This window comes from Bradyrhizobium sp. UFLA05-108 (genome assembly GCF_059803455.1).
The window spans coordinates 1-55,409 of the sequence record NZ_JBANAZ010000009.1 but is presented as its reverse complement, the minus strand read 5'-3'; the positions used below and the strand labels follow the sequence as shown (position 1 = coordinate 55,409).

General features: G+C 63.2%; 59 protein-coding genes, 1 tRNA gene and 2 pseudogenes (1 of these 62 running past the window's edge). 32 read left to right on the top strand and 30 right to left on the bottom strand.

The genetic code is table 11. The features are described 5' to 3' along the window. Nucleotides 1–468 carry the 5' portion of a class I SAM-dependent methyltransferase gene (locus SO140_RS08960; RefSeq protein ID WP_498542433.1) on the bottom strand. It extends 159 nt beyond the left edge of the window, so 468 of the gene's 627 nt are visible here — the first part of the coding sequence; it begins with the start codon at nt 466–468; its stop codon lies beyond the left edge, outside the window. Nucleotides 469–898: 430 nt separating this feature from the next. Here SO140_RS08960 and SO140_RS08955 point away from each other — a divergent pair, with 430 nt between their 5' ends. Genes SO140_RS08955 through SO140_RS08930 form a run of 6 tightly spaced genes read left to right on the top strand, consistent with a single transcriptional unit; the run spans nt 899 to nt 3,489 of the window. Then, the gene (locus tag SO140_RS08955; protein WP_498542432.1) at nt 899–1,624 is read left to right on the top strand and encodes a hypothetical protein; all 726 of its coding nucleotides are present in this window, start codon (nt 899–901) and stop codon (nt 1,622–1,624) included. Nucleotides 1,625–1,633: 9 nt separating this feature from the next. Next, nucleotides 1,634–2,050, top strand: a complete 417-nt coding sequence (locus tag SO140_RS08950; RefSeq protein WP_498542431.1) for a hypothetical protein — start codon at nt 1,634–1,636, stop codon at nt 2,048–2,050. Next, nucleotides 2,050–2,445, top strand: coding sequence for a hypothetical protein (locus SO140_RS08945; protein WP_498542430.1), 396 nt, complete (start codon nt 2,050–2,052; stop codon nt 2,443–2,445). The genes SO140_RS08950 and SO140_RS08945 overlap by 1 nt, the downstream gene beginning before the upstream one ends. Nucleotides 2,446–2,469: 24 nt before the next feature. After that, nucleotides 2,470–2,889, top strand: coding sequence for a hypothetical protein (locus SO140_RS08940; protein WP_498542429.1), 420 nt, complete (start codon nt 2,470–2,472; stop codon nt 2,887–2,889). Between the two features lie 34 nt (nt 2,890–2,923). Continuing rightward, nucleotides 2,924–3,283, top strand: coding sequence for a C40 family peptidase (locus tag SO140_RS08935; protein WP_498542428.1), 360 nt, complete (start codon nt 2,924–2,926; stop codon nt 3,281–3,283). Beyond that, nucleotides 3,280–3,489: a hypothetical protein gene (locus SO140_RS08930; RefSeq protein WP_498542427.1), complete on the top strand. Its 210-nt coding sequence runs from the start codon at nt 3,280–3,282 to the stop codon at nt 3,487–3,489. Before SO140_RS08935 ends, SO140_RS08930 begins: the two co-directional genes overlap by 4 nt. 82 nt (nt 3,490–3,571) lie before the next feature. On the opposite strand, the gene SO140_RS08925 is transcribed toward SO140_RS08930, so the two are convergent. The 3 genes from SO140_RS08925 to SO140_RS08915 all read right to left on the bottom strand — a co-directional run bounded on the left by SO140_RS08925 (nt 3,572) and on the right by SO140_RS08915 (nt 5,093). Continuing rightward, on the bottom strand, nt 3,572–3,787 hold the full coding sequence (locus SO140_RS08925) for a hypothetical protein (protein WP_498542426.1): 216 nt from the start codon (nt 3,785–3,787) through the stop codon (nt 3,572–3,574). 158 nt (nt 3,788–3,945) lie between these two features. Continuing rightward, the gene (locus SO140_RS08920) at nt 3,946–4,317 is read right to left on the bottom strand and encodes a hypothetical protein (protein WP_498542425.1); all 372 of its coding nucleotides are present in this window, start codon (nt 4,315–4,317) and stop codon (nt 3,946–3,948) included. 551 nt (nt 4,318–4,868) lie between these two features. Then, a complete protein-coding gene (locus tag SO140_RS08915) occupies nt 4,869–5,093 on the bottom strand; it encodes a hypothetical protein (protein ID WP_449380670.1) in 225 nt (74 codons plus the stop codon). 163 nt (nt 5,094–5,256) lie between these two features. Between SO140_RS08915 and SO140_RS08910 the strand changes: the two genes are divergently transcribed. After that, nucleotides 5,257–5,517 (top strand): BrnT family toxin, encoded by a 261-nt coding sequence (locus SO140_RS08910; protein ID WP_449380669.1) that lies wholly within the window; start codon nt 5,257–5,259, stop codon nt 5,515–5,517. After that, nucleotides 5,498–5,803, top strand: a complete 306-nt coding sequence (locus tag SO140_RS08905) for a BrnA antitoxin family protein (RefSeq protein ID WP_449380668.1) — start codon at nt 5,498–5,500, stop codon at nt 5,801–5,803. The genes SO140_RS08910 and SO140_RS08905 overlap by 20 nt, the downstream gene beginning before the upstream one ends. 110 nt (nt 5,804–5,913) lie before the next feature. On the opposite strand, the gene SO140_RS08900 is transcribed toward SO140_RS08905, so the two are convergent. The 3 genes from SO140_RS08900 to SO140_RS08890 all read right to left on the bottom strand — a co-directional run bounded on the left by SO140_RS08900 (nt 5,914) and on the right by SO140_RS08890 (nt 7,767). Continuing rightward, nucleotides 5,914–6,390, bottom strand: a complete 477-nt coding sequence (locus tag SO140_RS08900; protein ID WP_449380667.1) for a DUF3833 family protein — start codon at nt 6,388–6,390, stop codon at nt 5,914–5,916. Nucleotides 6,391–7,037: 647 nt separating this feature from the next. Next, nucleotides 7,038–7,277 (bottom strand): hypothetical protein, encoded by a 240-nt coding sequence (locus tag SO140_RS08895; RefSeq protein ID WP_449380665.1) that lies wholly within the window; start codon nt 7,275–7,277, stop codon nt 7,038–7,040. Between the two features lie 178 nt (nt 7,278–7,455). Continuing rightward, nucleotides 7,456–7,767, bottom strand: a complete 312-nt coding sequence (locus SO140_RS08890) for a hypothetical protein (protein WP_498542424.1) — start codon at nt 7,765–7,767, stop codon at nt 7,456–7,458. Nucleotides 7,768–7,803: 36 nt separating this feature from the next. Here SO140_RS08890 and SO140_RS08885 point away from each other — a divergent pair, with 36 nt between their 5' ends. Beyond that, a complete protein-coding gene (locus SO140_RS08885) occupies nt 7,804–8,775 on the top strand; it encodes an SDR family NAD(P)-dependent oxidoreductase (protein ID WP_449380663.1) in 972 nt (323 codons plus the stop codon). A gap of 554 nt (nt 8,776–9,329) precedes the next feature. Then, entirely contained in the window at nt 9,330–10,439 is a 1,110-nt protein-coding gene (locus tag SO140_RS08880) for an alpha/beta hydrolase family protein (protein ID WP_449380662.1), read from the top strand. A gap of 6 nt (nt 10,440–10,445) precedes the next feature. On the opposite strand, the gene SO140_RS08875 is transcribed toward SO140_RS08880, so the two are convergent. Further along, nucleotides 10,446–10,952, bottom strand: a complete 507-nt coding sequence (locus SO140_RS08875) for a MarR family winged helix-turn-helix transcriptional regulator (RefSeq protein WP_473121168.1) — start codon at nt 10,950–10,952, stop codon at nt 10,446–10,448. 408 nt (nt 10,953–11,360) lie between these two features. Here SO140_RS08875 and SO140_RS08870 point away from each other — a divergent pair, with 408 nt between their 5' ends. Continuing rightward, on the top strand, nt 11,361–12,845 hold the full coding sequence (locus SO140_RS08870) for a porin (protein ID WP_498541611.1): 1,485 nt from the start codon (nt 11,361–11,363) through the stop codon (nt 12,843–12,845). 320 nt (nt 12,846–13,165) lie between these two features. Here the strand turns inward: SO140_RS08870 and SO140_RS08865 are convergent, their stop codons facing one another. The 3 genes from SO140_RS08865 to SO140_RS08855 all read right to left on the bottom strand — a co-directional run bounded on the left by SO140_RS08865 (nt 13,166) and on the right by SO140_RS08855 (nt 15,064). Further along, a complete protein-coding gene (locus SO140_RS08865; protein ID WP_449380659.1) occupies nt 13,166–13,657 on the bottom strand; it encodes a GcrA family cell cycle regulator in 492 nt (163 codons plus the stop codon). A gap of 70 nt (nt 13,658–13,727) precedes the next feature. Beyond that, complete coding sequence (locus SO140_RS08860; RefSeq protein ID WP_007603456.1) at nt 13,728–13,925, bottom strand: hypothetical protein; 198 nt, start codon at nt 13,923–13,925, stop codon at nt 13,728–13,730. Between the two features lie 197 nt (nt 13,926–14,122). Further along, a complete protein-coding gene (locus SO140_RS08855) occupies nt 14,123–15,064 on the bottom strand; it encodes an acetamidase/formamidase family protein (protein WP_449380658.1) in 942 nt (313 codons plus the stop codon). Nucleotides 15,065–15,210: 146 nt separating this feature from the next. Between SO140_RS08855 and SO140_RS08850 the strand changes: the two genes are divergently transcribed. The 3 genes from SO140_RS08850 to SO140_RS08840 are packed head-to-tail and all read left to right on the top strand — an operon-like array spanning nt 15,211 to nt 18,029. Next, nucleotides 15,211–16,014, top strand: a complete 804-nt coding sequence (locus SO140_RS08850) for a YdcF family protein (protein ID WP_449380710.1) — start codon at nt 15,211–15,213, stop codon at nt 16,012–16,014. A 41-nt stretch (nt 16,015–16,055) separates the two neighbouring features. Next, a complete protein-coding gene (locus tag SO140_RS08845; protein WP_449380657.1) occupies nt 16,056–16,838 on the top strand; it encodes a DUF169 domain-containing protein in 783 nt (260 codons plus the stop codon). A gap of 12 nt (nt 16,839–16,850) precedes the next feature. Next, nucleotides 16,851–18,029, top strand: a complete 1,179-nt coding sequence (locus SO140_RS08840; RefSeq protein WP_498542423.1) for a saccharopine dehydrogenase family protein — start codon at nt 16,851–16,853, stop codon at nt 18,027–18,029. Between the two features lie 125 nt (nt 18,030–18,154). Here SO140_RS08840 and SO140_RS08835 read toward each other — a convergent pair whose 3' ends face one another. Further along, nucleotides 18,155–19,351: an FAD-dependent monooxygenase gene (locus tag SO140_RS08835; RefSeq protein ID WP_449380655.1), complete on the bottom strand. Its 1,197-nt coding sequence runs from the start codon at nt 19,349–19,351 to the stop codon at nt 18,155–18,157. Nucleotides 19,352–19,498: 147 nt separating this feature from the next. On the opposite strand from SO140_RS08835, the gene SO140_RS08830 reads away from it, so the two are divergent. Then, nucleotides 19,499–19,969 (top strand): MarR family winged helix-turn-helix transcriptional regulator, encoded by a 471-nt coding sequence (locus tag SO140_RS08830; RefSeq protein WP_498541613.1) that lies wholly within the window; start codon nt 19,499–19,501, stop codon nt 19,967–19,969. 63 nt (nt 19,970–20,032) lie between these two features. Here SO140_RS08830 and SO140_RS08825 read toward each other — a convergent pair whose 3' ends face one another. The 7 genes from SO140_RS08825 to SO140_RS08795 form a co-directional block, all read right to left on the bottom strand. Then, nucleotides 20,033–21,286 (bottom strand): LVIVD repeat-containing protein, encoded by a 1,254-nt coding sequence (locus SO140_RS08825; protein ID WP_449380654.1) that lies wholly within the window; start codon nt 21,284–21,286, stop codon nt 20,033–20,035. Nucleotides 21,287–21,397: 111 nt separating this feature from the next. Continuing rightward, on the bottom strand, nt 21,398–22,525 hold the full coding sequence (locus SO140_RS08820; protein ID WP_498542537.1) for a substrate-binding domain-containing protein: 1,128 nt from the start codon (nt 22,523–22,525) through the stop codon (nt 21,398–21,400). A gap of 79 nt (nt 22,526–22,604) precedes the next feature. Next, nucleotides 22,605–23,690, bottom strand: coding sequence for an ABC transporter permease (locus tag SO140_RS08815; protein ID WP_449380652.1), 1,086 nt, complete (start codon nt 23,688–23,690; stop codon nt 22,605–22,607). A 27-nt stretch (nt 23,691–23,717) separates the two neighbouring features. Further along, the gene (locus tag SO140_RS08810) at nt 23,718–25,265 is read right to left on the bottom strand and encodes a sugar ABC transporter ATP-binding protein (protein WP_498542422.1); all 1,548 of its coding nucleotides are present in this window, start codon (nt 25,263–25,265) and stop codon (nt 23,718–23,720) included. A gap of 305 nt (nt 25,266–25,570) precedes the next feature. Further along, complete coding sequence (locus SO140_RS08805) at nt 25,571–26,836, bottom strand: O-antigen ligase family protein (protein WP_449380650.1); 1,266 nt, start codon at nt 26,834–26,836, stop codon at nt 25,571–25,573. A 167-nt stretch (nt 26,837–27,003) separates the two neighbouring features. Then, nucleotides 27,004–28,548, bottom strand: coding sequence for an undecaprenyl-phosphate glucose phosphotransferase (locus SO140_RS08800; protein WP_498542421.1), 1,545 nt, complete (start codon nt 28,546–28,548; stop codon nt 27,004–27,006). 124 nt (nt 28,549–28,672) lie between these two features. Further along, the gene (locus tag SO140_RS08795) at nt 28,673–29,806 is read right to left on the bottom strand and encodes a glycosyltransferase family 4 protein (RefSeq protein ID WP_449380649.1); all 1,134 of its coding nucleotides are present in this window, start codon (nt 29,804–29,806) and stop codon (nt 28,673–28,675) included. A 199-nt stretch (nt 29,807–30,005) separates the two neighbouring features. Here SO140_RS08795 and SO140_RS08790 point away from each other — a divergent pair, with 199 nt between their 5' ends. Further along, a complete protein-coding gene (locus tag SO140_RS08790) occupies nt 30,006–32,237 on the top strand; it encodes a GumC family protein (protein ID WP_498542420.1) in 2,232 nt (743 codons plus the stop codon). 408 nt (nt 32,238–32,645) lie between these two features. Here SO140_RS08790 and SO140_RS08785 read toward each other — a convergent pair. After that, a pseudogene (locus tag SO140_RS08785) lies at nt 32,646–33,830 on the bottom strand (GNAT family N-acetyltransferase); the annotation flags it as partial. Nucleotides 33,831–33,964: 134 nt separating this feature from the next. On the opposite strand from SO140_RS08785, the gene SO140_RS08780 reads away from it, so the two are divergent. Next, a complete protein-coding gene (locus SO140_RS08780) occupies nt 33,965–35,017 on the top strand; it encodes a polysaccharide deacetylase family protein (RefSeq protein WP_449380646.1) in 1,053 nt (350 codons plus the stop codon). Nucleotides 35,018–35,091: 74 nt separating this feature from the next. Here SO140_RS08780 and SO140_RS08775 read toward each other — a convergent pair whose 3' ends face one another. Continuing rightward, nucleotides 35,092–35,301: a DUF2842 domain-containing protein gene (locus tag SO140_RS08775; RefSeq protein ID WP_283035725.1), complete on the bottom strand. Its 210-nt coding sequence runs from the start codon at nt 35,299–35,301 to the stop codon at nt 35,092–35,094. Between the two features lie 94 nt (nt 35,302–35,395). On the opposite strand from SO140_RS08775, the gene SO140_RS08770 reads away from it, so the two are divergent. Then, nucleotides 35,396–36,478, top strand: a complete 1,083-nt coding sequence (locus SO140_RS08770) for a COX15/CtaA family protein (protein WP_449380644.1) — start codon at nt 35,396–35,398, stop codon at nt 36,476–36,478. Here SO140_RS08770 and SO140_RS08765 read toward each other — a convergent pair whose 3' ends face one another. The 4 genes from SO140_RS08765 to SO140_RS08750 form a co-directional block, all read right to left on the bottom strand. Further along, nucleotides 36,479–36,874 carry a hypothetical protein gene (locus tag SO140_RS08765; protein WP_449380643.1) on the bottom strand — a complete coding sequence of 132 codons (396 nt, stop codon included), beginning with the start codon at nt 36,872–36,874 and terminating at the stop codon, nt 36,479–36,481. It abuts the gene before it with no gap. Nucleotides 36,875–37,066: 192 nt separating this feature from the next. After that, nucleotides 37,067–38,347 carry an O-acetylhomoserine aminocarboxypropyltransferase gene (locus SO140_RS08760; RefSeq protein WP_449380642.1) on the bottom strand — a complete coding sequence of 427 codons (1,281 nt, stop codon included), beginning with the start codon at nt 38,345–38,347 and terminating at the stop codon, nt 37,067–37,069. A gap of 133 nt (nt 38,348–38,480) precedes the next feature. Then, on the bottom strand, nt 38,481–39,065 hold the full coding sequence (locus SO140_RS08755) for a CoA-binding protein (protein WP_449380641.1): 585 nt from the start codon (nt 39,063–39,065) through the stop codon (nt 38,481–38,483). A gap of 130 nt (nt 39,066–39,195) precedes the next feature. Continuing rightward, nucleotides 39,196–40,020 carry an enoyl-CoA hydratase gene (locus SO140_RS08750; protein ID WP_498542419.1) on the bottom strand — a complete coding sequence of 275 codons (825 nt, stop codon included), beginning with the start codon at nt 40,018–40,020 and terminating at the stop codon, nt 39,196–39,198. Between the two features lie 84 nt (nt 40,021–40,104). On the opposite strand from SO140_RS08750, the gene SO140_RS08745 reads away from it, so the two are divergent. The 6 genes from SO140_RS08745 (at nt 40,105) to SO140_RS08720 (ending at nt 43,786) form a co-directional block, all read left to right on the top strand. Then, complete coding sequence (locus SO140_RS08745) at nt 40,105–40,533, top strand: PaaI family thioesterase (RefSeq protein WP_449384595.1); 429 nt, start codon at nt 40,105–40,107, stop codon at nt 40,531–40,533. Between the two features lie 157 nt (nt 40,534–40,690). Further along, nucleotides 40,691–41,155: a 50S ribosomal protein L13 gene (rplM, locus tag SO140_RS08740; RefSeq protein ID WP_027522853.1), complete on the top strand. Its 465-nt coding sequence runs from the start codon at nt 40,691–40,693 to the stop codon at nt 41,153–41,155. A 1-nt stretch (nt 41,156) separates the two neighbouring features. Next, a complete protein-coding gene (gene rpsI, locus SO140_RS08735; protein WP_449384596.1) occupies nt 41,157–41,633 on the top strand; it encodes a 30S ribosomal protein S9 in 477 nt (158 codons plus the stop codon). A gap of 225 nt (nt 41,634–41,858) precedes the next feature. Next, complete coding sequence (locus tag SO140_RS08730) at nt 41,859–43,073, top strand: GGDEF domain-containing protein (protein ID WP_449384597.1); 1,215 nt, start codon at nt 41,859–41,861, stop codon at nt 43,071–43,073. Between the two features lie 59 nt (nt 43,074–43,132). Continuing rightward, nucleotides 43,133–43,369: a hypothetical protein gene (locus SO140_RS08725; protein ID WP_449384598.1), complete on the top strand. Its 237-nt coding sequence runs from the start codon at nt 43,133–43,135 to the stop codon at nt 43,367–43,369. A 117-nt stretch (nt 43,370–43,486) separates the two neighbouring features. Then, nucleotides 43,487–43,786, top strand: a complete 300-nt coding sequence (locus tag SO140_RS08720; RefSeq protein ID WP_449384599.1) for an antibiotic biosynthesis monooxygenase family protein — start codon at nt 43,487–43,489, stop codon at nt 43,784–43,786. A 6-nt stretch (nt 43,787–43,792) separates the two neighbouring features. On the opposite strand, the gene SO140_RS08715 is transcribed toward SO140_RS08720, so the two are convergent. Beyond that, on the bottom strand, nt 43,793–44,929 hold the full coding sequence (locus SO140_RS08715) for an AI-2E family transporter (RefSeq protein WP_498542418.1): 1,137 nt from the start codon (nt 44,927–44,929) through the stop codon (nt 43,793–43,795). A gap of 306 nt (nt 44,930–45,235) precedes the next feature. On the opposite strand from SO140_RS08715, the gene SO140_RS08710 reads away from it, so the two are divergent. Both SO140_RS08710 and SO140_RS08705 read left to right on the top strand, forming a co-directional pair. Further along, a complete protein-coding gene (locus tag SO140_RS08710; protein ID WP_449384601.1) occupies nt 45,236–46,009 on the top strand; it encodes a gamma-glutamyl-gamma-aminobutyrate hydrolase family protein in 774 nt (257 codons plus the stop codon). A 47-nt stretch (nt 46,010–46,056) separates the two neighbouring features. Further along, the gene (locus SO140_RS08705; RefSeq protein WP_498541868.1) at nt 46,057–46,677 is read left to right on the top strand and encodes an alpha/beta hydrolase; all 621 of its coding nucleotides are present in this window, start codon (nt 46,057–46,059) and stop codon (nt 46,675–46,677) included. 99 nt (nt 46,678–46,776) lie between these two features. Here SO140_RS08705 and glnA read toward each other — a convergent pair. Both glnA and SO140_RS08695 read right to left on the bottom strand, forming a co-directional pair. Next, nucleotides 46,777–48,050: pseudogene (glnA, locus tag SO140_RS08700) on the bottom strand (type I glutamate--ammonia ligase). A gap of 152 nt (nt 48,051–48,202) precedes the next feature. Then, nucleotides 48,203–48,541 carry a P-II family nitrogen regulator gene (locus SO140_RS08695; RefSeq protein WP_007603495.1) on the bottom strand — a complete coding sequence of 113 codons (339 nt, stop codon included), beginning with the start codon at nt 48,539–48,541 and terminating at the stop codon, nt 48,203–48,205. Nucleotides 48,542–48,917: 376 nt separating this feature from the next. On the opposite strand from SO140_RS08695, the gene SO140_RS08690 reads away from it, so the two are divergent. Both SO140_RS08690 and SO140_RS08685 read left to right on the top strand, forming a co-directional pair. Further along, a complete protein-coding gene (locus SO140_RS08690) occupies nt 48,918–50,417 on the top strand; it encodes an NAD(P)H-hydrate dehydratase (protein ID WP_449384330.1) in 1,500 nt (499 codons plus the stop codon). Further along, on the top strand, nt 50,417–50,854 hold the full coding sequence (locus SO140_RS08685; protein ID WP_449384331.1) for a GNAT family N-acetyltransferase: 438 nt from the start codon (nt 50,417–50,419) through the stop codon (nt 50,852–50,854). The genes SO140_RS08690 and SO140_RS08685 overlap by 1 nt, the downstream gene beginning before the upstream one ends. Nucleotides 50,855–50,861: 7 nt before the next feature. Here SO140_RS08685 and SO140_RS08680 read toward each other — a convergent pair whose 3' ends face one another. After that, nucleotides 50,862–52,166 (bottom strand): multicopper oxidase family protein, encoded by a 1,305-nt coding sequence (locus SO140_RS08680; RefSeq protein ID WP_498542536.1) that lies wholly within the window; start codon nt 52,164–52,166, stop codon nt 50,862–50,864. A 156-nt stretch (nt 52,167–52,322) separates the two neighbouring features. Here SO140_RS08680 and SO140_RS08675 point away from each other — a divergent pair. From SO140_RS08675 to SO140_RS08665, 3 genes are all read left to right on the top strand, one after another. Then, nucleotides 52,323–52,407: transfer RNA gene (locus SO140_RS08675), tRNA-Leu, on the top strand. 179 nt (nt 52,408–52,586) lie between these two features. Further along, nucleotides 52,587–53,948, top strand: a complete 1,362-nt coding sequence (gene tig / locus SO140_RS08670) for a trigger factor (RefSeq protein ID WP_449384332.1) — start codon at nt 52,587–52,589, stop codon at nt 53,946–53,948. Nucleotides 53,949–54,216: 268 nt separating this feature from the next. Continuing rightward, nucleotides 54,217–54,852: an ATP-dependent Clp protease proteolytic subunit gene (locus SO140_RS08665; protein ID WP_449384333.1), complete on the top strand. Its 636-nt coding sequence runs from the start codon at nt 54,217–54,219 to the stop codon at nt 54,850–54,852. A gap of 57 nt (nt 54,853–54,909) precedes the next feature. On the opposite strand, the gene SO140_RS08660 is transcribed toward SO140_RS08665, so the two are convergent. After that, the gene (locus tag SO140_RS08660; protein WP_449384334.1) at nt 54,910–55,122 is read right to left on the bottom strand and encodes a hypothetical protein; all 213 of its coding nucleotides are present in this window, start codon (nt 55,120–55,122) and stop codon (nt 54,910–54,912) included. Between the two features lie 176 nt (nt 55,123–55,298). Here SO140_RS08660 and SO140_RS08655 point away from each other — a divergent pair. Continuing rightward, nucleotides 55,299–55,409 (top strand): ClpX C4-type zinc finger protein (locus SO140_RS08655; RefSeq protein ID WP_498542535.1); only part of this gene is annotated, 111 nt, incomplete at its 3' end.

Here is a 55,409-nt window from a genome sequence, read left to right as displayed (position 1 = left end):
ATGCGAGTGCCAAGGATAATCGATCATGGAGCCGGTGTGATCGAGTTCTTCGATGAATGTCTTCATGACTAGAACACCGCCCGGCTTCAGTATCGAGTTTGCTTTGGCGATATCCTCATTCGGGTGGTAAGTGTGTTCGATGTAATCGAGAGCGGCGACGCAATCATATAGTTTGCTGGGGTGATGGCTCAAAAAATCACCTGTCACCATGCCTGGTAAGTTGAGCTTCTCGTTTGCGATCTTGACGGCTTCCTCGTTAATCTCGCAGCCATCACAAACTTCGACGTGGAAATCGTCTCTGGCCACCTCCAAAAATCTTCCGATGGAGCCGCCTATCTCAAAGATCGACTTCAACTCGGGGCGATGATGCCTAACCTTCTGAATTATCCCTCTGTAGTAACTCTTGACGTATTCGATTTGGCGCTCTGGGTGCTCTGGCTCGCCCCACATGACACCCTTCTCATACATTGAGGTGGCCTCTTTCCTGAGGCCAGCGGTGTTCCCAGGATTCCATATTTTATCAATGAGCGCCTGCCAGGTTGGGCGAGGGGAGTAAAACCTCAGTCGACAGAATTCGCACTCAACGAAGTTTTTGCCACGGACCACGCGCGCGCGTGTTTCTCCGCACAAATTGCAGGCTGGAGTTTCGTGTGGGGAATTTTCAAACATCGGATTCCAAATCTTTCAATATTGTTGCTGACGGCAGAAACAGGGTCTTACTAACCACAACCTAACCGATCAAGTGCAACGTTCGGCCGCGCGGCTCCCCTAGCATCGCTCGGCGATGCACTGATGGGACCAAAAAGCACCATGCGGCCAGCTACTTAGCTAGCTGCGGCATCAGCGCCGGACAGCCGGCGGACATTTACATCTCTCGCACATCCAAAAGAGGCTCATCATGGTTGATCTTGTCGCGCTCCGCGGAGCGAACGCTGATCGCTGGGCGCATGCCAAGCTCACGCGCGGTGCCGAATTTTCACCTGTTGCGCAGCGCCTGGTGGCGCCGGCGGCCAAGCGGCGTTACCTCGCCATCTCCGCGCGCACCGGCGTCCCCTGGTTCGTCATCGCGGTCATTCATGAGCGCGAATGCTCACAAAGCTGGGCCGGCTCGATCGCGCAGGGCGATCCCTGGGCGAGGAAATCGATCCACGTCCCGGCTGGCCGCGGCCCATTTGCCTCCTGGGAAGACGCCGCAGTCGACGCGCTGGTGAATTGCGCGCCCTTTGCGGCGCGCAACAAGGACTGGTCGATCGGTGGGATCCTGACCCTGCTCGAGCAGTACAACGGCCTGGGCTACGCCTCAAAGGGCCGCGCGTCGCCATACATCTGGTCGGGCACCGATCAGTATGTGTCCGGCAAGTATGTGCGCGACGGCGTCTTTGATCCGAATGCTGTCGACAAGCAGCTCGGCTGCGCCGGGCTGTTGATGACGATGGCGTCGATCGACGCCTCGGTCCAATTCGGCGCGCCCGCGGCGTCGAATGTCGTTCCCTTTGTGCGCAAGACCGCCCAGCCGGTCATTCCCGCGCATCCCGATAGCGCTCCGGCAAAACCGTCGATTTCGAGCCCCGCGCCTGGCTCGGTCGGCGCCTGGATCGCTCATTTCTTCAAAAAGGCGGCATAGGAGAGACTCATGCTCTGGCTTGTATTGATCGGTGTGTTCGCGTTTTTGCTGCTCTACATTTGGATTGTCCGGCCGATTCTGAAGCAGCAACCGCTGCTATCGGCCGCGTTCAAGGCCGAAGCCTCGGCATGGGATAAGGTCCAAGCGAAGCTGACGGGCTTCCGAACCAAGCTCGTCGCGCGGCTACTCGCGATCGCGGGCGTCCTGGTTGGCCTTTACGATCAGGCGCTTCCGTTCGTCACCGGGCAGGATTGGACGCCGTTGACGGCGAAGCTGCCGGCCTGGTCGCTGCCGCTCGGCATGATGCTGATCGCGTGGCTGTTCGATTATCTGCGCAAGATCACGGACCGGGCACCGCAAGTCATCCTGCAGAAGGACGATAATGGCGTGCCGAAGGTGGTCGCGATCGAGAAGCCGGCCATCTGATGTTCCCCTGGTCGATCCTCGCAAATCTGATCGGCGGCCCGATCGTTTCCGGACTCATTGACGGATGGAAGGCAAAGCTCGCCTCCGACAATGCCGCGGAAAAGATCGCTGCCGATCTCGCGCAGCGCGAGCTCATGGTCGAGACGCGCGAGCGCGAGCTCGCTGTACAGCAGAACATCGCCGACGAGGGGCGATGGTGGACGGCGGCGCCGCGCGCGATCGCTTGTTGGGCGTTCGCGCTCTACATCGTGAAATGCGTGGTCTGGGACAAGGTGCTCGGCCTCGGATCGACAGATCCACTGGCCGGGGATCTCGCGACATGGGCGGGCTGGCTCATGGCGCTCTGGTTCGGCGGCCGTTCTGCCGAAAAGGTCGCGCGAATCCTCAAGCGGTGAAGGGAAGCGGGAATCGTGGAGGGGGTGAATTGGACGCTTGTCGTTTCGGCGACGTCGCTCGGGGTTGTCATCATCTCGAGCGCCGTCGGTATCGTGTGGAAGCTATCGCGCAACGAGATTTCCATGCGGGCCGAGGCGGCTGAGAAGTTCGCGGCGCTGCAGCTCGAGGGCGCGCAGCGTATGGCTACAATGGCCGAAAGATTTGCGACCGTCCAGGCCGAGACAGCACAGCGCGCCGCGACCGCGCAAGCGGAGGCAACCAGGACCGTTACTTCGCTTTCGGAAAAGATCTATCAGGTTGAGATCTGGGCGCGCGACGAGTTTGTCCGCAAGGGCAGCTTTGAGATCGTGATCGCGCGCATGGAGCGAGGCCTCTCCGAGCTCCGCACTGAAATTACTGGCCGGCTCGATAAGGTCGTCGATCGGCTCGACGCGAAGCAGTAGCCGGCAATCGCAATTTAAAAATACGAGGTCTTCTATGATCCGCCTGGTTATCCTGGCGGCGATCGCGCTTGCCTGCGCGAACGCATCCGCCCATGCACGCCATCGTCACCACGCGCCTCCCGACGGCCGGCCAGCCGCCTGGTGCGGCTGGTGGATGCGCCAGCATCTCAATGTTACCGATGTTCGCGGCAATCTCGCGCGCTGGTGGGCAGCCTACGGCGCGCGCGCTGCAGGGCCGTCCGTCGGCACGCTCGTGGTCTGGCCGCATCATGTCGGCATCATCACCGGCATCTCGCCGCAAGGCTGGATCATCAAGAGCGGCAATGATGGCCATGCCGTTCGCGAACGCGTGCGCTCGCTGCGCGGCGTGATCGCCTTCCGGTGGCCGCGATGAAAGCCGCCGGTACGCTGATCGATGCAGCCGCCTTCCAAGGCGAGCTGAAGAGAATGCTGATCGCGGCCATCCTCGTGCTTGCGATCGCGCTGGTGCTGGTCGCGGTCGAGCGCTTTGGCTGGCGCGGCCTTGTGATGGCGCTGCTACTCGGTGCGCCGCTGCTGGCCTGTCTTGCGATCGCCGGCATCGCCGCTCTCGGACTGTGAGGAGCCAAAAGTTCTTCTTCATGTCACGTCTGCCCGGCATCGGATGCTCCCGATTGCCGGACTTTTTGTTGCGCTCTCGGCGCTATGGTTTCTTGGTCTTCGGTATGGCGTAATCCCGCATGGCGGTGAGCGACACAGGCGTCGCTAGATCTGCCAGCGCCGCCATGAAGCGGATATTGCGCGCCAGGAATGCTTTTTCCACGCGCACCGCAATGACCGCGTGAGTGTCGTTTTCGGCGATGATCCGGGCTTCGGTTTCGAGATCGCTGCGTGGATCGTGATGCTGGTCGTGTGGCATAGAAAATTCCCATCCCTACTATCTTCCTCCCCGTTGTTATTTGGTTTCGCTTTTATAGAGAGGATCAAAGCACGCACACGCGGCGCTTGCTAAGAGTGTTGGTGTCCAAAATGGACACTCTCAGCCGCGCACGGTTAACAGCCTGCGATTGATTCAAATTAGCTCGATATCTTCTCGCTGATTGTGCGTACGAGCTTGGCAAGTGCCACCTGGTCCTTACGCATCATGCGCGCCAGGCGCTTGGCTGGCGTGCGGTAGGTGCTGCCGCTCCTCTCGACTGCGCCGTGGTCGCACAGGATGTTGATCTGCCGGATTACGGTTGATCGCGGGATGCCGACGAAGACGGATATCTTGCTTGCCGTCATCGGGCGGCCCTCGACCGTCCCGAGATAGACAGCCCCGATGATCAGGAGGACGCTGACGTTGGCGCCGAACTGGGCCTGGCCGTCGGGGACCGCGACCTTGTAAAGCTGGCGCGTGAGCTCAAACCACAGGCGTGTGAGGTGGTAGAGCCTTGGAAACTGTGCCATTGCAGGGAAGCCCCCTGCTACAGCCCAGCTGGTGCCGGGCGGGTGAAATTCAGCAGCAGAGCTTGCTGACCCCCATTATTCCCGCCGCACAGGGAGCGACCCTGCGCTGCTACTAGCGGTTATTCCTGGGGCCGCCCGGCCTATCGCCGGCATTTGCTCTGCTGCCTTACCCACGGTTGACGGATTTCACGCCGCCGATCGTGAGGGAGAAGAGTTTAGCACATCGGGGCTCGAGGTGAGAGGGAAGAGGTCTCCGAGGAACTTGGTCCTAGGAGATTCCAGCCGGACTACGCAACCGGAAACTGAGGCCCTCAGCGGGTAACGCACGACCTTGGAGGCTGTCTAGGACAATACCACGCGGGGCTGCACAGGAACGCACTGTGAACAAGCGGTTTACAACCAAAACAAAAAGCGGTGCCCTTTCAATGGGGCCAGAATCGGTTCGTTTCCAGGAATAATCCCGAAAAAACAACGACCTGCCCGCGCCTGGGAGACTAGGGGTCGGAGGTTCAAATCCTCTCGCTCCGACCAAAATTCTCAACAATGTCAGATCAGGTTTCGGGCGGTCGGCGCCAGCGGATCGCCCCGTTGGCGGTCGTCCCGGCAAAACGGCGAAAACAACCCCATGCATAGTAGCCGCCGACGGGTGGCGCCAGGCGCAGCGGATTTTGCGAAATCATTGACACGTCGAGGTAAATCGGCGGACTGACGCCATCCTGGCGCGGGGCCCCCTGTAAGACCCGGGACCCGGCGCTGGCGCGCACGATCTGACCCATGGTCGTCGTCCTCACGTCGGGCAAGCCGAACAGGCTCCGGCGTCGAGCTTCTATCTGGTTCGCGGCGCATAAGGACATTGGCGCACGCGGCGTGGATAGCTTCTGAAGCCGAACCATCTCACTACCTTGACCCAGAACCATTTTGTATCTACAAAATAATCCGGTGAAAATCATATGGGACGAACCGAAGCGCCTCGCGAATCTTGACAAGCACGGGATGAATTTCGCCGATCTCAATGAGAGATTCTTCGATCGGGCATTCGTGTTGCCGGCGCGAGGAAAGCGCTATCGTGCAATCGGCGTGAATATTCGCGGAGTGATTTGTGTCGTCTTTGCCGTTTACGGCAAGGAGGCCATCAGCATCATCAGCATGCGCCCTGCAAGCAAGGATGAGAGGAAGGCATATGAAGAAAACCGCCGCTAAGAAAAAGACGTCAAAGAAGCGCTACACAGCGAGCGATATGCGCGCAGTGAGTGACAATCCGGAATGGACAAAGGACGACTTCGCAAAGGCCCGCCCGTTCGACGAAGTTTTCCCGGGCATGCGCAAGGGGCGCGGCCCCAACAAGGCGCCGACAAAGAAAGCCGTTTCTCTCCGATTGAGTCCTGAAGTCGTTGAGCACTTCAAGCGCGGAGGGCCACGGTGGCAAAGCCGAATTGATGAAACCCTCGTGAAAATCGTGAGGCGTGACACGAAGGCGCGCGTCTAACCAAACCACTGCCTCCGCTCCTCACCCGATCGCAATCCGGCTGCCAATCGTGCGGCGTCTGCGTCGTGCGCTCGGGCCATTTTGCGCGAGGCTGGTCGCCGCCCGAACCGTCAGACCTTCCGATAGGTGACATGCCCCGTCGCGAACGGGATGCCGGCTCGCCCGGCGCTACCTCGCACGATGCAGGCTCGCTCGTCGATCGCGTAGAACCAATCGTCGAAATTCAGCTTGAAGGATTTGCCGCCGGCTTGCGGCGTGTCGCGGGTGTACTTCCAATGGAATGCGCAGCCGGCTTGCTCGCCTATGGCCTCGCCTTCAAGGCGATTTTCCAACCCGGTGTACTTGCCTCCGTCGCCTTTTCGTATCGTCCAATGCAGCGTGTCCGTGTGTCCATCATCGAACGTATAGGTCTCGATGAACACCACAGTATCAGTGTCCGCATCCAGTTCGCCGTGGCCTTCTATCGTTGCGCGCTTCAGTAATCCGCCAACCAGGCTCTCCAATACGGCCCAGCCTTCGAGCCGTCCGACGAAAAATCGCTCGGGAAGAAACAGCGGCGTTGTGGATCTGAAAGCCTCGATCGCCATCGGTAAGCCCATTCGGAAAGCGTCTAACCAAGTCGCTTGCACCGACGAGGTTCCTGATCAGTGCGGAAACATGCTCGGCTCGGTGCGCTCGACGATCCGCAGCACGCTCTTGCAGGCCGGACATTCATACGATCGAATTTCGTACCGCCCGGCGGCCGGTTCGCTTCGGACGAATGTGCGCGGCTGGTCGCACGGGGTGCAGCGTGGCCTTTCGAAGTATTGATTGCGGTTCATGGCAGAACCCAAATCGCAGCGTCAGGAAAAGAAAAGGAAACGTCCACCCGCAAAATATCGGGCGGCCACCGAGTCCAATATCAAGCGGCTGATCTCAGCCTCGGTGCAAGTATCGTATTCGCGACGCGAGCCTACAAACGGTTCGGTATCCGACGCTTCCTGTCGGAACACAGTGCAAGTTGCAGCTTGGCCACAGCATCGCGGTCATTTTCGGGCGGACGAACGTGTCTGATCTCAATCGCCGGATGATAGTTCAATTTTCAAAAAATCTACAAAAATCAAATGCTTGCCTCCGCTTCGGAAGGCTGGGGCCGAGGTTTAGATCCTCTCGCTCCGACTGTTTTCAGCACGTTTTGCAAGAGGTCGGCAGAAACCGGTCCTCCGGGCGTTTCCTCCCCTTTCGGGGTAGGGCCTTAGGCGTGGCCCTTGATCTCGTAGTGACCTGGCACACACTTGTAGCGTTCGATGCGCCAGTTGACGTGATAAATCGGGTGCTCACCCATCCATTTTGCGAGTTCGGCCTGCGCGCCGACCGCACACTGCATGAGCGAGATTTCGGGCGTCATGTTGCTGTCGGTGACGATTTCCTCGACGCAACCGCCTGAGGCTGCTGCGCCAAGCCGGCAGAGCACGGCCACGACGGTAATAAACATGCATTTCACCTCTTTGGTTGTTACTCGCCATGAGGAGATGCAAGTGGAGTGCCACGCCCTGTGTCGATCGCGACACGATGGCTTGAAGACTCACCTCAGCTTTTCGCCCCATTTGATGATTCGGATTGTAAAAAAAATCCCCTCAATCCGAAGCCGGACAAATACGGGGAACCGGCTGCTATGAACCATCGTAAAGGCGGCGTCGCCGCTCGCCCGCTTCATCGCTGTGGTTGCAGCCGGTAGGTTTGAACGCGGTGAAGGCCGCAATCGTGGTCGTGCGCTCGAACTGCGGGAGAAGCTGCTCACGCTGTGGAATGCGATCACCGCCGACAATCTTCCCGCCTGCAATGCGCCATGCGATGTCCATGCGGCGGAATAATTCGTCCGCCGACTTTTGTCGTCGTCGTGCCGCAGCGCCGGCCTGCTTTACCGCAGGCGCGGCGCTGCTACACTTTGCAGCGGCCCATGCATTGCCCGCGAAGGCCAACAAGACCAACAACCAGACCAATAGCGAGGGGCCGAGCCCATGAAGGACTTTTCCGGAAAGATCGCCGTCATCACCGGCGGGGGAACGGGGATGGGGCGCGAGCTCGCGCGCCAGCTCGTCGCCGAGGGCTGCAACGTCGCGATGTGCGATGTCTCGGAAGCCGCGATGGCCGAGACCAGGCGGCTGTGCGAGGTCGAGAAGCTGCCGCAGGGCCTGCGCGTCACAACCCATGTCGCCGACGTCGCGATCGAGGATCATCTCAAGCGCTTTCGTGACGAGCTTGCCGAGCAGCAGAAGACCGACAGGATCCATCTGTTGTTCAACAATGCCGGCATCGGCGGCGGTGGCAGCCTGTTCACCAACACGCGCGAGCAGTGGGAGCGCACCTTCAACATCTGCTGGGGCGGCGTCTATCTCGGCGTGCGCACCTTCCTGCCGATGCTGGTTGCGGCCGACGAGGCGCACATCATCAACACCGCGAGCGTCAACGGCTTCTGGGCCTCGATCGGCATGGGGCAGGCGCACACCGCCTACAGCTCGGCCAAATTCGCGGTGAAGGGGTTTACGGAGGCGCTGATCAACGATCTCCGCCTGCACGCGCCGCACGTCAAATGCTCGGTGGTGATGCCCGGTCACATCGGCACATCGATCGTCTCCAACTCGCGCAAGGTGCAGAGCGGCGACGGCTCAGAGCGCCTCAATGCCGACGAGGTCGCGCTGACCCGAAAGCGCATGGTCGCGGCCGGCGTGCCGGATGCCGACAAGATGTCGGACGAGGACGTCCAGGCGGCGTTCGCCGAGCGTGCTCGCAGCTTTCGCGAGGATGCACCGACCACGGCCGCGCAGGCCGCGAAGATCATCCTCGACGGCGTCAAGGCCGAGCGGTGGCGCATCCTGGTCGGCGAGGACGCCGTGCGCCTCGATCAGCGCGTGCGCGCCACGCCCGAAGAGGCCTATGAGCGCGCCTTCTACGAGGGCTTTGCCCGGGAGGTCGGTTGGCGGCTGGGGTGAGGCGAGGGGCGGTATTGCCAATTCGATGTCGTCCCTGCGAAGCCATGCCATTTTTGCACGAGTGTCGTGTGTCCACGTTGTAGCCGTCATGCCCCGCGAAAGGCGAAAGCGGGCACCCAGTACGCCGCGGCCTCTCCATATACGTCACTGTCTCTGGAATACTGGATCGCCCGCTTCTCGCGGGCGATGACAGCGAGAGTGGGGCGAAGGCTTCAACAACCTCGTCAGGCGAAGCGCATCCGAAGTTGTGCGCGCGCTGAGGCGATGATCCCGGATTGCGCTTCGCTGCGGGTCGCTCGGTCTCCGGGAGCATTGCGACTCGGTTGCGGGCCAAAGAGCAGCCGTCGCAGCGAGTTGACGCAGAAATTTTGCTGCGGCGGTCGCGATCGCGAAGCAACGGGATGTCGCCCACGCGATATCACGAAGTCACTCAAGCGATCTTGATCGCCAGGCGGGCCGTTGCGGGCTCGTTTCGGCCGCCGGTACCTTGGTAGCTGGACCAAAATAAGTTATTCGGTCAATTGTTGAAGATAGCAAATGAAGCTTCGTTTCGCATGATCCCCGCCTGCCTTCCCGACGATTGGGCTTTCTGGCCGGAGCGGGAAGACCTCTCCGCCGAATTCATGCGATTGCTCGCGGCCGCCCAGGAGGGCGGGGCGACGATCGCCGAGTGCCTCCTGATCGCGCGACGGATCAGGCGCGGCGACGAGCTCTCCTGGCATCGCGAATGGCTGGCGCTTGCGCAGACCAATCGCGAGCGCGGCGACGCGGCGTTCGCCGGCGGCCATATCGCCACCGCCCAGCGCAACTGGCTTCGCGCCATCAGCTACTACAATGCCGCAGCACTTCCGCTCGAGCCTGCGGACCCGCGGCGCACTGAGGCGGTTTTGGCGATGCAGGGTTGCGCGCGCAGCTTCCTCAAGGTGAGCAGTCCCGCAGGCGAGGTCGTCACGATGCCGTGGCTGAACGGTCATTCGCTGCAGGGCTACTTCCTGCCGGCGCAGCCGACGGGCTGGCCGCGGGCGACGGTGGTCTGCATTGGCGAGCCCGGGCATCGCAAGGAGGAGTTCTTGATCAAGCTCGCGCCGTTCGCGCGCGAGCGCGGCCTGTCGATGCTGGCGATCGATCTTCTGGGCGAGCGCAGCGACGATGACCTCGACAGGATCCTGCGCCGGCGCGATCTCGAGACCTCGATCACCGCGATCATGGACTATCTGTCGTCGCGTGCCGACGTCGACTTCGGCCGCGTCGCCATCCTCGCGGACGGCTGGGGCTCCTCATTCGTGGCCCGCGCGATCGTGCACGAGCCGCGGCTCGCGGCGGCGGTGTGTGACGGCGGTCTGTGGGATCTGCACGAGCGCGCCTTTCTCGCCAACCGCATCATGCTGCGCGATGCCAGCCTCGTCCCCGGACCCGAGGCCACCCTGATCGCCCGCGACATCGATTGTCCGGTGCTGATCACGCTCGGTGACGACGGCTGGCTGAAGCCGGACCGCGCGCGGCAGATGGTGCAGCAGGTGCGCTCCACGCGGTCGGATGTGACGCTTCGGGTGTTCACCGCCGAGGAGACCGCCGCGGCGCAGTCGCATGCCGACAACCCGACCCTTGCCAACGAGTACATCTTCGACTGGCTGGCGTCGCGGCTTGGTCAGTTGCCGGCTTAAAGAATCTCAGAAATCCAGCGCGACCCTTACGCAGGCCTTCTCGAGGCGGTTCTTGACGGTGGCGAGCTTCTCGGTGAACGCGGTCAACTCGTCCTGGTCGAACTCCTCGAACACATATTCCCGAATCGCCTTGTACTGCTCGGTGAGGCTTGCGAGATGCTTCTGCGTCTTGTCGGTGAGCGACAGCCGGACCACTCGCGCGTCGGTCGGCGAGGGCTTGCGGCGCAGCAGGCCCTTCTTCTCCAAAAGCTTCGACTGGGTGGTGATGAAGGACGGATCGACGTGGAGTAGCTTGGACACGACGTTGACGGGAACGCCGTCGTCCTTGTCGAGGTCGGAGATCGCCATCAGGATCATCCATTGTGGCCCGGAGATGCCGAGCGTGCGGGCCCAGAACTGTCGAAGCTCCTCGAGATAGTTGTTGATCGAGGAGATCTCCCAGGTGAAGCACTTGATGATGTCCAGATGTCCGACGGAGCGATGACGCGCTCCGTCCTTCCTCGTCGCGGACACGGCTTCCCTCCTCGTTTGATCCTTGTCACCGACGCTATCGGCACCCATTGTCGATGCAAGTTTGCTCTGAGGCAACGTGCCAGAGCAAGGTAATTATGTCACGCATATTACACAGATGACCTGGTCAGCCTTGGCTGCGGCCGGTCGGTGTTGCGCCCGGGTCACAGCGCGGCCGCAATCATATAGCTGATCTAATAAACTATTTTGATTAGCAAAGTGACGCATGCATATTCGCGCCCGACGGTTCAAGGGGATTCTTCGGCCGTCCCGTTGCAGGTGGTTCGCACAGGTTGCCCGCGCGAAGGCGCGCGCCTCCGAAGGCGAAAAGCGGCCGAGCGGTTTTCAAAAGGCGGGGATCTGGGGGCTGATGGCCCGCCTCGCCATGAATGAGCAACTTGGAGGTTGAATATGAAATTGGTGAAGAGCCTTTTGCTCGGCTCAGCGGCGGGTCTGATCGCCGTGGGCGGAGCACAGGCAGCCGATCTCCCCGTGAAGGCCAAGGCGGTCGAATACGTGAAGATCTGCTCCCTGTACGGTGCCGGATTCTACTACATGCCGGGCACTGACACCTGCATCAAGTTCGGCGGCTACCTGCGTGCCGACGCGACGGTTGGCGCGGGCGACTATTCCTTCCAGCAGGGCGCGAACCAGGGTTCGAACAACCGTCTGACCAACTACTGGTACAGCCGCGCTCGTATGGACTTCACCGTCGACACCCGCACGGCGACCGAGTACGGCGTTGTGCGCACCTACGCGGACATGGTGTTCACCTGGACGAGCAACACCTTGACCGGCAGCAACCCGTCGGCGCAAGGGGCCTCGGACGGTAGCGCCCAGCTTGGCCTTTACCATGCGTTCATCCAGTTCGCCGGCTTCACCTTCGGCCGCACGGTCTCGATCTTCGACGCTCCGTGGCAGAGCTATCCGGCCGGCGGTCCCGACACCATTCCGGGCGGTTCGAACAACGTCAACGGCATCAACCAGGTTGCCTATACGGCTGACTTCGGCCAGGGCATCACCGGTTCGGTGGCCTTGCAGGATATGACGACGGCGACAAACGGCCAGTCGAACCTCTGGAACGTGTCCTCGGGTACGGCCGCTCAGTTCGTGACGGGCGTCTACGGTGCCAACGATTGGGGTGGCACGCGTTCTCCCGACATCGTCGGTGCTGTTCGCGTCGACCAGGCCTGGGGTCTGGCCCAGATCTCGGTTGCCGCGCATGACATCCATTCCGCTTACTACGGCACCACGGAAGTCTCCGGTCACCCGGCTGACAAGTGGGGCTGGGCGGTTCAGGGTTCGTTGTCGATCAAGAACATCCCGACGGGACCTGGCGACAACATCAACCTGCAGGCCGTCTACACGGATGGTGCGAGCCGCTACAACTTCCAGAGCCTGTTCCCGCAGAGCTTCTTCATCTTCAGCGGCACCGGCCTGGCCGGCGCCTACCAGAGCACTGGTTTCGCTGGCATTGCTGACGGCGTCTTCGGCACCGGCACCGGCATCGATACCGTCAAGACCTGGGGCTTCCGCGGTGGCTACACCCACAACTGGAGCCCGAACTGGGCGAGCGCCATCTACGGTGGCTATGCTCAGCTGAAGTACGGCACTACGGGCAAGGCCCTGATCTGCACCAACTTCGCTGCGATCGCCGTGGCCGGTTCGACCTGTAATCCGGACTTCAACTTCGCGGTCATCGGTGTCAACACCGTGTGGACCCCGGTCAAGAACCTGGCGTTCACCGCGGACGTGAACTGGACGCATCTGGACCAGAAGTATACCGGCGCGATCAACAGCCCGGGCATCACTTCCGCTGCCAAGCCGGCAGCCGTGTATGAGCTGAAGGACCAGAACTCGGTCAGCATGCTCCTGCGCGCCCAGCGCAACTTCTAAGATCGATCTCTCGACCGATCAGAGAACCCCGGCGGGCAACCGCCGGGGTTTTTTCTTGGCCGTTTTTCTTGGCCGTTTTTCTTCGCAGATTTTGTTGGCTGCTTTATCGCCGGCCGGCTCTGGCAGAGCAGGCCTTACGTGAAACGAAGGCGTGCCATGCAATTCGTTCGCTCTCAAATTTATTTACTTAGCTGATTTACTCAGCTATATTCCTCCAGCCGACAAGTTGAACTGACGGCTCCTGGCTTCATGCTAGGCCTCCAAAACCTCCGGCAGTGCCCTGCCGGAGGTTTTTACTTTGTGGTGGCTGCGAGCAGCAGTCAGCTACGCACGAGGCGCCCGCGCGAGTTTGGCCGGTAGGCGAGGCGCGCGTGGCCCGTGCAATATGACTGGCCGTCGGGCGAGGCGTTGCCGCAGAAGCAGAAGTCATCCGCGCCGGGTGTCGAGATCGGCCAGCGGCAGCGGTTCTGGGTCAATTCGAGCAGCGAGCAGCGGTTGGTCTCATCGATCGGCGCGAGCGCTAGCGGCGTTTCGGCCTCGTCATGGATCGTGGCGAGCATTTCATATTGCAGCCTGCGGAGGGTCCGCAGGGCCCGCGCGGTACTCTTCTCCGCGCTCCGCTCCTCCCGCCTCGGACCGCGCGTCAGGTTGAGGCGGCTGAGCTTGCCGATAACGGCGTTGCGGCTGACGCCGATATCAGCGGCGATCTCGCGGCAGGATAGGCCGGCGTGAAAATGGCTTTTCAGAAGTTCGATGCGCTCAACGGTCCAGGTTGCAGCGGACGTTGGCGAGGTCGGTGAAACAGCAGGCATGTTGTGACGGTCCCAGGTTGCAAATCGACCACCCCGTCCAAAACCGTCCGCGTTGCGCGCTCCTTGAGCCTCACGTCCTGCCATTGTCGCGAATCGACAAGAGTCCGTCTTTGATGGCGAGACGGATGCCTTCTTCGATCAAGGTCCGTGCGACGCCGGGAACGCTGGTGCCGTGGGTGCCCTGTCTCACCAGTTTTTCGAGATACGTGATGGTCGAGAGCGCCAAGGTTACGGGAATGCGGTCAGTCTCGGCTTTTTCGGTGGCCATGACACAAACGCTAGCCTCTTACGCGGGTACAGAAAAGTAACGTTTAAGACTCTATTTAGAAACGGGGAGGAGTCAAATCCGGATCGAACCGGTGTCCGAGACCATTGGAATCGCTGGAGAAATTCCGCGTGCCGGCGCGCCGCGCGATTTTCACCGGCGGCGGGTGTTGGATTGTGGGGGAGGGGCGGCGGGGCGAGCTAGCCGTGCACGAGCGATTTCTCGATCATGCAATGGATGCCTTTTGAGCCGTTGACGGTCTGCGTCACCCGCAGATCCGCGGCAAGGCTGCACAGCGTATAGGCGTCCTCGCGCGACAGGTTTCGTTTCTCGCCCAGGAGCGCGATCATGTCGCGCAGCGCGCGCACCACGCATTGGTCGAGGTCCGGGTCCATCGCCATGGTCATGTAGTGCGAGACCGTCTCTGCGCGTGGGTAGGCGAGCTTCATGTCCTTGCGCAGCGTGAGGCGGAAGCGGCCTTGCAGCGCGGTCTCGATCGCAGTGACGCAGACCTCGCCGTCGCCCTGCACGCCATGGCCGTCGCCGCAGGAGAACAGTGCGCCCGGCACGAACACCGGCAGATAGAGCGTGGCGCCCGCACCAAGCTCCTTGTTGTCGAGATTGCCGCCTATCGCGCGCGGAACCAGGGAGGAGATGCGGCCCCAGGCGGGCGGCGGCGCGACGCCCATCACGCCGAAGAACGGTTTGAGCGGCAGGTCGAGGCCCCAGGGCATGCGGCCGACCATCCGCGTCAGATCAAGCGGGATGTTGAGAATGCGCGTCTCGTGGAAATCGTCGGGCAGGGTGCCCGAGAGCGGCCTGATCAGATTGTAGCCCCAATCCTGCCGCGGCGTGACGTCGAGAATATGGACCTCGAGCACGTCGCCGGGCTCGGCACCATTCACCGCGATCGGGCCGGTGAGAATGTGGCCGGGCAGCATGCGCTCGCTCTTCGCATGAACCTCGAACAGCTCCGGTGGAATATGAAACTGGTTACGGTCGGGCAGCACGTCCGGCCCGCCGCTGATGGTGTCGACCGTCACCTCGTCGCCGCTCTCGATCGTGAGGACCGGCTTCAGCTTCGCCTCGAAGAAGCCCCAATGGCAGGTTTCGGGGCTGGACTGCAGGTGATGGTGGGTCATAGGGCGTGTCCGGTTGTTTTCGTTGGGACTCGTCATGACCGGGCTTGACCCGGCAATCGGTCCTCTTTCAAGAACATTTCTGAAGAAGGATCGGCCCGTCAAGGTCCGCCCATCGATAGGCTCGATGATCCCAAAGCGAGGCTCCCCTGTTTTTCGTCCTGTCCAAGACGCTCGGCGTCGCGCTCTTACCGATCAACTTCCTGGTCGAACTCGGCATCCTCTCGCTCGTCCTGATGGCGACGCGCTTCGCGCGAACAGGCCGCAGGCTTGCGGTGGCCGTGCTGGTCCTGCTGGCGCTCACCGCATTCTCGCCGCTCGGCAAACTCCTGCTCTATCCCCTGGAGTCGCGCTTTCCGCCGTGGGATGCCTCGCGCGGCGCGCCCGACGGCATCATCGTGCTCGGCGGCTCCGTCGACACCGACTTGTCGGCGGCGCATCAAACGCCAGTCGTCGCCCGTGCCGCCGATCGCATGTTGGCGCCCGCTGCGCTCGCACGACGCTATCCGAATGCGCGCATCGTCTTCACCGGAGGCAGTGCCAACCTGATCTCGAACGAGGCGAGGGAGGCCGACTACTCGGCGCCGATCCTAGAGAGTGTAGGCATCCCTAAGGAACGCCTGATCGTGGAGCGCAACTCGCGCAATACCTACGAGAACGCGACGTTCACAAAGCAATTGGTCTCGCCGAAACTCGGCGAGCGCTGGCTGCTGGTGACCTCGGCATTCCACATGCCGCGCTCGGTCGGGATCTTCCGCAAGGCCGGTTTCGACGTCGAGGCCTATCCCGTAGATTGGCGAATGGGTGGGCGCGAGGATCTCCTCACCTTCAACGATATGGGCCGCGACGGGCTTCTACAAACCGATATCGCGGTGCGCGAGTGGATCGGGCTCGTGGCCTACCGCCTGATGGGCCGAACCGGCGAGTTGCTTCCGGGGCCAGCCAGGGACTAGAAACGGGGATACGAAAATCATCGCGCCGCCGGGAGGACGCCATGCAGCCAGCGAACGCCGAACCGATCGATCTCGCCGGCATCGTGGCCGACCTCAACACGCTGCTCCGACTGAAGACGACGGTGATCGGCATGAAGCTGTTTGCACGCGCCGAGGACATGGAGGCGATCCCGAAGATCCGCCGGCCGAATGCGGTTCACACCACCGACCAGATCGTGAGCATGGCTTCACGTCTCGGCTGGACCGTCGGCATCACCGCGGATGATCTCGTTGGCGCGCAGTGTCGCGCCGTGATTGGCCTCTCGCCACAGGACGAGCAATGGCTTGCGGGCGAGAATTACGTTGGCGTGTGGCATGGCACGGCCGAGGACGCGCGCAAGCGCCAGGAGGCGCTCGACGTGGTACCGTTCGGACAATACCGGGCGCTCGCGGTGAGCCCGCTGGCGAGCGGCCGGCTCGATCCGCCCGACATTTGTCTAGTCTATGCGACGCCGGGGCAGATGATCATCCTGATCAACGGGCTGCAATATACCGGCTACAGGAAGTTCGAATGGGGCGTGGTCGGCGAGACTGCCTGCGCGGACTCCTGGGGGCGGGCGCTAAAAACCGGCGAGCCCAGCCTGTCCTTGCCATGCTATGCCGAACGGCGCTATGGCGGCGTGCCGGACGACGAGATGCTGATGGCGATGAGCCCAGCACATCTTGCCAAGGCGATCACGGGCATGAAGGCGCTGGCGAAAAACGGCCTGCGCTATCCGATCCCGCCCTATGGAATTCAAAGCGACGTCCGTGCCGGCATGGGCGTGAGTTACGGAAAGAAGTAAAGGCCGCCGATCATGAGCTCTGCGAAATTCGACATCGTCGTCTATGGCGCGACCGGGTTCACCGGCCAGCTCGTCGCCGAATATCTGGCCGCGCAATACAAGGACGACAAGGCGCTGAAATGGGCGATGGCCGGCCGCAGCCTCGACAAGCTGAAATCCGTGCGCGAGGCAATCGGCGCGCCCAGTGACACGCCGCTGATCGTAGCGGATGCGGCTGATCCGGCGTCGCTGAAGGCGATGGTCGCGCAGGCGAAGTCGGTGATCACGACCGTTGGTCCGTATCAGTTCTACGGTGAAGAGCTGCTCGCCGCTTGCGTGGCGGCGGGCACGGACTATTTCGATCTCTGCGGCGAGCCGGTCTGGATGCGGCAGATGATCGACAAGTATGAGGCGGCAGCCAAGACGAGCGGCGCGCGCATCGTGTTCTCGTGCGGCTATGATTCCGTCCCGTTCGAGCTCGGTACGTTCTTCGTGCAGGAAGAGGCCAAGCGTGTGCTCGGTGCGCCGGCTGCGCGCGTGAAGGGGCGTGTGCGCGATATGCGTGGCACGCTATCGGGCGGCACCGCGGCAAGTGCGAAGGCGACCTTCGATGCGGTCGCCAAGGACCTCAGCCTTGTCGCCATTCTCAACGATCACTTCGCGCTGACGCCCGGCTTCACCGGACCGAAGCAGCCGAAGGGCAACAGGGCGGCCTATGAGGAGGACCTGCAATCCTGGACCGCGCCGTTCATGATGGCGCTGATCAACACGCGTAATGTCCATCGCTCCAACATGCTGATGGGCTTCCCCTACGGCCGCGAGTTCGTCTACGACGAGATGGTGCTGACCGGTCCCGGCGAGAAAGGCGAGGCCAATGCGAAGCGTGTGATGGCTGCCAATGCCGAGAAGACCGGCCCGAATGCGCCGAAGCCGGGCGAGGGGCCGTCGAAGGAGGAGCGGGAGAACGGTCTCTTCAATCTGCTTTATGTTGCGATCGCGCCCGACGGCCGCCAGGTCCGCGCCGGCGTCACCGGCGACCGCGATCCCGGTTACGGCTCGACCTCGAAGATGATCTCCGAATGCGCGGTCTGCATGCTGCGTGACACGCCGGATGTGCCGGCTGGTTTCTGGACGCCGGGCGCAGCGATGCAGCACAAGCTGATCAAGCGGCTTGAAGAGCACGCGGGTCTGACGTTCAGGGTGGAGAAGTAGCCGCATATTGTAGGGTGGGCAAAGCGAAGCGTGCCCACCACTTCCGGCGCGGCGAGTTCAAGTGGTGGGCACGGCGCTTTGCGCCTTTGCTCACCCTACGACGGCGTGCGCATCGGCAGCGCTCGCTACGCCGCCCGCGCATCGTATGCATACATGAAATCCATCCCCTTCGAGCTCAGCGGCAAGAGCCATTTCAGCATCTGATCGCGGATGAAGGCGCCGGTGGCTGAGAATTCGCGCTTGCTGTTGCCGTTGCGGCGGGCGATCGCAACGATCTTTTCCGCGCGAGGGCGACGCTCGGCTTCGAAATTCTGGAAGGTAGCGCTGAACTCCTGGCCCTCCGCCATCAGGCGGCCGAGGCGAAGCGCGTCTTCCAGCGCGAGCGAGGCGCCCTGGCCGGCATGCGGGCTCGTCGCGTGCGCCGCGTCGCCGATCAGCAGCGAGCGCTTGCGCGACCAGGTCGGAAGCGTCGCGACGTCAAGCGTATCGGTGACCACGATGTTTTCAGCTGCCTCGATGATCGCGGGGATCGGATCGTGCCAGCCGCGGTGGAAGTCGCGTAAGTGCTGCTTGAGCGTCGCCTGATCCTGCGCTCGGAACATCGCCGCATCCATGCCGTGGGCGGGCTGCGTGCTCCACCACATCACGCCGTCATTTGGATCCGGGCTACAAAAGCCGTAGCCGAAGAAGCCGCTCTGGCCGAACGTGGTCTCGACGCATTGGCCGATCGGATGGCCCGCGAGCACGGCGCGCGGCACGAAGCCGCCAAAGCCGATCAGGCCGGTGTTGAAGGGTTTTGGCCCGTCCGGCACGACCTGGCGGCGCGCCACCGAATGCACGCCGTCGGCGCCGATCAGGAAGTCGCCTTCCGCGGTGGTGCCGTCGGCGAAATAGGCGATGATCGGCTGGTCGCCGCGGTCCTCGATCTTGATCAGGCGCTTCTCGAAATAGAGCGAGACGCAGGAGCACCAGGCCTTGTCGATCAGGATCTCGTTCAGCGTGGCGCGACAGATATTCACCGCGGGCTGGCCGAAGCGCCGCTCCATGTCGCGGTTGATCGAGCCGAGCTTCTGGCCGCTTTGCGAATAGAAGTCGAAGGCTTCAGCGATCGAGCCGCGGCTGGTCACTTCGCGCGCGAGCCCGATCTCGTCCATCACCTGCATGCCGTTCGGCGCGAGCTGCAAGCCGCCGCCGATCCCCTTGGAATAGGGCCAGGCCTCGAAGATCTGCGCCTCGATGCCGGCGCGGCGGAGCAGGATTCCGGCGACGGGCCCGGCGATGCCGGCGCCGATGATGAGGGCCTTGCGGGGGCGTGACGACATGGCTTGCTCCTGGGACTGCTGCGGTGCTAGTAAAAATCACGGCCACTGATTATCTTAGTGGCTAAGATATATATCTGCTAAGATATGAGGCTGGCCTTGTCAAGAGGGAAAGCGCGCGCGGGTTTGGTGCAGGAACTCGAGGAGGCGATGCGCCGCTCCTCGGCGCAGGGCGTGCTGTACGGCCAGGCCGTTGCGAACGTTGCTGGAATTTCCGGCTCCGACCTCGAATGCATGGACTTTCTGCAACTGGAGGGACGCGCGACCGCGGGGCGGCTTGCCGAGGTCACAGGGCTGACGACGGGGGCCATCACCGGCGTCGTCGACCGGCTGGAGAAGGCGGGCTATGTGCGCCGCGAGCGCGACGAGGACGACCGTCGCAAGGTGTTCATCACCATCGTGCCGGAGGCCACGGCCGAGATCGGTAAGCTCTACGTGCCAATGCAGCAGGCGATGCACAAGGTCTGGAGCCGCTATTCCGACGAGGAGCTGAAGCTGTTGCTGCGCTTTGCGACCGACGCCTACAAGGGCGTGCTCGAGGCGACGGAGGCGCTGAACGGCGTGCTCGCCACGCCGCCGGAGAAGCGCGCCAGTCTCAAGACGCCGAAGGCGCCTCGCTGATCAATCAGCATCGCGGCATGAACCGAGGATTTCGGTTCACCTCTCCCCATCGGGTTCACACGGCTAGCCCTTGTATTCCACGACATAGAGGCCGGCACTGAAATCGGTGACGTAACAGAGCGCGTTCTTGTCGACGAAGACGTCGGCCGAGTGCAGCACGACGGGACGGTTAGGCCGTGGGTCCATCCACTTCGCAGGCGGCGGCGGAACGAACGCGCCGATCTCCTTCGGGCGAAACTGATCCTTGATGTCGTACACGCGCAGGCCCGCATTCTGATAGGTCGCGAAGATGACCTCCTCGCTGTAGAATGCGTCGGGCCGGTTTTCGTGCACGTTGTGCGGGCCGAAATGGCCGCCGACCTTCAGATAGTCCTTGTTCGACGGCGCCGGGAATGTCGAGATGCTGATCGGATTGGACTTCACCTGGTTGTCGAAGATCCAGATCGGCTTGAAGCCGTCTTCCTGATTGTCGAGCACCGTCTCGTCGACGACGACGAGCAGGTTACGGTTGGGCAGGGGAAGCGCATTGTGCGTTCCGCCGCCGAACGGTGGGGCCCATACCTTGTGGGTGATGAGTTTCGGATTGGACTTGTCCTTGACGTCCACGACGGCGAGGCAGGCGTCGCGCCAGCTGCAATAGGCGACATCATCACGGACGATCGGATGGTGCAGGCCGAAACGGCCGTTCTTGGTCGGCCAGTTCGGCACCTCGCCGGCAGCCTTGTTCATCCCCGGCAACCAGTATTTTCCGACAAGTTGCGGTTTCGTCGGATCGGCCAGATCGATCACGATCATGATGTAATCGGTGAAGCCATCCAGCAGCGCGGAGGCATAGGCCCACCGGCCGCCGGTCCAATAGATGCGATGCAGGCCGGTGCCGTCGACCGGCATGAAACCGATCTGCTTGGGATCGCCAGGCGCGGAGAGATCGTAGACGGCCATGCCGGCCGACCAGTCGCGCTCGTCCTGCTTCTCGTCGGCGTGATGGTCGACGGAGCCCTTGTAGTAGTTCTTTTCGTCGGCAAGCTCGGCTTGCGCGAACATGTCCTTGTTGTGGATCACGAGGAGCTTGTCCTCGGCGGCCTGGAGATGCAGCGTCCAGGTGTTGTGCGGAGCGGCGACGTATTTGACGGTCTTTGGGCTCTTGGGATCGCGCACGTCGATGACGGAAAAGCCCTTGGAGAAGATGTGGCCGACATAGGCAAAGCCCTTGTGGACCATGATCTGCACGCCGTCGCAGCGTCCGCCCTGGTCGCTGTAGCCGACAAGCTTCAGGTTGGCGGTGGCGTAGTCGGGTTTGGGAAGATCGTTGCTCATCGGCTGCCTCTGCAAATTCCAATAGGGGAGGAAAGTCGTCCGAGGGTTCGGGAGGGAGGCGGCCGCAGCGACGAGTGCGACCGCCTCTGTGGTTGCTCGCTTCCGGTGCTGCTACTTCACGCCCCAGATCTTCTTGTATTCGTCGCGATAGCCGTTGCCGGGATCGAACTTGTTGTCCTTGCCGCCGTCCTTCTCGACATTGTCGGCGGTGAAGAGATGGACGTGGGGAACGAATCCGCTCGGCTTCTCGCCGGCGAAGGCGCGGTTGATCTCATCGACCATGATCCAGCCCTGAAGATTCAATGGCTCGGCCACGGTTGCGTTCTGATATTGTTTTTCCCGGATGCGCTTGAACGCAGGAACTGAACCGTCTCCCGCTGATATCTGCTGCGGGAATCCTTCGGCAGGATCCACGCCCGCCGCTCGCAGTGCTGGCGCCGAGAAGTCGTAATAGAGGTCGTTGACTGCGATCGAGTAGGTCCACTGCTTGCCGTATTTGGAAAGCAGCGACGTTGTGAGCTGGCCCATCCGGTTGGAGAGATCGGCAATCGGCGTATCGACGACTTCAAGCACCTTGCAGCCCTTGCAGCCTTCCACGGCAGCCCGCTCCGCGTTGGTCTTGGCGGTTGCGATGGCATAGATCGAGTCCGTGAACAGGATGACGCCGGCGTGGCCATCTGACTTCACGACAGCCTGGAGCCCTGCGGATTTCGCGACCTCGGTCGGATCAGTCGTCACGTTGGTGAAGACGGCGGGAATACCCTCGACCGGTCCCGGCGTCGGGCCGGCATGCCAGCCGATGATCTTGATACCGGCGGCAGCAGCCTGCTCGAGCAGAGGTTGCTGCTCCTTGCTATCGATGCCGACGTTGAGGATGCCGTTGGGCCTCATCGCGATCGCCTGCGTCAGCGCGGTTGCGTGTCCGGGCACGGTGCCCTGACCGTCGAGCTGGCGCACGTCCCATCCCAACGCTTTTGCAGCCTCCGCCGCGCCGTCGCCCGCGCCTTGCGCACCGCCATTGCGCTGATCGGTCGAGACGATGACGATCAGCTTCTTGCCCTGTGCTTTCGGACCCATGGTCGGCCCGTCCCATTTGGTCACGGGTGCTGCCACGTCTTGAAGAAAGGTCTTTGCCTTTTCGATATAGGCCGCGTCGTCATCGGCGCGCGCCCAGGCCGTGCCGAGCAGTAGCACGCTCGCCGACGTCAAAAGCCCTTTCAGTACGACTTTGCTCGCTATCATTGCTTCTCTCCCCGGATTGAACTGGCAGCCAGAAGCGGCCGCCAGGCCGGCTTTGCCGGCGGCGTACGCAGCGGCGTCAGGTGGCCCTGGCCGTCTCTGCGGATTTTGATTGGGTCGGCATTGCCTTTGGATCGCGTGGCGGCGGCTTGGCGACCGCGCGACGGCGCTGCGCGAACGCTGCAAGCGCGATCGCGACGACCAGCGTCGTGCCGTTGAAAAGGGGCTCGATGAAGAAAGCGCCGCCGAATAACTGGATGCCGGAAATGCCGACGGCGAGAATGAGGATGCCGAACACACTCCCCCAAACATTGACGCGGCCGGGCTTGATTGTCGTCGATCCCAGGAAGGCGCCGACGAGGGCAGGGAGAAGGAAATCGAGCCCCACATTCGCCTGGCCGATGCGCAGCTTTGCCCCGAGCACGCAACCTGCGAGCCCGGTGATGACGCCGGAAGCCACGAACACGCCGATCACATAGGCCCGTACCGGAATGCCGTTGAGCGCTGCTGCCTTCTCGTTGGCACCAATCGCGTAGATGAAACGGCCGATCGGCAGGCGCTCGCTGACGATCCACAAGACAATTGCAAGCCCGATCACGTAGAAGGCGGGGATCGGTATGCCGAATACCGACGCCCAATTAATCGCCACGAAATCGGGCGGCAGATTGCCGATGATCTGGCGGCCTTCGGTGTGCCAGAGCGCAAGCGCATAGAGGATCGTGCCGGTGCCCAGCGTCGCGACGAAGGCATCGACCTGGGCGACTTCGACCAGCACGCCATTGACGAGACCGACGAAGCCCGCGCAAGCCACGACCAGCAGGATCGCGATCGGCCACGAGATGCCGTATTTCACTTGGAAGCTGATCGCCAGGATGTGCCACATCACGATGCCGAAGCCGACCGTGAGATCGATGCGGCCGGCCATCATCGGCAGGGTCGCAGCGAGCGCCAGCAGCGCGACGATGGATTTGTCCGCAAGGATCGAGCGTGCGTTGAGCCAGGTCGGAAAAGTATCCGGCAGAGCGATCGAGAAGAAGATGATCAGGAGCAACGTCAGCAACGGCAAGCCGTACACCGGGAGCAATCGCAAGATCGCCTGCCCGTTGGTCAGCGCTGCGAGTTCGGGTCGCGTAGGCTCCAGGGCATTCGACTTGATGGATTGCATCTTAGGCCTCGGTCAGTGTGCCGCCCCTTACGCTGCGACGGAGCTGCCCGCGACGCTGGCGGAAGCGGCGGACAACAGATTGCTGATGGACAGATCGTCGGAATGAAGCTCGCGAACGACGTGGCCGCGGCTGAACACCAGCGCGCGATGGCAGACCTTCGCGATCTCCTCGAAGTCGGTCGACACGATCAGAATGGCGGCGCCTTCGGAAAGCGCCACATCGAACAGCTTGTAAATCTCTGCTTTCGAGCCGACGTCCACGCCGGCCGTCGGGTCCTCGAAGACATAGACCTTGGATTTCAGATTGAGCCAGCGCCCGATCGCAACCTTCTGCTGGTTTCCGCCGGACAATAGCTCGATCGCCAGGTTCGGATCATTGGGCCGAAGATCAACAGTCACGCCGAGCCGCCTGGCCGTTGCGCGCTCCTTCGCCGGCGCAAGCCAGGTTGAAGCCGCGTGTCCTGCTGCGAGGGGATTGAGGAAGAAGTTCTCCCGCACCGACAGGCCCGGGACGATGGATTCTCCGACGCGGTCCGCGCAGACGAGGCTGATTCCCAGATCCATCGCACTCCGCGGAGAAGTGATCTCGACGGGCACGCCGTCGATCAGGATTCGTCCGCTGGTAACCGCTTCCATGCCGAACAGCGCGCGGCCGAGGGCCTCCTGGCCTGCGCCACGCAAGCCGACGAGACCAACGATTTCGCCGGCGTGGATGCGGCAGTCGATCGGCCCGACGGACGTCATCGATGCATGGTCGAGCCCGAGGCGAGCTGCGCCTTCGCGCTCGGCGGGCCGTCGGAAGACCTGAGATGGCTCGCGTCCGACAATGAGCAGGATGGTTTCATCCGGCGATGTCTGCGTGATCATGCGCTCGCCGGCCATCCGGCCGTCGCGCAATACGACCATCCGGTCGGCGACTTCGAACACCTCGTCGAGCCGATGCGAGACGTAGATCATGCCTACACCGTGATCGCGCAGGCGGCGGAGTGCCGTGAACAGGCGCAATACCTCGTCCGCAGGAAGACTTGCGGTCGGCTCATCAAGCACCAGGATTTCCGCGTCAGTCGCGAGCGCACGGGCGATCGCGACCAGCGATTTCTCCGTTCGTGTCAGGCTTTGGATACGGAGGTCCGGATCGATGTCGGCGCCGAGTCTTGCAAGGGCAAGCTCGGCCCGCTTGCGCGCCTTGGTCCAGTCGATGACGCCGAAACGGCGGGGATAGCCGAGGGTCAGGCAGATGTTTTCGGCAACCGTCATCCAGTCGATCAGTCCGAGATCCTGATGGATGAACGATAGGGGCAGGCGCCTGACCGAGGACGTCATATCCTGGCCTGCATAGGAGATGGTTCCGCTGTCGGCGGAGTACACGCCCGCCAGGATTTTGATCAGGGTCGACTTGCCCGCGCCGTTCTCGCCAAGAAGAGCGACGACCTCGCCGCGGCCCACGGCCATGCTCACCTCGTTGAGGGCCTGGGTACCGCCGAAGCGCTTGCACAGACGATCGATCCGAAGCACCTTGGACTGAGTGCCCTCGGGCGGCTCGTCATCACTGCGCCGAGGGCCATCGCCTGTCACTGCGGCGCCCCTCCCATTTCGCAGACGATTTCCTCGCGAACGACTTGGTTCGTCTTTTTCATCATTGTGCAACCGCGCTTCTTTGCGTCGCGACCTGCATTCGAGCCCCATTTCGTCCGAGCAAACGGCTCTCGCGAAAGGTCAATCGATTAGAATTGTCGGGTCTCCGCTTGTCAATCGAGATGTCTGCGCCTGAGCATCACGGATTGGACATATTCGAGATGGTTGGACGCAGCGCAGCAGGACGAGGAAAAGACAAGGCGCGGCGTCCCGCTGGCCGTGTGCCGCGTTTTGCGAAACGCTTGCTAGGACTCCAGCGAAGCCTTGCCAACGTCCGAGTGCATCGCCTTATAGGCCTGCGCGGCCGCGATCGTGCCCCACATCGCCCCCAGCATCATCCAGAAATGCCGCCAGTGGTCGGTGTCGATGATAAAGCTTTCGCCGACGGTGCCGACGAAGGCAGAGAAGATCGCTAGATAAGCGCGCTGCCAGGGCACGCGTACGAAGACGTGGCGAAAGCCTGTGATCACGGTGGTGAAGACCAACGCGGGATAGCAGATGCCGGAGAGCCAGCCTCCCGACATGAAGGCGTTGAGATAGGAGTTGTGGGTATCTTCCGGGAAGTAGCGGTGGAATTGCAGGGGACCGATGCCGAACGGCAGGTCGAGCGCCATCTCCGCGCCGAGGATGTGGCGACCGAAGCGGCCGAAGCGGCCTTCGTCATAGCTCTGGTCGAAGCTCGCGCGCTGCTTGAACATCTCGGCGATGGAGTCGAATGAGAGCAGGATGGCGACCAGCGCCAGCCCCAGCGCGGCCGCAACCAGCGCCATGACGATGATGCGCGAGCGCTGCGCATTGCTCGGGCTGGTCAGCACCATGAGCGCCAGCATGAAGCCGGAGGTCAGGATCAGGCCGCCCCAGGCGGCACGGGAGAAGGCGAGCAGGATCGCGAGCGCCATGATGGCGAAGGCGATCGCGTTGCGGAACGCCTTGGCCAGCCTGTCCGAGACCACGCTTTGCAACGAAAACAGCGCCGGCAGGATCAGGAACGCGCCGAGTACGTTCGGGTCCTTGAATGTGCCGCGCGCGCGCTCGTAGAGCGTCAGGAGGTCGTGGCCGCCGGGAACGAGATTGAAGTAGCCAGCGATTGCCGAGGTGGAGGCGACCATCGCGCCGACCACGAGGCCGCGCCGCAGCATGTCGAGCCGCGCCGCCGTATCCTCCGATGTGACCATGGCGAAGAACACCACCGTCACCGCCATGTACCAGGAGGTCGCGATCCAGCTTGCCACCTCGGACTGGCCGAGCAGCGGAATGGCGCTCACGGTGTAGCCGACATTGAGCAGGATCAGCAGCAGCACGAGCGGCATGAAGACGAGGCGAAGCCGCAGGCCGGTGGCGAAGAAGGTGACGGTCGCAAGCAGCGTCACGATCTCGTAGGGGCTGGGCTCGATGAAGACGACCGCGCCGGAGGCGCCGGCCAGCCACACCATCGCGCGCTGCAAGGCCAGCACGCCGGGCGCAGCAGGTCGCGCTACGTTCATTCCCCCGGCTGTCGCCGCATACGCCATCATACGCTCACGCAGTTACGCAGTTTCTCGACACAACTTCCGCAGTCATGCCCCGCGAAGGCGGGGCATCCAGTACTCCGCGCCGTCAGTGGTGACGTCCGCTGCCGGTGATTACTGGATCGTCCGGTCAAGCCGGGCGATGACAGCTTGGCTTGGGCGATCCACCATCAATACGCGTTCTCGTTCTTGGTCAGCAGCGAGATCGGCGTCTTCAGGAGGATGTAGAGGTCGAACAGTACCGACCAGTTCTCGATGTAGTAGAGGTCGAACTCGACGCGCTTCTGGATCTTCTCTTCGTTGTCGATCTCGCCGCGCCAGCCGTTGATCTGGGCCCAGCCGGTGATGCCCGGCTTGACGCGGTGACGGGCGAAATAGCCGTCGACGGCCTCGTCGAACAGGCGGCTCTGGAGCTTGCCCTGGACGGCGTGCGGGCGCGGGCCGACGAGGGAGAGATTGCCGGAGAAGATCACGTTGAAGAGTTGCGGCAATTCGTCGAGGCTGGTCTTGCGGATGAAGCGGCCGACGCGGGTGACGCGCGGATCGTTCTTCGTGACGACCTTCGAGGCTGTCGGGTCAGCCTGATGGTGATACATCGAACGGAATTTGTAGACGTCGATGCGCTCGTTGTTGAAGCCGAAGCGTTTTTGGCGGAATAGCACGGGGCCGGGGCTGTCGAGCTTCACCGCCAGCGCCACCAGCGCCATCACGGGAAGGGCCGCGAGCAACGCGAGGCCGCCGACGATGCGGTCGAACAGCCATTTCATCACCAGGTCCCAGTCGGTGATCGGCGCCTCGAACACGTCGAGGGTCGGCACCTCGCCGAGATAGGAATAGGAGCGGGGACGGAAACGCAGCTTGTTGGTGTGCGCGGAGAGGCGGATGTCGACCGGCAGCACCCAGAGCTTCTTCAGCATCTCGAGGATGCGCGTCTCCGCCGAGATCGGCAGCGCGAACAGCACGAGATCGACGCGGGTGCGGCGAGCGAACTCGACGATGTCGTCGACCTTGCCGAGCTTCGCCGCGCCGGCGCAGGTGTCGAGCGCGCGACTGTCGTTGCGATCGTCGAACACGCCAAGCACGTGGATATCGGAGTCCTCCTGCGCCTTCAGCGCCTCGACAAGCTCTTCGCCGTTGCTGTCGGAGCCGACGATGATGGTGCGGCGGTCGAGCCGGCCCTCGCGCGCCCAGGTACGCACCAGCGTTCGCAGCGCCAGGCGCTCGGCGACGAGCGCGGCGAGGCCAAGGAAGAAGAAGGCGGCGAGCCACAGCCGCGAGACTTCACTGCCGACCCTGGCGAAGAACGACATGCCTGTGAACAGCAGGAACACGAACGACCAGGACGAAATCATGCGCGTCATCTGGCGGAGCTGACCGCGGAAGAGCTGCACCTGATACATATCGGCGGCCTGGAAGCAGATCACGGCTGCCAGTGCGGCGGCGCAGATCGCGGCGAGATATTCCCAGCGGAAGCCGGTCTGCGGCGCGACATAGCCGAAGTAGAGTACCGTGCCGACGAGGCTGAGCAGGACAAAATCCGCGATGCGCACGAAGCCGGCGATCACGATCGGCGAATAGGCGCGGGCGACCTTCTGGTTGACGACAGCAAGTGCTGCCGGCGTAAGCCGGCGACGGCGTTCGACAAAGGGCCTGTCAGCGGGTGCGGCCGCGCTGGTGGCGGCGTCGAGCATCGAGCGTGCGTTGAGTGGTTCCACAGTCGTCCACGTCCATTCCTGACACCCCGCCGGGCGCGCATTTAGGCGCGCGAAGCGCGGGAGTCCCCCTCGCTCTCGCTTATCGGACAAATCGGAAGAAATTCTAAAACCGCCTTAAGAGCGGTTAATGATCGGTAAATGCGTCGCGATAGCCGGCAAGCACGCCGTCCACCATCGCCTGCTGGGAGAAGTGCGTCGAGATCCGCTCGCGCAACCTCGCCGCGCGCTGGCTCGTCGCTTGCGGATCGTCCAGCGCAGCCCCAATGGCCTCCGCCATGGCCTCGGCATTGCTCGGAGCGAAGAGGGCGGAACTCCCGGCGTCAAAGATCTCGGGAATGCCGCCGACCTTCGCGGCGATCATGGGGATGCCGGCCGCACCGGCTTCGATCACGACATAGGGCATGGAATCGCCGCGCGAAGGAACGACCAGCAGCCTCCCCTTGGAGAAGCCGTAGCGCGCCTTGACGTGGCCGATGAAGCGGATCGAATTGGTCAGGCCGAGCCTTTCGACCTGCGCCTTCAGCGCCGCCATCTCCTCGCCGTCGCCGCCGAGTGTCAGCGTGACGTTCCGACCCTGACCGTGCAGACGCGCCACGGCGTCAACGAGGAGATCAGCGCCCTTGATGTGCCGAAACTCGCCGACATAGGCGAGGTCGGTCGCATCATCGGCAATGACGACGGGCTCGAATTCTTCAGGCGTTACGCCGTTGAAGACGCAGCGCACGACGCCTTTGGGCTTGCCGACGATGCGCTGATAGGTGTCGCGGGCAAAGGCGCTTTCGAACAGGAACAGGTCGGTGCTGTTCGTCAGGGTCCGTTCAAGTCGCGCGTAAAACTCGCCCTTGAAGGTGTGCAGAGGATAGTGCAGCGAGCCGCCGTGCGGGGTGTAGATGCGGATGGTGTCGTTCGAGCGCCGCCTGAGCCGCACGAAGGCGCCGGCCTTGGCGCCATGGCCATGCATCACATCCGGCTTGAGCTTGGCGATCAGGCGCCTCATGCGCAGCCAGACGAGAAAGTCTTCGGGCGATGGGTCGCGGCGGATCGCGAGTCGATAGACGCCGAGCTTCAGGCGTGGCGCGATCTCGGCCAGCGCGTTCGCTGCGCGCTCCCCACCGGTGAGATCGTCGGCGAGAATGCCGACATGATGTCCGCGATCGACCTGGCCGTTGGCGAGATCGAGGATATGACGGAAGATGCCACCGACCGGGGCACGCACGGCGTGCAGGATGCGAAGCGGCTGGTCGAGAGAGGGGGGCATGATCTGAACCAGCGCTCGCGAGCGATGACGGAGCAATCCACTGAATTATCGATCCCGATTAAGCGGCCTCATGGTTAACAAACGGTATTCGCGCATCGCGCCCTGCACGCGTGCGGCGCGATTAACCCAGCGGCAACCATAATGGAGTGTAATCGCCTCGGTTGAGGTGGGCGGCGGCGTTGCCCTGCGGGAGTGTGCGATGCGTTTTGCGTTTTGGCGTGACGGCAAGGACAAGGCCGTGATCGAACGGGCCTTGCACAAGCCCGAGCCGATGCTCGCGGCCGGTGTCGCGCGGCAGGCGCAAGCCGAATCCGGCGACATCGATCTGCACGCGCTCGGCGCTGCGCTCAAGCGCAGGCGCGGCTTCATCATCGTGCCGACGGTGCTGGCGCTGGTGCTCGCGCTCGCCGGCGTCAATCTGGTGACGCCGCGCTACAAGTCGGAAGCCCGCATCCTGATCGACGGGCGCGAGAACGTCTTCCTGCGTCCGTCCAGCGACCGCAGCACCGAGGAGCGGCAGGCGCTCGACGCCGAGGCCGTCACCAGCCAGGTGCAGCTCGTGCTGTCGCGCGATCTGGCGCGCGAGATCATCAAGAAGAACAAGCTCGCGGAGCTGCCCGAATTCGACCCGGTCCTGCGCGGTATCTCGCCGCTGAAGTCGCTGGCGGCATTGTTCGGAATCGGCCGCGATCCGTTCTCGATGACGCCGGAAGAGCGGGTGCTGGATGCCTATTACGACCGCCTGACCGCCTATGCGGTCGACAAGTCGCGCGTGATCGTCGTCGAATTCCAGTCGGCCGACCCGGAGCTCGCCGCGCGCGTCGCCAATTCGATCGCCGACGGCTATCTGGTGCTGCAACAGAGCGCGCGCCAGGAGCAGGCCAAGTCCGCCAGCGCGTGGCTGTCGGGCGAGATCGAGAACCTGCGCAGGAAGGTTTCGGAAGCCGAGGCCAAGGCCGAGGATTTTCGCTCCAAATCGTCGCTGTTCGTCGGCACCAACAACACCACGCTGTCGAACCAGCAGATGGGCGAGCTCAACACCCAGCTCAACAATGCGCGCGCGATGAGGGCCGATGCCGAAGCCAGGGCGCGGCTGATCCGCGAGATGCTCCAGAGCGGCAAGCCGATCGAGGCATCGGAGGTGCTGAATTCCGAGCTGATGCGCCGGTTGTCCGAGCAGCGGGTGACGCTGCGGGCGCAGCTCGCCGAGCAGTCCTCGACGCTGCTCGGCAATCATCCGCGCATCAAGGAGTTGAAGGCGCAGATCGGCGACCTCGACACGCAGATCCGTGACGAGGCGGGCAAGATCTCCCGCTCGCTGGAGAACGACGCGCGGATCGCCGGCAGCCGCGTCGACAGCCTCACCGTAGGCCTCGAGCAGCTCAAGAAGCAGGCGACCTCGACCAACGGCCAGGACGTCCAGCTTCGCGCGCTGGAGCGCGAGGCCAAGGCGCAACGCGACCTGCTCGAGACCTATCTCGCCAAATATCGCGAGGCCAATGCCCGGGAGACCATCGATACCGCGCCGACCGAAGGTCGCATCATTTCGCGTGCCATCGTCTCGAACACGATCGCCTATCCGAAGAAGCTGCCGATCGTGCTCATCGCCACGCTGGCGACGTTGCTGCTTAGCACCGGCGTCGTCGTCACCGGCGAGCTCCTGCGCATGACCGCGCCGCGCGCAATTGCCGCATTCACGCCTGCCTCAGCCGCCTCGCGCGCGACTGCCCCCAGTGAACCAATCGTCGAGCCCGAGCCCGAGTCCCAGCCGGTGGTGAGCGAGCCGCCGCCGCTCCAGCCGGAGATGGCTTTCGATGCAGGCATCACCGAGTTCGCCGAGATCGAACAGCTCGCCGACGGCCTGCGCAGCGCCGGCGCCGCCGCGCGCAAGGTGACTGTGCTCGGCACCGCGGCGGGCGAGGGCATCACGCTGACCGCGTTGACGCTGGCGCGCCATCTGGTGCGCGATGCGCGGGTCGTGGTCGTCGACCTCGCCGCATCGTCGCCGACGATTTCGGCCATCTCGGCCGACCCGGCAGCACCGGGCCTTGCCGAGTTGATGCAGGGTGAGGCCTCGTTCGCGCAGATCATCACCAAGGACAAGCTCTCGCGCCTGCAGCTGGTGGCGGCAGGTCGCCCTGGCTTCGACCGCAGCCTTCTGCAATCGCCGCGCGTGATGCTGGCGATCGATGCCTTGCTCCGTGTCTACGACCACGTGCTGCTCGACGCCGGTAGCGCCTCCGACCTGCCTGCCGAGCTGCTGACGACGAATGCCCGCGCCGTCGTGGTGCCGGACGCCGTCATGCCCACTGAGGCCCGCACCTCGATGTGCGAGCAGCTCAAGGCGGTCGGCTTCAGCGAGGTGACGATGCTGAGGAAGCCGGTGCAGCCGTCGGATGCAGCGGAGGTGCCGCGCGTGGTGGCGGCCTAGGTAAGGGCGCACCGATGTGCGGAGCACTCCGCTACCAAAAATCGGATGTGGCAGCCCGTTCCTTGTTACAAGACTACAATTAGCACTTGCGCCATTAGGAAACCCAACGTCGGCGTTGCTGGCGAGGGACTGACTGATTGCGATAACCTCGCGCATCGGTGGAGTAATTTCTCGGCCTGGGGGGTGTGGGATGGCGCACTACCGAGCTTACCTTCTGGATCAGCACCGCCATGTTATAAGCGTGGCCAATTTGCAATGTGCCAACGAGCAGGAAGCGCGAGAACGTGCGCAGCAGCTGGTTGATGTCAACGACATCGAGCTATGGCAACTAGATCGGCTTATTGCGGTGTTTGAGGCTGCCACAACCCGAGCCAAGGCAGCTCGCGGGTGCGAGGAGCCGTAGGCCTTACCCAACGCCCGCCGCAGCTTTCGCGCCAGGTCGAACAGCATCTGGTTCTGCTTCACCAGGCGCTTGCCGTGGCTCAGCGAGGACATTGCCATCGCCGCCAGCCTGCCACGCGAGGTCAGCGGGACGAAGCTGTCAAAAATCTCTTCGTCGCCCTTGCAGAACAGGCGCTTGTAGTCGTCCGAGCCGATGCCGAGATCGAGCGCGTCATAGCCGGCTTCCGCGTAGCGGTCGATGATGTTCCGCATCAGGATCAGGCCGGGGCTGAAGCGCGAATGGTCCGACGTCGTGTAGGTGTTGAACATCGTCGAGAAGCGGCGGCCGTCGGCGACGCCGGCGAAGATCGCGATCACTTCTTCGTCGCATTCCAACGCATGGATGTCGATGACGCGGGCCTCGCCGCGCGGTGTCAGGCAGGCCGTTCGGATGAAAGCTTCGACGCCAGGCTCGGCGAACACGTTCGGCAGCTTCTGCTCCGCCATCCGCGCGGGCTTGACGCGAAAGAACCAGTCGAGCAGGCGCGTGATGTCGTCGTCGGTGGTGGGGACGTGATAGCGGTAGCCGGAGAGCGCCTGAAGTTTCTTTTCCTTGCTCTTCAGACGCCGGCGGAAGGAGTTGCTGATGCGTGACGCCGGCGGGCAGCCCGGCGGCATCGCGAGCAGTGGGCAGCCGTTGATGGAGTTTTGGCGCGGCAGAAGCGCGAACGGGTTTTGCTGGTCGCGCCAGCGCATCGGCTGCTGCGATAACGCGAGCACGTCGATGCCGCCGCGCGCGCGCAGGGCCGCGAACAGCGCGTCGAGATCGGCGGTGTTGGCCTGGCCGACGAAATCGGCGTCCCACAAGCCCATGTTGAAGGTCGTATGCTTGCCGCCCATGAAGCAGGCGACGGTGACACCATGGTTTTGCCGCGTGCACAATGGCAGCACGACAAGCGGCCGACGCTCGGCATCGCGCGCAATGACGACGAACGGCGTCGCGCCTTCGTGCGCGCCGGCGAGACGCTGCCAGGGGGTGAGCAGGTCGAAGCGCTGATAGGGTGTTCCGAAATGGCCGGTCTTCTCCAGCGCACGCCAGACCGGTTCGGCCATGGCGAGATCGCTGACGATGTCGACCTCAGCGATACGGCTCGTTTCCGACCGCGCTGGCGCTTCTGCCGTCCGGCTTTGCATCGCCGCAGCCATGGTCATTCGCAAAACCTGTCGAGAAAATGGAAAACAAGCGTGGTTCGGCCTGTGGCCGACGTTTGCAAAGAAATGTCAACAAAGGGTAAGGACAATGGAAAGGGGAACCGGCCGCTCGCCGGTTCGTAATGGGTGGGATTTTGGCATCCGACGATCGATGGATGGAACGGCTGCGGCTGGAACTGGCCTGGTTCACCGGCCAGCACCGGCTGCGCGGACGAAGCGCAGGCGGCGCCGGAGCGATCCTGCGCTTTCAGCGCGTCAGGCCGCGCGGGCGCGCGCCGTTCCAGCCGCTGCTTGCCAATGAGATCACGCCAAAATTCCTCGACCGCGTGCTTTACGCGTTGAAGCGGTGGAAGTTCGACATCGTCAGCATGGACGAGGTCTGCCGGCGCGCGGTGACGCTGCCCGAGCGGCGGCGCTTCGTGGCGCTGACCTTCGAGTGTGCGTACAAGGATCTCGCCACATTCGCCTATCCGGTGCTGTCGCACCACGGCGTGCCCTTCACGGTCTACGTGCCGACCGCCTTTCCCGACGGTGTCGGCGAAGCCTGGTGGCTCGCGCTCGAACAGGTGATCGCGCGCGAGAGCCGCATCAGCCTGATGATGGGCGAGAAGGAGCAGCGTTTCGTCGTCACGGAGCGCGCGGAGAAGCAGGAGCTGTTCACGCTGCTCGAAGAGTGGCTCAGAACCTTGCCGCCTGCGGAGCTGTCGGCTGCGATCAACGATCTCTGCAAGCGCTATCGGGTCGATCTCGCCACCATCCGGCGCGAGACGTCGATGGATTGGTCGGATCTTTCTAAACTTGCGGCCGACCCGCTGGTGACGATCGGCAGCGCGACGGTGAACTATGCCGCACTCGCCACCATGAAAGATATTGCCGCCGCGCGTGAGATGGCGATGGGCAAGGCCGTGGCGGAGTCTGCGTTCCACCGCGAGATCGGACACTTTGCCTATCCGTTCGGCGACCGCATCTCGTTTCGGCGCAGCCACGTGGTGATGGCGGAGGAGGCGGGCTTTGCCAGTGCGGTGTCGACGATTCCTGGCATCGTGGACGTCGAGGGGCGGACCAATCTGCGCGCGTTGCCGCGGATTTCGTGGGACGGCCGGCGCCGCTCGCTGCGGATGCTGCGCGTGCTTGTCTCCGGCGTGACGTTTCCGCCGGTGAAGCCGACGGGCAGTACGTCGTCTTGAGTTAAGTTCGATCCGGCCGGATGAGCGGACACCCGAGCTTGCTGCCGACAAACGCGCAAGCGCGTTTGCGTAGGCTAGGCCGGGTCGGGCCGCTGCATCCAGCTCACGACCGGCATAGCCGGCAGCACCCAGCCCATGCCGACCACGACGTAATAGATCGCCTGCCGCCAGCCGGATTCCGCGATCCACGGCATCTGCGCGAGCGCCATGCCGAGCAGCGCCCACGTCGCCGCCAGCACCAGGAGCGCGATTGTACCGAGGAACTTGCGGGTGCGGATTTTCATGGGGGAAATTGCGGCTTTCGCGTAACTTGCGCTGCGGGAGCGGGCGACTATAAGGGGCGCGCAGCCTGGTTCAAGCATTGGTTTTCCGGCCGAAATGACCACGATATCAGCTTCGTCCGACCCGCATCGCGCCGTGCGCTGGTGGCTCATTGCCGTGGCCGCGCTGATCGCGCTGATGGTGCTGGTCGGCGGCGCGACGCGACTGACGGAGGCCGGGCTCTCGATCGTCGAATGGAAGCCGGTAACGGGCGCGCTGCCGCCGCTCACCGAGACTCAGTGGACAGAGGCCTTCGACGCCTACAAGAAGATCCCGCAGTATCGCGAGCTCAATGCCGGCATGAGCCTGTCTGAGTTCAAGACCATCTTCTGGTGGGAATGGAGCCACCGGCTGCTCGGCCGCTTCATCGGTGTCGCCTATTTGTTGCCGTTCCTGTTCTTCCTGTGGCGCGGCGGTCTATCGAGCGAACTGAAGCGGCGGCTGTGGTTGCTGTTCGGCCTCGGCGCGCTGCAAGGCGCGGTCGGCTGGTGGATGGTGGCCTCCGGGCTCTCCGAACGTGTCGAAGTGTCGCAGTATCGGCTTGCGACGCATCTGGTTCTGGCGCTGCTGATCTTCGCCGGCATCATCTGGACCTTGCGGCGGCTCGGCGCGCGGCAGGAGATCGTTGCCTCAGCGCGACTGAAGTTCACGAGCGCGGTGCTCGTCGTCGTGACCTTCGTGCAGCTTTATCTCGGCGCGCTGGTGGCGGGTCTGCGGGCAGGGCGCGCCTACAATACCTGGCCCGAGATCGACGGCGCATTCATCCCGTCGGCGGAACGGCTGTGGTTCGAGACGCCGTGGTGGCGCAACCTGTTCGACAACGTGCTGACCGTGCAGTTCGAGCACCGCATGACGGCCTATACGCTGTTCGCGCTGGCGGCACTACACGCGTTCGATGCCGTGCGCTCGCGCGCAGGTTCTGCTGCGGGCGGCGCCGTGTGGCTGTTTGCGGCGGTGAGCTTGCAAGCGATGCTCGGCATCCTGACACTGCTTAACCAGGTGCCGATCGGCCTTGCGCTCGCACATCAGGCCGTCGCGATCCTCGTGCTGACGCTGGCGGTGATGCAGGCCGAGCGGCTCGCGGCGCGAAAGCCCGCGGAGACCTATTCGCGCGTCGTCCGCGCGAGCCAGGCTGGCTGATCAGCAATAACCGTAGACGCCGCAGGCGTAGGGCAGGCGCCAGAAATAGTCGACCTGCGGGCCGCCGTAATACGCCCCCTGATAATCATAGTCCCAGGGCCGGCCGTAATAACCCGGCAGCGTATGCGCGCCCGGCAGGAGCGGGGTGCCCGGCAGATTGCGGATGTAGCTGCCGACGCCGTAGGCCGGCGAGATCAACGCGTCCGGATCGGTCTCGACCCAGACCTTCGGCGGCTCCGCCGGTGCGATCGTGGTGCGGTATTTGTAATGCGGACGCGGCAGCCCCGGCGGCAAGCGCTCGACGTGTCGCTTCTTGTGCACGACGACCTGATCGGCCGCGAGCGCGCTGGTGACCATCAGCATCACGGCCAGAGGGCACATGATCCAGCGCAGCATGGTCGGCTCCGAATCAATCTGGGCGACCCAGTATGTCAGCCAATTGCGCGAGGAGCGTTAACGAGAGCCCCGTCATTCCGGGGCGTCGCGACGGGACCGCAAGCGCGGCCCGGAGCGACGAACCCGGAATCCAGAAGCTGCGGCGCGAGATTCCGGGTTCGCCTCTTCGAGGCGCCCCGGAATGACAGCAAATTACGCGCCCAGGGCCTGTTCGAGGTCCGCGATCAGGTCCTCCTTGTCCTCGATGCCGATCGACAAGCGCACCACGTCGGGGCCGGCGCCGGACTTTACTTTGGCGGCATCGTCGAGCTGGCTGTGTGTGGTCGAGGCGGGGTGGATCACCAGCGAGCGGGTGTCGCCGACATTGGCCAGATGCGAGAACAGCGTCAGCTTCGACACCAGGCTGACGCCGGCGTCATAACCGCCCTTCAAGCTGAAGGTGAATACCGCGCCGGCACCCTTCGGCGCGTATTTGCGCGCGAGCTGATTGTACTTGTCGTTCGCCAGACCCGCATAGCTCACCGACGCCACGGCGGAGTGGCCGGACAGGAATTCGGCGATCGCCTTGGCATTGTCGCAGTGCTTCTGCATGCGCAGCGGCAGCGTCTCGATGCCGGTGAGGATGAGGAAGGCGTTGAAGGGCGACAGAGCAGGACCGAGGTCGCGCAGCCCGAGCACGCGGCAGGCGATCGCGAAGGCGAAATTGCCAAAGGTCTCGTGCAGCTTGATGCCATGGTATTCGGGGCGCGGCTCGGACAGCATCGGATATTTGCCGTCCTTCGACCAGTCGAAGGTGCCGGCATCGACGATGACGCCGCCGATCGAGTTGCCATGGCCGCCCAGAAATTTCGTCAGCGAGTGCACGACGATGTCGGCGCCGTGGTCGATCGGCTTGATCAGATAGGGTGTCGCCAGCGTATTGTCGACGATCAGCGGCACGCCGGCCTTGCGGGCAACCGTGGAGATCGCCTCGATGTCGGTGATGCTGCCGCCGGGATTGGCGATGGACTCGACGAAGATCGCCTTGGTGCGCGGCGTCACCGCGCGCTCGAAGCTCGCAATGTCATCGGGATCGGCCCACACCACGTTCCAGCCAAAGCTCTTGAACGAGTGGGTGAACTGGTTGATCGAGCCGCCATAGAGCTTTCGCGCGGCGATGAATTCGTCGCCGGGCTGGAGCAATTGCTGCATCACCACGACCTGCGCGGCATGGCCCGAGGCCACCGCAAGCGCGGCGGTGCCGCCTTCGAGCGCTGCGACGCGCTCTTCCAGCACCGCATTCGTGGGATTGCCGATGCGGGTATAGATGTTGCCGAACGACTGGAGGCCAAACAGCGAGGCGGCATGATCGGCGTCGTTGAAGACGAAAGAGGTCGTCTGATAAATCGGCGTTGCGCGCGCACCGGTCGTCGGATCGGGCTGTGCACCGGCATGCACGGCAAGGGTCGAAAATCCCGGAAGGCGATCGCTCATTCGTGGCGTCCTGTTCTTGGGTCGTCTGAAAACGCGCGGCATGCTGATCGGGGCCGCGCCCGGCGTCAAGCCGCGTCAGCTCGAAACGTGCTTCGCTATGTCGCGCTCAGAACTTGAACCTTTTTCGGGTGCGTCAGCTCTGCTCGGTCTTGTTCTTGGCCGCGCGATCGGCCGCTGCGGTATTGCCGCCGCCGACGCTCATGCGATTGAGCGACAATTGCATGCCTTGCGTCGGCGCGGGCGGACGTTTGGAGCTGAGCGTGCGCGAATTGACGCCCATCCAGGATATTTCCGAGGATAGCCGGCCATATTCGATCTTGGGACAGCGGTTCATCACGACCTTGATACCAGCGGCCTCGGCCTTCTCCGCGGCCGCGTCGTCGCGTGCCCCCAGCTGCATCCAGATCACCTTCGGCAGCGGATCGAGCCTCAACGCCTCCTCGACCACGGGCATGATGTGGCTGGAGTTGCGGAAGATGTCGATCATGTCGACCGGACGGCCGATATCGGCGAGCGAGGCGACGAAGGGCTTTCCGATGAGCTCCTTGCCGACATGACCGGGATTGACCGGGATCATGTCGTAACCGCGCTGCGCCAGATATTTGAACGCAAAATAACTCGGCCGAACATTGACCGGCGAGGCGCCGACCATCGCGATCGACTTCACGCTGTTGAGGATGCCGCGGATGTAATTGTCGGGATAGGCGTCGTGATTCATTTTGCTCTTTTCTCTAGCCCCTCATGGCGAGGAGCGCGGAACATGCGTCTCGAACCATGAGGCCACCGGCGGGGCCTTCATCCTTCGAGATGCCGCGTTCCGCGGCTCCTCAGGATGAGGAGTTGGCTGCTTACCTATCTTCCCATTTCGGCTCGCGCTTTTCGATGAACGCGCCGATGCCTTCCTCGGCGTCGCGCGCCATCATGTTCTCGGTCATCACCTCCGCCGCATAGCGATAGGCATCCGCAAGGCTCATTTCGGCCTGGCGGTAGAACGCCTCCTTGCCGAGCTTGACGGTGTAGGCAGATTTCAGCGCGACCTGTTCGGCCAGCGCAATCGCGGCATCGCGTTCGGTGCCGGCCGCGACCACACGGTTGACGAGGCCGATCTCGCGGGCACGTGTGGCGGGGATCGGCTCGCCGGTGAGCAGCATTTCCATCGCCTGCTTGCGCGGCACGTTGCGCGACAGCGCCACCATCGGCGTCGAGCAGAACAGGCCGATGTCGACGCCGGGCGTCGCAAAGCTTGCGGCGTCCGAAGCGATCGCAAGATCGCAGCTCGCGACGAGCTGGCAGCCGGCCGCCGTCGCGATCCCCTGGACGGCTGCGACCACGGGCTTGGGCAGGCGCACGATCGCCTGCATCATCGCGCTGCAGGCGTTCATCATCTCGGCGAAATAGGCGCGGCCGCGATCGGGATCGCTGCGGCGCGCGGTCAATTCCTTCATGTCGTGGCCGGCGGAAAAGGCCGGGCCGTTGGCCGCAATGACGGCGGCGCGGATGCGCTTGTCCTCGGCAATCGCGTTGAAGCTCGCATGCAGCTGGCCGATCATCGCCTCCGACAGGCTGTTGCGCGCGGCGGGGCGGTTCAGCGTCAGCACGGCGACGCTGCCGACGATCTCCCGCAACAGGATCGGCGGTTCCGGGGAGGGGGTGCGGGCGGGCTGGACGGACATTGAAGATTCCGCTTGGGATATTGCAGTTGGATGACGGAGATAACTTAATGTAACTGGCAACGTGAAGCGAGGGTGAGGGGTGGCATGGCGTTAGCGAAGATGAGCGTGGCTGAGGTCGAGCAGTTTCTCCGCGAGGAGTTTCCCCAGGCCTTCAGCGGCGACGACATCACGATCGAGAGCGCCGACGGACAGACAGCGCTGCTGCGCCAGCGCTATAGCGAAAGGATGCTGCGGCCCGGGGGAACCGTGTCGGGGCCGACGCTGATGGCGCTTGCCGATTTCGCCATGTACGTGGTGCTGCTGTCTGCGATCGGTCCGATCGGGCTCGCGGTCACCACCAATCTCAACATCAACTTCCTGCGCAAGGGCCAGCCGGGGCAGGATGTGCTGGCAGAGGCCCGGCTTTTGAAGCTCGGCAAGCGCCTCGCGGTCGGGGAGGTCAATCTGCTCTCGGGCACGTCGCCGGATCCGATTGCCCATGTCACGTCCACCTATTCCATTCCAAATGTTTGAGGTTTTTCGAGGTAATATAGCACCTTATTTTTAAGATACTGATTTTACTTACTTAATTTCTCTTGCCGGGCATTGACCGCTGCGCGCCACTTCTCTAGAAACCGCGCAGTCCGGCGCGTCGTTCGCGCCGTCATCTCCCCGTCCACGGAAATCAGATATGAAAACCTTTTCGGCAAAGCCCGCCGAGGTGACGAAGAAGTGGGTGCTGATCGACGCCAAGGGTCTGGTCGTCGGCCGCCTCGCCACCATCGTTGCCATGCGGCTGCGCGGCAAGCACCTCCCGACCTACACCCCGCACGTTGATTGCGGCGACAACGTCATCATCATCAACGCCCAGCACGCGGTGCTGACCGGTCGCAAGCGCGAGCAGAAGACCTACTACAAGCACACCGGCTATGTCGGCCATGTCAAGGAGCGCACCGCGCGCCAGATCCTCGAAGGCCGTCACCCCGAGCGCGTGCTCGAGAAGGCCGTCGAGCGCATGATCCCGCGTGGTCCGCTCGGTCGCGTCCAGATGGGCAACCTCCGCGTCTATGGCGGGGCCGATCATCCGCACGAGGCGCAGAGCCCGGAAAAGATCGACATCGCCAAGTTGAACCGCAAGAACACGAGGGCCGCATAACATGGCCGAATCCATCCAGTCGCTCGACCAGCTCTCGCAGCTCAAGACAGCCGCTCCCGAGGCGCCCAAGCACGAGAAGAAGGTCGACAAGCTCAATCGCGCCTATGCCACCGGCAAGCGCAAGGACGCTGTCGCCCGCGTGTGGATCAAGCCGGGCGCCGGCAAGGTCACGGTCAACTCGCGCGAGGTCGAGGTCTATTTCGCCCGTCCCGTGCTGCGCATGATGATCGAGCAGCCGTTCTCCGTGGCCCAGCGTTCCGGCCAGTACGACGTGATCTGCACCGTCGCCGGCGGCGGTCTCTCCGGCCAGGCCGGCGCAGTCCGCCACGGCATCTCGAAGGCGCTGACGCATTTCGAGCCGGAGCTGCGTACCGTGCTCAAGAAGGGCGGCTTCCTGACCCGCGACTCCCGTGTGGTCGAGCGCAAGAAGTACGGCAAGGCAAAGGCCCGCCGGTCCTTCCAGTTCTCCAAGCGCTAACCGCTTCGATAAAATTCGTCGCGAAAGCGGCTTCAATGAAATGCAAAAGGGCGCCGAATTCGGCGCCCTTTTGTTGTTCGTTTGTATGCAAATTGAGCCGGTGTTTTCCCGAAAAGTTGCGTCTGCATGAAAACCTGAATGGAACCCGGCAAGACCTAACGTTGCCGCTGGAAGGGCACGCGATCGGGCTGATCGCGTATTGGCTGGTTTCTAAAGGGGGCTGACATGATGTCGCTCGATAGCATCACGCTATACCTGGTTGCCACGATGGTAGCCGCACTGCTCGGCGCCATGATGGTGTTCTTCGGCAGGCAAGAGAAAAGTCCCGCGCTGAAATGGTGGGGTACTGCCTATCTCCTTGGCGCGGCTTCCGTCGCGCTTTGGACGGCCGCCGGCGACAAGCTTGGCGCGCAGCTCTATCTCGCGCTGAACGCCGTCGGCTTCGTCGCCTGCGGCATGGTCTGGAACGCCGCGCGCGTGTTCCACGGCCGCAAGCCGAACTGGCCCGGACTTCTGTTCGGTGCGCTCGGCTGGGCTGCCGCGGTGACGCTGCTCGATCCGGCTGCCGCGACGCTGCGCATGTTGATCGGCGCCGGCATCGTCTCGGTCTACGCAGCGCTGACCGCGGGCGAGCTATGGTCCGAGCGACGCAAGAGCCTGCAGCGAAGCTGGCCGGTCTTCGCCGTGCCGATCATGCACGGCTGCGTGCTGATGATGCCGATCCTGATCGGCGGCTTCCTGCGGCCGAACGATCCGCACTTCTCTACCAGCATCTGGGTCACGGTGTTCGCGGTCGAACTCATCCTCTACGCCGTCGGCACCGTGTTCGTGATCTTCATGCTAGTGTCCGAGCGCACGGTGACCGCACACAAGACCGCTGCATCGATGGACCCGCTGACCGGCATGTTCAATCGGCGCGGCTTTGCGGAAGCCTGCTCGCGCGTCATCGAGCGCGAGGCCAAGGCGGGGCGGCCGGTGACCGTCATGATCTTCGACATCGACCACTTCAAGTCGATCAACGACCGCTTCGGTCACCCCGCGGGCGACGAGATGCTCAAGCTTTTCTCGACCGTCGTGACCACCAATCTGCGTATCTCCGACCTGTCGGGCCGGATCGGCGGCGAGGAGTTCGCGGCGCTGTTGCCGTGCTCGCTGGAAGAGGGCGTGCTGGTCGCCGAGCGCGTGCGCGAGGCGTTCGAGACATCGGGCATCGTCGTCGACGAGGGCCCGGTCGACACCACCGTCAGCATCGGCGTTGCCGGTGGTCCGGCCGGCACCGAGCTCGAGGTGCTGCTGGCTGCCGCCGACACCGCGCTCTACCAGGCCAAGCGAGGCGGCCGCAATCGCGTCGAGGCCGCTGAAGAGCTGCCGCTGTCGCTGGAGAACTGGCGCCGTCAGACTGCCGCGCGGCTCCCGGTGCCACGACCGGCGACGGCCTGAGACGCGAAGGGAGCTTGCGGTAAGGCGCTGTTTACCATTCGACCGCTACCATCGTGGTCATGGAGACGATCCGTCAACAGACCTCACAAGCGGCTCTTGTGTCGCTCGAAGCGGCCGCGGCATCTGCGCGCGGCGGCTTTGGCTGCATCTTCTCGACATCGGACGAATACGAGACGGCGCTGATCACCGAGCGCCGCGCTCAGGGCCGCTACGCGCAGAATCGCGACCATCGACCGATCACACTCTTTGTCGCCTGCGCACTGACGGTGGTCGGCATAGTCCTGTTGTTCGCCTGAAGAGAGCAGTGCGGTTCGGCTGTGACCCCAAGGTGATCGGAAGGCGCCGTTTCGGCGCCTTTTTCTTTTCAGCCGCCTGCGCTAGACACGCCCTGTCAAACAAGAAGGGTGGAAACGATGATCACCGAGATCGCGCAAATCGACGTCAAGCCGGGCAGCGAGAAGGATTTCGAGGCGGCGGTGGCCAAGGCCAAGGCCGCGTTCGGCCGCTCCAAGGGCTTTCATGGCTTCGAGCTGCACAAATCGATCGAGAAACCACAGCGCTACCGGTTGATGGTGAAGTGGGAGACGCTGGAGAACCACACCGTCGACTTCCGCGGCTCGGAGAACTTTGCCGAATGGCGGGGTCTCGTCGGCCAGTACTTTGCCGCGCCGCCTGAGGTCGAGCACACCAATACGGTGGTGACGACGGCTTGAGCCGTCTCACACCGTCGCGGTCTGCGCCGGCGCCTCATAGCTCTTGAAATGATCCAGCAAAACCTTGGCGATGGCGACCAGCGGGAGCGCGAGCGCCAGGCCCCAGATGCCGAAGACGACACCGAGCAGGATCTGGAACGCGAACAGCGTGGCGGGCGGAATATCGAGCGCCTGCCGCTGCAGGATCGGCGTCAGCACGTAACTCTCCATCGCATGGACGCCGAGAAACAGGATCAGGGCAGAGAGCGCCGCGACCCAGCCTGACGCGATGCTTGCCAGCACCACGATCACGCCGGCGATGATGGCGCCGACCGTCGGGATGAACGCCAAGAGACCCGCCTGGATCCCCAGGATGAACGAGCCGGGGATGCCGATGACGGCAAGTCCGATCCAGGTCACCACGCCGACCGCGAGCATGACGATGATCTGCGCGATCAGCCAGCGCTCCAGCGTCTCGCTGATACCGTCGATGATGACGGTGGCACGCGGGCGATGCCTGGCCGGCGCGATGAACAGGAGCCCGTCGTGATAGACGCTGGGCTGCGCAGCGAAGGCAAGCCCCAGAAACAGCACGATGAAGAAGTTGCCGACGGCGCTGATCGTGCCGAGCAGCAGCCTGAGGGTCTGGCTCACGATCGCCCCGCCGCTGGAGGCCAGCGCACCGGCGCCGGGGAGTCCGGTGCGTGGGGGTGACGCGCCAGGCGCCGTTTCCGAGCCGGACGGCGTCGCGTTCGCGGAGGAGGCGTTGCCAATGTCGAAGAAGCTGGTGTCGATGCCGTGGCTCTCGAGGAAGGCTTTGACGGTAACGAGCTGCGACTTGATGGTGTTGCTGAGCGCGGAGGCCTGCTCGGCGATGGTCGCGCCGCCGAGATAGGCCACCCCCGCGAGCATCGCCGCAAGCACCATGCAGACGATTGCAAGCCGGAGCGGATGCGGCAGGCCGACATGGCGCCCGAGCGCGTTGGTCAGCGCATTGAGGCCGACGCCGAGCAGCATGCCCGTGAAGATCAACAGCAGCGTTGCGGCGAAATACCAGGTGAAGACCAGCCCTGCTGCAAACAGCACGATGCCAATGCCGCCGACCGCGATCGCCCAGGCCAGATCGTTGCGGGTCCGGGATCGTTCATCTGCGGGAATCGTCACATGGTTTCCTTTGCGCGGCCGGCGTGCACGGCACTCTTTCGCGAAATCCCGCTGCGGATCAAGCCGGGGTCGCGTGCCGGTTTGACGCGTCCGCGATCTCGGCTCGCCCGTGCGAACGGCCCCTTTGACAGCCCCTTAGATCCTGCCTCGCGGACCCGGATGGGCCGGTTTGGGCCTCAACTGCGCTTTCAGCGGAGGCATTCAGGCGAAAATAGCATTGCCGTCCCGCGATCCCTTCGGTTGAAATTGTTCCATCCGACGGGCATGTTTGGAGAATCTTCTTCGGCGGGGAGGTCGGAACGGGAGATGAAAAAGCCGGTCGTCGGCGTAATCGGGAATTCCCATCGCGTCGAAAATCGATTCCAGGTCCAGATGGTCGGCGAGCGAAACTTGCGCGCCGTGGCCGAGGTTTCCGGCGGCTTGCCGCTGATGTTTGCGGGTTCGGCAGACATCACCGATATCGGTGCGCTGCTCGATTGCGTTGATGGCATCGTGCTCACCGGCGCCCGCGCCAACGTCCATCCCACGCGCTTCAACGTCGATCCCTGCCAGAAGCACGAGCCCTACGACATCCATCGCGACGAGGTCGCGCTGACGCTCTCGGTCGCCTGCGTTGCCCGCGGCATTCCGCTGTTCGGTATCTGCCGGGGCCTCCAGGAGATGAACGTCGCCTTCGGCGGCTCGCTGCATCCCGAGATCCGCGAAATACCGGGCCGCATGAACCATCGTATGCCCAGGCTCGAGAACGGCGAGATCCATCCTGATCCCACCGTCGTGTTCGCCGATCGCCACGAGGTCGATCTCACCCCCGGTGGCGCCTTCGCCAGAATCCTCGGCTGCGAAAAGATCAAGGTCAATTCGCTGCACGGCCAGGGCATTCTGGAGCCGGGCAAGCGCGTGCTGATCGAAGGCGTCGCCGAAGACGGCACCATCGAGGCGATCCGCATCGCGGAAGCCCCGACCTTTGCGCTCGGCGTGCAATGGCACGCGGAATACGACCCGCAGCGCAATCCGATCAACCGGAAGATCTTTCAGGCGTTCGGCGAGGCGCTCGTGGCGCGGCAGCGGGCGACGGCGTAGCCGGTTAGCGCGCGGCGAGGGGCCCTTCTGCCATCGGGGAGCCGTGAATGGCCTCGCATGATCACTACTTCATCAAGGGGGCCGGGGTCTACGACACCCCGCTGCTGTTGCTTCATGGCTCTGGTCGGACCGAGCAGGACATGGTGCCACTTGCCGGCCAGCTTGCGCCGGCCTCGACGGCGGTTGCGGTTCGTGGAGCCCTTCCTTGGGAAGGTGGCTTTGCGTTCTTTCGCCGGTTCGAGGATCGCTCGATCGATGAACGCGATCTCATTGCCCGAGCGGATCGGCTTGCGGACGAAGTGAACCAATTCGGCATGGATTATCGGTTTCCAAAGCCGCCGATTGCCGTCGGTTTTTCGAACGGCGCAATCATGGCGGCTGCTCTAGTCATGCTTCATCCCCGCTCTCTCTCCGGTGCTGTTCTTCTCAGACCGCTGTCTCCGTTCGCTGTTGATCCAGCTACACGCGTTCCTGGTACGCCGGCTCTCATCATCGACGGCCACTACGACGAACGCCGCTCGCCCGGAGATGGCGCCCGCCTGGCAAGGCGTCTGGCGCGCATGGGCGCCGAGGTGACACACCACTCGCTACCAACCGGCCATTCGATCATCGAGGATGACATTCGGATGGCGCGCGAATGGCTGAGGCCATTTCTTCGCGCTGAGTGAGCACGCAGGTGGAGCTTTGGCTCTGCCCATTCTGCCGACTATGCGAACAAAAAAGGCGCCCCTTTCGGAGCGCCTTTCGCTTCTCATGGTCGGGACGGATCAGCCCGAATAGTACATCTCGAACTCAACCGGGTGCGGGGTCATCTCGAAGCGCTCGACCTCGGTCATCTTCAGCTCGATGTAGCTGTCGATGAAGTCGTCGTCGAACACGCCGCCGGCCTTCAGGAAGGCGCGGTCCTTGTCGAGGATGTGTATAAGAGACAGAGATAGGGGTTGGCGAGCGGATCGGGGAAGCGCACCTCGACGCGCTTGGCTTTGGGCGAAGCGGTGTAGGGGATGCGGCACGAGGCCGAGCGGTTGCGCGCGGAGTAGGCGAGCAGCACCGGCGCTTCATAGCCCGGGACCAGACGCTTGTAGGAGTTGGTGGTCGGGTTGGTGAAGGCATTGATGGCCTTGGCGTGCTTGATGATGCCGGCGATGTAGGACAGGCAGGTCTCCGACAGGTCGGAGTACTTGTTGCCCGCGAACACCGGCTTGCCGTCCTTCCAGATCGACTGGTGCACGTGCATGCCCGAGCCGTTGTCGCCGTAGACCGGCTTCGGCATGAAAGTGGCAGTCTTGCCGTAGATGTGCGCGACCTGGTGGATGCAGTATTTGTAGATCTGCAGGTGATCGGCCATCAGCGTGAGCGTATCGAACTTCATGCCGAGTTCGTGCTGGGCGGAAGCGACCTCGTGGTGATGCTTTTCGACCTTCACGCCCATCTTGGCCATGGCGCCAAGCATCTCCGAGCGCATGTCCTGCACGGAGTCCTGTGGCGGCACCGGGAAGTAGCCGGCCTTGGTGCGGATGCGGTGGCCGAGATTGCCGCCTTCATATTCGGTGTCGGAGTTGGTGGGGAACTCCGCGGAGTCGAGCCGGAAGCCGGTGTTGTAGGGCTGCGCGGAATAGCGCACGTCATCGAACACGAAGAACTCGGCCTCGGGGCCGACGTAAACGGCATCGCCGACGCCCATCGACTTGACCATCGCCTCGGCCTTCTTGGCGATGCCGCGCGGATCGCGGTTGTAGGGCTCGCCGGTGGTCGGCTCGAGCACGTCACAGACGATGACCATGGTGGTCTCCGCGAAGAACGGATCGATCGTCGCGGTGACCGGGTCGGGCATCAGGCACATGTCGGACTCGTTGATCGCCTTCCAGCCGGCGATCGAGGAGCCGTCGAACATCTGGCCTTCGGCGAAGGTGTCCTCCTCGATCATGCTGACGTCGAAGGTCACGTGCTGCCACTTGCCGCGCGGATCGGTGAAACGGAGGTCGACGTATTTGACGTCGTTATCCTTGATCGCTTTCAGGACGTCTTTGGCGGTCTTCATGCATACCCCTTTTGGCTCTGCGGGTCGGTTTCCGGACTACGAGCGACGTTGTTCTCGCTTGTTGAGGCGCGCGAGTGCACAAACAACGTCAGGCCGCCAAGGCAGCCTTTTTTCTTAGGTAGAGTGTCGCAAAATTCGGGATAGCACCCGGCTCAGATAGCGTCCAGCCCGGATTCGCCGGTTCGGATGCGGATCGCTTCTTCGATGTTGGAGACGAAGATCTTGCCGTCGCCGATGCGCCCGGTCTGCGCCGCACGGCGGATCGCGTCGATCGCGCGCTCGACCAGGTCGTCGCCGATCACGATTTCGATTTTGACCTTGGGCAGGAAGTCCACGATGTATTCTGCGCCGCGGTAAAGTTCTGCGTGGCCCTTCTGGCGGCCAAAACCCTTGGCCTCGGTGACCGTAATGCCTTGGAGGCCTACTTCCTGAAGCGCCTCTTTCACCTCGTCGAGCTTGAATGGCTTGATGATGGCTTCGATTTTCTTCACTGCGCGCCTCCCGGCCTTTCGATCAAATAGCAACGTCTTCGTCAGGATGCGCTCTGTCATCGCGCGGAGTTGTCTTCTGTCCCAAGCTGCCTGACCAGCCCGGGCGGTGGCCGGCCACACCCTGATGAATGCCAGTGAGCACGACGAACCGATGCGGCTTCCTCAAAAGCAGGGTCTATGCCAAGTTGCAAATGCCCTGATTTTTGGAGCTTTATCAGCCTTTTAACGAGCATCTCGGATAGGTGGGCCAACTAGTCCAAAATAGCGAAGACTACGAAATAGGCAAACAGTTCAATCTGTGTGCAGATTGCGGACTTCAGCCCGAGATCGGCACGGAAACTGCCTGTTGAAAAGGCGTTTGTACCAGGGAAATGGCATGGAAGTACTGACCAACGCTGAAATGCAGCGGGCCGACCAGCTCACCATCGCGGCCGGCACGCCAGGTTTCAAGCTGATGCTGAGTGCCGGCCAAGCGGTCGCCGAAGCCGCGAGCGCGCTGGCGGAGGAGGGGCCGATCCTGGTGGTGGCCGGCCCCGGCAACAATGGCGGCGACGGCTTTGTCGCCGCAGCCGAGCTGGCAGCCCAAGGGCGCGAGGTCTCCGTCATCCTGATGTGCGAGCGCGACCAGCTCCAGGGCGATGCGGCCTCCGCCGCGCGCGGCTGGAAGCATCCGCTCTTGCCGTTCAATCCGCAGGCGATCGGCAGGCCCGCGCTGATCATCGATGCGTTGTTCGGCGCCGGTCTCAGTCGCCCGCTCGAAGGCGAGGCGCGTGAGATGATCGCGGCGATCAACGCCAATGGCGCGCCGGTGCTGGCCGTCGATCTGCCGAGTGGCATCAACGGCACCAGTGCAAGCGTGATGGGCGTTGCGGTGAACGCCACCGAGACCGTCACCTTCTTCCGCAAGAAGCCCGCGCATCTTCTGTTGCCCGGCCGGATCCATTGCGGCCGCGTACGTGTCGCCGACATCGGCATCGACGATCAGGTGCTTCACGAGATCAAGCCGCAGCTGTTCGAGAACGAGCCGGACTTTTGGGGGGCGACATTTCCTGTGCCGCGGATCGACGGCCACAAATACGCGCGCGGCCACGTGCTCGCGGTATCCGGTGATGCGGCGGCAACCGGCGCTGCACGTCTCGCCGCGCGCGGCGCGCTGCGTGCCGGCGCTGGGCTCGTAACCTTGGCCAGCCCGCGCGATGCGCTCGCGATCAATGCCGGCGCGTTGACGGCGGTGATGGTCCGACCGGTCGACACTGCGATCGAGTTCGGCGAGCTCCTCTCCGACAAGCGCTACAATACCTGCATCATCGGTCCGGGCACCGGCACGGGGACGCGCACCTGCGACTTCGTCCACACCGCGCTCTCGTCGCAACGACACTTGGTGCTCGATGCGGATGCGCTGACGAGCTTTGCCGCCAACCCCGAGCGGCTGTTTGAATCGATCAAGTCGTCGCGCGATAGCGATGTCGTGCTGACGCCGCATGAGGGCGAGTTTCCGCGCCTGTTCTCCGACCTCAGCAACAAGCATCCCGGCCGCTCAAAGCTCGAGCGCGTCCGTGCCGCCGCTGAGCGCTGCGGCGCGGTCGTGCTTTTGAAGGGACCGGACACCACCATCGCCGCGCCCGATGGTCGTGCGACGATCGCAGCCAACGCGCCGCCCTGGCTCGCGACGGCCGGTGCCGGCGACGTGCTCTCAGGCATCATCGCGGGACTCCTGGCGCAGGGCGTGCCGGCCTTCGAGGCCGCGAGCATTGGCGTGTGGATGCATGGTGAGGCGGCGGGTGAGGCCGGCCCCGGCCTGATTGCGGAGGACCTGACCGAGACGCTGCCGGCGGTGCACCGGCGGATTTATGATGCGCTGGGGGTGAAGTACTAGTGCTCAGACAGCTCGCGCTGGTCGATATGGATGCGGCCGCACGGGTCCATCGCATCGCCTTCGACGATGCGATGCCGTGGCTGGTCGGGCTGCACACGCCCAATGAGGACCGCTGGTTCTATCGCGAGCGAGTCTTCGCTGCGTGCCGTCTGTGGGGATGCTTTGCCGGGGACGCGTTAGTTGGAATCGTGGCTTTCCGCGACGACTGGATCGAACAACTCTACGTGCTGCCCGACGCGCAAGGGCGAGGCGTCGGCACCGCGCTGCTCGACGTCGCCAAGAGCGCCTTCGAACACCTGCAGCTCTGGACCTTCCAACGCAACGTTCGAGCTCGACGCTTCTACGAGGCCCGTGGGTTCGAGCTGGTCGAGGAGAGCGACGGGACGAGGAATGAGGAGAAAGAACCGGACGCTCGCTACGTCTGGAGCCGCCCGTAGGGCTTGCTCACTCCACCGTGTACCAGCGGATGAGCCGCGGTGCGGCCCAGTCGGTCGCGACGGACTCGATCAACCAACGTCCAGGGTATGTCGCCGCGAACGCGACGCGCTGGGTTTGGCCCGGCTCAATCGCGAGCGTGTCGAGCCAGTATGGCTTCCAGCCGTCGTCGAGCCTGTCGAGCAGGCGGAAATGATGGCCATGCAGGTGAAAGGCGGTGGTGACTGGCCCAGGGTTCTTCAAGGCCAACACGACAGTACGACCGGCCTTGGCCCGAAAGGCTGGGGCGGATGAGGCGAAGGAGCTTGCTGCGTGGGTCCAACCGGCATCAGGGGCGCCGAGCGCGACATCGAACCGCAGGGCGTTTTTCAGATCGAGCTGGATGGGAAGGTCATTCGAGGGGAGCGGCGGTGGCGGCAGCAGCGGCGCGCGTCGCTCGAACCAGCCGGTGATCGCGAGGGTCCCGATCTGGCGCGCCTCCTTGCCGTCATGCAGCAGGAATGAGGCCGATGCGGCCGTATCCACAAATGCGTCCGCGCGCGCACCTGGGGCGAGCACCAGGGCCCCGTTGCGAGCCGGGAAGGGCTCGGCAGGCTGTCCGTCCAGGGCCATCACGCGGACCTCGTAATTTTCCAATTTGATTGCCAGAACAGTACGTTGGGAGCCGTTGATAAAGCGCAGCCGCAGTCGCTGATTGCCGGATGCTGAGAGCTCGAATGAAGTCCGTCCGTTGAGGGTGTAGAGTGGTGTCGTCTCTCTGGGATCGGTGCCCGGGGCGATTGCGATCCCATCCGGCCGCAGGCGCCATTCCTCGATCAGCAGCACCTCATCACGATCCACGAGGACGCGGTCGGCCTCGTCGACGATGATCGGGAGCGGCCGTGTAGGCTGCTTCAGGCCCTCCTCGAGCAGGCTGAGGTCGGCCAGCAGCGTCCCGGCGTGAGGCATTGAAATCATTGATGTTGCTGTCGTTCCCGGCGCAACAGCAGCGCCGCCCAGCAGCGGCTCGGCAGCCGCCGCGCCATCGAGGCCGTACCAGACTGGTGCGACTGGCACAGGCAAATCGTTGCGGAAGGTCACCTCGCAGCGGTCACCGCGCCTGAGATGGACGGCACCAGGTGGATTTAGCGCTGCGAGATCCCAGATTGGTGTAGCTGCCTGCCTCGGCCTCAGAGCCAGCGTCGCAGGTCGTGCCTGGAGGGTGAGCCGCACAGCTGCCGGTGGCGTTGCTCCGCCCTCGGCCAGACCCGCCGCCGAGGCCGCCAGGCCGGCCAAAACCTCACGTCGGGTCGGGGCAAAAAATTGCTTCGTCATGAGGGTGATGCGGACCACGCCGCGCTGGATAAGTCCAGCCGTCGCGCCTATCTGAAGGGGGCATCCACACGGCCATTTTTTTGCTGCGAACAGGCGGGCACATGCTATAAGCCCGGCCGCCCGCGGGCATCGCGGCCGGTCTTGATGCAAATTCACGCGGGCGTGGCGGAACTGGTAGACGCGCTGGATTTAGGTTCCAGTGACGAAAGTTGTGGGGGTTCGAGTCCCTCCGCCCGCACCAAGCGCTTTCAGCGTTTGCACGGATTACTGAAGGGCCTCGTTCCTCATGGACGTTTTGTCCCGTGGAGGTAGGTCCGATGAACCACCGGCGCAGAGGCGTTTTGCCCGCGCGCCGGATCGATTGATGACAAATGTCGCGGCGGCAAGCGCCGTGACGAAGCGAGAAGAAGATTGGACGCCATGCAGGTCACAGAGACCCTCTCGGAAGGATTGAAGCACGAGTTCAAGATCAGCGTTGCCGCGTCTGATCTCGATGCCAAGGCCGACGCCAAGCTCGTCGACCTCAAGGACAAGGTGCGCCTCAACGGCTTCCGTCCCGGCAAGGTGCCGGTTGCTCACCTGAAGAAGGTCTACGGCCGTTCGGTGATGGCCGAGACCATCGACCAGACCATTCGCGACACCAACACGCAGATCTTCCAGGAGCGCGGCTTCCGCCTTGCGACCGAGCCGAAGATTACCATGCCGACCGAGCAGAAAGAGGTCGAGGAATTGCTCTCGGGCAAGTCCGACCTGACCTACACAGTCGCGATCGAGGTGGTGCCGCCGATCCAGCTCGCCGACTTCAAGAGCTTCCAGGTCGAGAAACCGGTCGCCGACGTGACCGATGTCGAGGTCGACGAGGCCATCAAGCGCATCGCCGACAACAACCGCAGCTACGCCGACAAGGGTGAGGGCGCCAAGGCGGCCTCCGGCGATCGCGTCACCGTCAACTTCAAGGGTACCATCAACGGCGAAGCGTTCGAGGGCGGCACCGGCGAGGGCATCCAGGTCCAGATCGGCTCCAACACCTTCATCCCCGGTTTCGAGGATCAGCTCATCGGCATCGGCGTGGGCGAGACCCGCACTGTGAAGGCGTCGTTCCCGAAGAACTACATGAGCGACAAGCTCGCCGGGAAAGACGCCGAGTTCGAGACCACCGCGACGCTGATCGAGGCGCCGCAGGACACCAAGATCGACGACGAGTTTGCCAAGTCGCTCGGCCTTGAATCGCTGGACAAGCTGAAGGAAGCCGCGCGCGAGCGGCTGGTGGCCGAGTTCGCCACCGCGACGCGTCAGCGCGTCAAGCGCGCGCTGCTCGATCGTCTCGACGAGGCCCATCGCTTCGATGCGCCGCCCTCGCTGATCGACGAGGAGTTCAATCTGATGTGGAACTCGGTCAAGGCCGAGATGGACTCCGCCGGCAAGACTTTTGCCGACGAGGACACCACCGAGGAGAAGGCGAGGGACGAGTATCGCAAGATCGCCGACCGCCGCGTGCGGCTCGGTCTCGTGTTGTCGGAGATCGGCGAGAAGAACAAGATCACCGTGACCGACGACGAGGTCGGTCGCGCGGTGATCGAGCGTGCGCGCCAGGTGCCCGGCCGCGAGAAGGAAGTGTGGGACTATTACCGCAACAATGCCAACGCGCTGGCCCAGCTTCGTGCGCCGATCTATGAGGACAAGGTGGTCGACTTCATCCTCGAGCTCGCCAACGTGACCGAGAAGAAGGTCTCGCGCGAGGAGCTCTACAAGGACGACGAGGCGGACAAGACCGCTGCGTAAGGCTTAGCAAGAAAGCCTTCCGTTAAGGATGATCAGCGGAAGCGGGCGCGCTAGCCAGGTGGCCGGCTGGGCCTGTTTCCGCGAATCAGCTTCAACGGGTCTTGTCGGATTAAGCCTTAATTTGCGCTGGCCTTGTCAGGAGCGAATTGGGCTATATCTGTGGCTACCTACTCAAGTCCTGCATCACGGGACGTCCATCCGCGCTAGGCAATTCCAGCCAAGACTGTCTTGCCGCGAGGATGTCCGCCTCTAAAAACCTAGGTGACTCATGCGCGATCCGGTTGAAACCTACATGAACCTCGTGCCCATGGTGGTCGAGCAGACCAACCGTGGCGAGCGCGCCTACGACATCTTCTCGCGCCTGTTGAAGGAGCGCATCATCTTCGTAACCGGACCGGTCGAGGACGGCATGTCGACGCTGATCGTCGCGCAGCTTCTGTTCCTCGAAGCCGAGAATCCGAAAAAGGAAATCTCGATGTACATCAACTCGCCGGGCGGCGTGGTGACGTCGGGCCTTGCGATCTACGACACCATGCAGTTCATCCGCCCGCCGGTCTCCACGCTCTGCACGGGACAGGCGGCCTCGATGGGCTCGCTGTTGCTCGCCGCCGGCGAGAAGGACATGCGCTTCTCGTTGCCGAACGCGCGCATCATGGTGCACCAGCCTTCCGGTGGCTTCCAGGGGCAGGCCACCGACATCATGCTGCACGCGCAGGAAATCCTGAACCTGAAGAAGCGGCTCAACGAGATCTACGTCAAGCACACCGGGCAGACCTACAAGTCGATCGAGGATGCGCTGGAACGCGACAAGTTCCTCACGGCAAACGACGCCAAGGAATTCGGACTCGTCGACAAGGTGATCGACAAGCGGGCCGAGGATCCGGCGCCGCCGAAAGGCCCGTAGCACTACCGATATGGTAACGGCGATCCCCGGAATTACCTGGGATCGTCAGGGCGGCCTTCACGTTAATGGCGCGTCGTGCGGCGCAAAAAAGCAGTTTTGCGCCTCGCGGCAGGCGGAAAGTTCCGCTTTCGTGCTGGTTCTTTCGTGGTAATCCAGCAACGCCCGGGTGATTTCGATCACTTCCCCCGTGCCAAGACGTGAAATCACGGTATTGTCACGGGTAGCCGGCGACCCCCGATTAGCGAATTCTTGATAGTCGGGTGACAGCATGGTTGGCTACGACTGATGGGCTAAGATCGCGGGAGAATCGAGTGACCGTGATTCGCACGGGATGTAACGCGTAGGGTCTTTTTTGGTACGGAATTTGCTCTATTTGAACTATACCGGCTGTCGTGCCGGAATGGAGCGATCGAGCGGACGGGATCGAACCGCGGACGGAGACATGAATGAGTAAGGTCGGCACGAGCGACTCCAAGAACACGCTGTATTGCTCGTTCTGCGGCAAGAGCCAGCACGAAGTCCGCAAACTGATCGCGGGTCCCACGGTCTTCATTTGC

Coding starts and splice junctions, on each gene's coding strand:
- SO140_RS08955 (WP_498542432.1), top strand. CDS start 899: ATGGTTGATCTTGTCGCGCTCCGCGGAGCGAACGCTGATCGCTGGGCG.
- SO140_RS08950 (WP_498542431.1), top strand. CDS start 1,634: ATGCTCTGGCTTGTATTGATCGGTGTGTTCGCGTTTTTGCTGCTCTAC.
- SO140_RS08945 (WP_498542430.1), top strand. CDS start 2,050: ATGTTCCCCTGGTCGATCCTCGCAAATCTGATCGGCGGCCCGATCGTT.
- SO140_RS08935 (WP_498542428.1), top strand. CDS start 2,924: ATGATCCGCCTGGTTATCCTGGCGGCGATCGCGCTTGCCTGCGCGAAC.
- SO140_RS08930 (WP_498542427.1), top strand. CDS start 3,280: ATGAAAGCCGCCGGTACGCTGATCGATGCAGCCGCCTTCCAAGGCGAG.
- SO140_RS08925 (WP_498542426.1), bottom strand. CDS start 3,787: ATGCCACACGACCAGCATCACGATCCACGCAGCGATCTCGAAACCGAA.
- SO140_RS08920 (WP_498542425.1), bottom strand. CDS start 4,317: ATGGCACAGTTTCCAAGGCTCTACCACCTCACACGCCTGTGGTTTGAG.
- SO140_RS08915 (WP_449380670.1), bottom strand. CDS start 5,093: ATGGGTCAGATCGTGCGCGCCAGCGCCGGGTCCCGGGTCTTACAGGGG.
- SO140_RS08905 (WP_449380668.1), top strand. CDS start 5,498: ATGAAGAAAACCGCCGCTAAGAAAAAGACGTCAAAGAAGCGCTACACA.
- SO140_RS08900 (WP_449380667.1), bottom strand. CDS start 6,390: ATGGCGATCGAGGCTTTCAGATCCACAACGCCGCTGTTTCTTCCCGAG.
- SO140_RS08895 (WP_449380665.1), bottom strand. CDS start 7,277: ATGTTTATTACCGTCGTGGCCGTGCTCTGCCGGCTTGGCGCAGCAGCC.
- SO140_RS08885 (WP_449380663.1), top strand. CDS start 7,804: ATGAAGGACTTTTCCGGAAAGATCGCCGTCATCACCGGCGGGGGAACG.
- SO140_RS08880 (WP_449380662.1), top strand. CDS start 9,330: ATGATCCCCGCCTGCCTTCCCGACGATTGGGCTTTCTGGCCGGAGCGG.
- SO140_RS08870 (WP_498541611.1), top strand. CDS start 11,361: ATGAAATTGGTGAAGAGCCTTTTGCTCGGCTCAGCGGCGGGTCTGATC.
- SO140_RS08865 (WP_449380659.1), bottom strand. CDS start 13,657: ATGCCTGCTGTTTCACCGACCTCGCCAACGTCCGCTGCAACCTGGACC.
- SO140_RS08860 (WP_007603456.1), bottom strand. CDS start 13,925: ATGGCCACCGAAAAAGCCGAGACTGACCGCATTCCCGTAACCTTGGCG.
- SO140_RS08855 (WP_449380658.1), bottom strand. CDS start 15,064: ATGACCCACCATCACCTGCAGTCCAGCCCCGAAACCTGCCATTGGGGC.
- SO140_RS08845 (WP_449380657.1), top strand. CDS start 16,056: ATGCAGCCAGCGAACGCCGAACCGATCGATCTCGCCGGCATCGTGGCC.
- SO140_RS08840 (WP_498542423.1), top strand. CDS start 16,851: ATGAGCTCTGCGAAATTCGACATCGTCGTCTATGGCGCGACCGGGTTC.
- SO140_RS08835 (WP_449380655.1), bottom strand. CDS start 19,351: ATGTCGTCACGCCCCCGCAAGGCCCTCATCATCGGCGCCGGCATCGCC.
- SO140_RS08830 (WP_498541613.1), top strand. CDS start 19,499: ATGCGCCGCTCCTCGGCGCAGGGCGTGCTGTACGGCCAGGCCGTTGCG.
- SO140_RS08825 (WP_449380654.1), bottom strand. CDS start 21,286: ATGAGCAACGATCTTCCCAAACCCGACTACGCCACCGCCAACCTGAAG.
- SO140_RS08815 (WP_449380652.1), bottom strand. CDS start 23,690: ATGCAATCCATCAAGTCGAATGCCCTGGAGCCTACGCGACCCGAACTC.
- SO140_RS08805 (WP_449380650.1), bottom strand. CDS start 26,836: ATGGCGTATGCGGCGACAGCCGGGGGAATGAACGTAGCGCGACCTGCT.
- SO140_RS08795 (WP_449380649.1), bottom strand. CDS start 29,806: ATGCCCCCCTCTCTCGACCAGCCGCTTCGCATCCTGCACGCCGTGCGT.
- SO140_RS08790 (WP_498542420.1), top strand. CDS start 30,006: ATGCGTTTTGCGTTTTGGCGTGACGGCAAGGACAAGGCCGTGATCGAA.
- SO140_RS08775 (WP_283035725.1), bottom strand. CDS start 35,301: ATGAAAATCCGCACCCGCAAGTTCCTCGGTACAATCGCGCTCCTGGTG.
- SO140_RS08770 (WP_449380644.1), top strand. CDS start 35,396: ATGACCACGATATCAGCTTCGTCCGACCCGCATCGCGCCGTGCGCTGG.
- SO140_RS08765 (WP_449380643.1), bottom strand. CDS start 36,874: ATGCTGCGCTGGATCATGTGCCCTCTGGCCGTGATGCTGATGGTCACC.
- SO140_RS08760 (WP_449380642.1), bottom strand. CDS start 38,347: ATGAGCGATCGCCTTCCGGGATTTTCGACCCTTGCCGTGCATGCCGGT.
- SO140_RS08755 (WP_449380641.1), bottom strand. CDS start 39,065: ATGAATCACGACGCCTATCCCGACAATTACATCCGCGGCATCCTCAAC.
- SO140_RS08750 (WP_498542419.1), bottom strand. CDS start 40,020: ATGTCCGTCCAGCCCGCCCGCACCCCCTCCCCGGAACCGCCGATCCTG.
- SO140_RS08745 (WP_449384595.1), top strand. CDS start 40,105: ATGGCGTTAGCGAAGATGAGCGTGGCTGAGGTCGAGCAGTTTCTCCGC.
- rplM (WP_027522853.1), top strand. CDS start 40,691: ATGAAAACCTTTTCGGCAAAGCCCGCCGAGGTGACGAAGAAGTGGGTG.
- rpsI (WP_449384596.1), top strand. CDS start 41,157: ATGGCCGAATCCATCCAGTCGCTCGACCAGCTCTCGCAGCTCAAGACA.
- SO140_RS08730 (WP_449384597.1), top strand. CDS start 41,859: ATGATGTCGCTCGATAGCATCACGCTATACCTGGTTGCCACGATGGTA.
- SO140_RS08725 (WP_449384598.1), top strand. CDS start 43,133: ATGGAGACGATCCGTCAACAGACCTCACAAGCGGCTCTTGTGTCGCTC.
- SO140_RS08720 (WP_449384599.1), top strand. CDS start 43,487: ATGATCACCGAGATCGCGCAAATCGACGTCAAGCCGGGCAGCGAGAAG.
- SO140_RS08710 (WP_449384601.1), top strand. CDS start 45,236: ATGAAAAAGCCGGTCGTCGGCGTAATCGGGAATTCCCATCGCGTCGAA.
- SO140_RS08705 (WP_498541868.1), top strand. CDS start 46,057: ATGGCCTCGCATGATCACTACTTCATCAAGGGGGCCGGGGTCTACGAC.
- SO140_RS08690 (WP_449384330.1), top strand. CDS start 48,918: ATGGAAGTACTGACCAACGCTGAAATGCAGCGGGCCGACCAGCTCACC.
- SO140_RS08680 (WP_498542536.1), bottom strand. CDS start 52,166: ATGACGAAGCAATTTTTTGCCCCGACCCGACGTGAGGTTTTGGCCGGC.
- tig (WP_449384332.1), top strand. CDS start 52,587: ATGCAGGTCACAGAGACCCTCTCGGAAGGATTGAAGCACGAGTTCAAG.
- SO140_RS08665 (WP_449384333.1), top strand. CDS start 54,217: ATGCGCGATCCGGTTGAAACCTACATGAACCTCGTGCCCATGGTGGTC.
- SO140_RS08660 (WP_449384334.1), bottom strand. CDS start 55,122: ATGCTGTCACCCGACTATCAAGAATTCGCTAATCGGGGGTCGCCGGCT.